The 55,996-nt window shown below is 56.3% G+C and carries 56 protein-coding genes and 1 pseudogene (1 of these 57 cut by a window edge); 23 read left to right on the top strand and 34 right to left on the bottom strand.

All coding sequences use genetic code 11. From position 1 onward, the window contains the following. From LA04_RS09330 to LA04_RS09345, 4 genes are all read right to left on the bottom strand, one after another. Nucleotides 1–1,201: efflux RND transporter permease subunit (locus LA04_RS09330; RefSeq protein WP_047651320.1), on the bottom strand; the 1,201-nt coding region annotated here is incomplete at its 3' end. Then, nucleotides 1,198–2,346 carry an efflux RND transporter periplasmic adaptor subunit gene (locus LA04_RS09335; RefSeq protein WP_047651321.1) on the bottom strand — a complete coding sequence of 383 codons (1,149 nt, stop codon included), beginning with the start codon at nucleotides 2,344–2,346 and terminating at the stop codon, nucleotides 1,198–1,200. The genes LA04_RS09335 and LA04_RS09330, both read right to left, overlap by 4 nt. Before the next feature lie 78 nt (nucleotides 2,347–2,424). After that, nucleotides 2,425–3,621: a sensor histidine kinase gene (locus LA04_RS09340; RefSeq protein ID WP_047651322.1), complete on the bottom strand. Its 1,197-nt coding sequence runs from the start codon at nucleotides 3,619–3,621 to the stop codon at nucleotides 2,425–2,427. After that, nucleotides 3,618–4,313, bottom strand: coding sequence for a response regulator (locus LA04_RS09345; protein WP_047651323.1), 696 nt, complete (start codon nucleotides 4,311–4,313; stop codon nucleotides 3,618–3,620). Before LA04_RS09345 ends, LA04_RS09340 begins: the two co-directional genes overlap by 4 nt. Nucleotides 4,314–4,437: 124 nt before the next feature. Between LA04_RS09345 and LA04_RS09350 the strand changes: the two genes are divergently transcribed. Then, nucleotides 4,438–5,223, top strand: coding sequence for a MipA/OmpV family protein (locus tag LA04_RS09350; protein WP_047651324.1), 786 nt, complete (start codon nucleotides 4,438–4,440; stop codon nucleotides 5,221–5,223). A gap of 28 nt (nucleotides 5,224–5,251) precedes the next feature. Here LA04_RS09350 and yajD read toward each other — a convergent pair whose 3' ends face one another. Further along, nucleotides 5,252–5,599, bottom strand: coding sequence for an HNH nuclease YajD (yajD, locus tag LA04_RS09355; protein ID WP_003857471.1), 348 nt, complete (start codon nucleotides 5,597–5,599; stop codon nucleotides 5,252–5,254). Between the two features lie 176 nt (nucleotides 5,600–5,775). On the opposite strand from yajD, the gene LA04_RS09360 reads away from it, so the two are divergent. Further along, nucleotides 5,776–6,801 (top strand): LLM class flavin-dependent oxidoreductase, encoded by a 1,026-nt coding sequence (locus LA04_RS09360; RefSeq protein WP_047651325.1) that lies wholly within the window; start codon nucleotides 5,776–5,778, stop codon nucleotides 6,799–6,801. 28 nt (nucleotides 6,802–6,829) lie between these two features. On the opposite strand, the gene LA04_RS09365 is transcribed toward LA04_RS09360, so the two are convergent. After that, entirely contained in the window at nucleotides 6,830–7,864 is a 1,035-nt protein-coding gene (locus LA04_RS09365; RefSeq protein WP_047651326.1) for an AI-2E family transporter, read from the bottom strand. A gap of 133 nt (nucleotides 7,865–7,997) precedes the next feature. Here LA04_RS09365 and LA04_RS25230 point away from each other — a divergent pair, with 133 nt between their 5' ends. The 4 genes from LA04_RS25230 to LA04_RS09380 all read left to right on the top strand — a co-directional run bounded on the left by LA04_RS25230 (nucleotide 7,998) and on the right by LA04_RS09380 (nucleotide 11,210). After that, a complete protein-coding gene (locus LA04_RS25230) occupies nucleotides 7,998–8,168 on the top strand; it encodes a protein YdgV (protein WP_085930315.1) in 171 nt (56 codons plus the stop codon). Nucleotides 8,169–8,285: 117 nt separating this feature from the next. After that, nucleotides 8,286–8,648, top strand: a complete 363-nt coding sequence (gene mdtJ / locus LA04_RS09370) for a multidrug/spermidine efflux SMR transporter subunit MdtJ (protein ID WP_047651327.1) — start codon at nucleotides 8,286–8,288, stop codon at nucleotides 8,646–8,648. Further along, nucleotides 8,635–8,964: a multidrug/spermidine efflux SMR transporter subunit MdtI gene (gene mdtI / locus LA04_RS09375; RefSeq protein WP_008502462.1), complete on the top strand. Its 330-nt coding sequence runs from the start codon at nucleotides 8,635–8,637 to the stop codon at nucleotides 8,962–8,964. Before mdtJ ends, mdtI begins: the two co-directional genes overlap by 14 nt. Before the next feature lie 83 nt (nucleotides 8,965–9,047). After that, complete coding sequence (locus LA04_RS09380) at nucleotides 9,048–11,210, top strand: bifunctional diguanylate cyclase/phosphodiesterase (protein WP_047651328.1); 2,163 nt, start codon at nucleotides 9,048–9,050, stop codon at nucleotides 11,208–11,210. Between the two features lies 1 nt (nucleotide 11,211). On the opposite strand, the gene LA04_RS09385 is transcribed toward LA04_RS09380, so the two are convergent. The 5 genes from LA04_RS09385 to LA04_RS09405 form a co-directional block, all read right to left on the bottom strand. Next, nucleotides 11,212–12,033 (bottom strand): trypsin-like serine peptidase, encoded by an 822-nt coding sequence (locus tag LA04_RS09385; protein ID WP_047651329.1) that lies wholly within the window; start codon nucleotides 12,031–12,033, stop codon nucleotides 11,212–11,214. A 280-nt stretch (nucleotides 12,034–12,313) separates the two neighbouring features. Further along, on the bottom strand, nucleotides 12,314–12,688 hold the full coding sequence (gene asr, locus LA04_RS09390; RefSeq protein ID WP_047651389.1) for an acid resistance repetitive basic protein Asr: 375 nt from the start codon (nucleotides 12,686–12,688) through the stop codon (nucleotides 12,314–12,316). A gap of 173 nt (nucleotides 12,689–12,861) precedes the next feature. Further along, nucleotides 12,862–13,386 carry a thioredoxin fold domain-containing protein gene (locus LA04_RS09395; protein ID WP_235211327.1) on the bottom strand — a complete coding sequence of 175 codons (525 nt, stop codon included), beginning with the start codon at nucleotides 13,384–13,386 and terminating at the stop codon, nucleotides 12,862–12,864. Between the two features lie 170 nt (nucleotides 13,387–13,556). Further along, nucleotides 13,557–15,041, bottom strand: a complete 1,485-nt coding sequence (locus tag LA04_RS09400; protein ID WP_047651331.1) for a carboxypeptidase M32 — start codon at nucleotides 15,039–15,041, stop codon at nucleotides 13,557–13,559. Between the two features lie 74 nt (nucleotides 15,042–15,115). Beyond that, a complete protein-coding gene (locus LA04_RS09405; protein WP_047651332.1) occupies nucleotides 15,116–16,369 on the bottom strand; it encodes an MFS transporter in 1,254 nt (417 codons plus the stop codon). Nucleotides 16,370–16,490: 121 nt separating this feature from the next. On the opposite strand from LA04_RS09405, the gene LA04_RS09410 reads away from it, so the two are divergent. The 3 genes from LA04_RS09410 to bioD all read left to right on the top strand — a co-directional run bounded on the left by LA04_RS09410 (nucleotide 16,491) and on the right by bioD (nucleotide 19,564). After that, nucleotides 16,491–17,399: a LysR family transcriptional regulator gene (locus LA04_RS09410; protein ID WP_047651333.1), complete on the top strand. Its 909-nt coding sequence runs from the start codon at nucleotides 16,491–16,493 to the stop codon at nucleotides 17,397–17,399. Between the two features lie 118 nt (nucleotides 17,400–17,517). Next, complete coding sequence (mlc, locus tag LA04_RS09415) at nucleotides 17,518–18,738, top strand: sugar metabolism global transcriptional regulator Mlc (RefSeq protein WP_045401244.1); 1,221 nt, start codon at nucleotides 17,518–17,520, stop codon at nucleotides 18,736–18,738. A 130-nt stretch (nucleotides 18,739–18,868) separates the two neighbouring features. Next, a complete protein-coding gene (gene bioD, locus LA04_RS09420; RefSeq protein WP_047651334.1) occupies nucleotides 18,869–19,564 on the top strand; it encodes a dethiobiotin synthase in 696 nt (231 codons plus the stop codon). On the opposite strand, the gene clcB is transcribed toward bioD, so the two are convergent. The 8 genes from clcB to LA04_RS09460 all read right to left on the bottom strand — a co-directional run bounded on the left by clcB (nucleotide 19,499) and on the right by LA04_RS09460 (nucleotide 26,739). Then, a complete protein-coding gene (clcB, locus tag LA04_RS09425; RefSeq protein WP_047651335.1) occupies nucleotides 19,499–20,809 on the bottom strand; it encodes a voltage-gated ClC-type chloride channel ClcB in 1,311 nt (436 codons plus the stop codon). The two genes, bioD and clcB, sit on opposite strands and share 66 nt — an antisense overlap. Before the next feature lie 102 nt (nucleotides 20,810–20,911). Next, nucleotides 20,912–22,060, bottom strand: coding sequence for an osmoprotectant ABC transporter ATP-binding protein OsmV (osmV, locus tag LA04_RS09430; protein ID WP_047651336.1), 1,149 nt, complete (start codon nucleotides 22,058–22,060; stop codon nucleotides 20,912–20,914). Then, on the bottom strand, nucleotides 22,060–22,707 hold the full coding sequence (osmW, locus tag LA04_RS09435) for an osmoprotectant ABC transporter permease OsmW (protein WP_047651337.1): 648 nt from the start codon (nucleotides 22,705–22,707) through the stop codon (nucleotides 22,060–22,062). The genes osmV and osmW overlap by 1 nt, the downstream gene beginning before the upstream one ends. Before the next feature lie 8 nt (nucleotides 22,708–22,715). Continuing rightward, the gene (osmX, locus tag LA04_RS09440) at nucleotides 22,716–23,615 is read right to left on the bottom strand and encodes an osmoprotectant ABC transporter substrate-binding protein OsmX (RefSeq protein WP_047651338.1); all 900 of its coding nucleotides are present in this window, start codon (nucleotides 23,613–23,615) and stop codon (nucleotides 22,716–22,718) included. Between the two features lie 18 nt (nucleotides 23,616–23,633). After that, a complete protein-coding gene (osmY, locus tag LA04_RS09445) occupies nucleotides 23,634–24,344 on the bottom strand; it encodes an osmoprotectant ABC transporter permease OsmY (protein ID WP_032640485.1) in 711 nt (236 codons plus the stop codon). Between the two features lie 277 nt (nucleotides 24,345–24,621). Beyond that, nucleotides 24,622–25,359: a YoaK family protein gene (locus LA04_RS09450; RefSeq protein WP_047651339.1), complete on the bottom strand. Its 738-nt coding sequence runs from the start codon at nucleotides 25,357–25,359 to the stop codon at nucleotides 24,622–24,624. A gap of 158 nt (nucleotides 25,360–25,517) precedes the next feature. Continuing rightward, the gene (locus LA04_RS09455; RefSeq protein ID WP_047651340.1) at nucleotides 25,518–26,141 is read right to left on the bottom strand and encodes a glutathione S-transferase family protein; all 624 of its coding nucleotides are present in this window, start codon (nucleotides 26,139–26,141) and stop codon (nucleotides 25,518–25,520) included. Nucleotides 26,142–26,337: 196 nt separating this feature from the next. Next, nucleotides 26,338–26,739: a YybH family protein gene (locus tag LA04_RS09460; protein ID WP_047651341.1), complete on the bottom strand. Its 402-nt coding sequence runs from the start codon at nucleotides 26,737–26,739 to the stop codon at nucleotides 26,338–26,340. A gap of 397 nt (nucleotides 26,740–27,136) precedes the next feature. Between LA04_RS09460 and LA04_RS09465 the strand changes: the two genes are divergently transcribed. Beyond that, nucleotides 27,137–27,661: a hypothetical protein gene (locus tag LA04_RS09465; protein ID WP_235211328.1), complete on the top strand. Its 525-nt coding sequence runs from the start codon at nucleotides 27,137–27,139 to the stop codon at nucleotides 27,659–27,661. Between the two features lie 61 nt (nucleotides 27,662–27,722). Here the strand turns inward: LA04_RS09465 and LA04_RS09470 are convergent, their stop codons facing one another. Then, nucleotides 27,723–28,040, bottom strand: a complete 318-nt coding sequence (locus LA04_RS09470) for a YebG family protein (RefSeq protein ID WP_047651342.1) — start codon at nucleotides 28,038–28,040, stop codon at nucleotides 27,723–27,725. 70 nt (nucleotides 28,041–28,110) lie between these two features. After that, complete coding sequence (locus LA04_RS09475; RefSeq protein ID WP_047651343.1) at nucleotides 28,111–28,464, bottom strand: helix-turn-helix domain-containing protein; 354 nt, start codon at nucleotides 28,462–28,464, stop codon at nucleotides 28,111–28,113. 337 nt (nucleotides 28,465–28,801) lie between these two features. On the opposite strand from LA04_RS09475, the gene LA04_RS09480 reads away from it, so the two are divergent. Together LA04_RS09480 and oqxB are read left to right on the top strand one after the other, a co-directional pair. After that, nucleotides 28,802–29,977, top strand: coding sequence for an efflux RND transporter periplasmic adaptor subunit (locus LA04_RS09480; RefSeq protein ID WP_047651344.1), 1,176 nt, complete (start codon nucleotides 28,802–28,804; stop codon nucleotides 29,975–29,977). A 24-nt stretch (nucleotides 29,978–30,001) separates the two neighbouring features. Further along, nucleotides 30,002–33,157, top strand: a complete 3,156-nt coding sequence (oqxB, locus tag LA04_RS09485) for a multidrug efflux RND transporter permease subunit OqxB (protein ID WP_047651345.1) — start codon at nucleotides 30,002–30,004, stop codon at nucleotides 33,155–33,157. A 67-nt stretch (nucleotides 33,158–33,224) separates the two neighbouring features. On the opposite strand, the gene LA04_RS09490 is transcribed toward oqxB, so the two are convergent. From LA04_RS09490 to LA04_RS09500, 3 genes are all read right to left on the bottom strand, one after another. After that, a complete protein-coding gene (locus LA04_RS09490; RefSeq protein ID WP_029739386.1) occupies nucleotides 33,225–33,704 on the bottom strand; it encodes an RrF2 family transcriptional regulator in 480 nt (159 codons plus the stop codon). 137 nt (nucleotides 33,705–33,841) lie between these two features. After that, a complete protein-coding gene (locus tag LA04_RS09495) occupies nucleotides 33,842–35,230 on the bottom strand; it encodes a sensor histidine kinase (RefSeq protein ID WP_047651346.1) in 1,389 nt (462 codons plus the stop codon). After that, entirely contained in the window at nucleotides 35,230–35,907 is a 678-nt protein-coding gene (locus tag LA04_RS09500; RefSeq protein ID WP_047651347.1) for a response regulator, read from the bottom strand. Before LA04_RS09500 ends, LA04_RS09495 begins: the two co-directional genes overlap by 1 nt. 203 nt (nucleotides 35,908–36,110) lie before the next feature. Between LA04_RS09500 and LA04_RS09505 the strand changes: the two genes are divergently transcribed. Together LA04_RS09505 and LA04_RS24970 are read left to right on the top strand one after the other, a co-directional pair. Continuing rightward, a complete protein-coding gene (locus tag LA04_RS09505) occupies nucleotides 36,111–36,947 on the top strand; it encodes a MipA/OmpV family protein (protein ID WP_047651348.1) in 837 nt (278 codons plus the stop codon). 354 nt (nucleotides 36,948–37,301) lie between these two features. Next, nucleotides 37,302–37,388, top strand: coding sequence for a nucleotidyltransferase family protein (locus LA04_RS24970; protein WP_235211329.1), 87 nt, complete (start codon nucleotides 37,302–37,304; stop codon nucleotides 37,386–37,388). Between the two features lie 153 nt (nucleotides 37,389–37,541). On the opposite strand, the gene LA04_RS24755 is transcribed toward LA04_RS24970, so the two are convergent. Continuing rightward, nucleotides 37,542–37,754 carry a hypothetical protein gene (locus LA04_RS24755; protein ID WP_126328423.1) on the bottom strand — a complete coding sequence of 71 codons (213 nt, stop codon included), beginning with the start codon at nucleotides 37,752–37,754 and terminating at the stop codon, nucleotides 37,542–37,544. A gap of 502 nt (nucleotides 37,755–38,256) precedes the next feature. Between LA04_RS24755 and LA04_RS09510 the strand changes: the two genes are divergently transcribed. Continuing rightward, nucleotides 38,257–39,972 carry a SulP family inorganic anion transporter gene (locus LA04_RS09510; RefSeq protein WP_047651349.1) on the top strand — a complete coding sequence of 572 codons (1,716 nt, stop codon included), beginning with the start codon at nucleotides 38,257–38,259 and terminating at the stop codon, nucleotides 39,970–39,972. Between the two features lie 40 nt (nucleotides 39,973–40,012). Here the strand turns inward: LA04_RS09510 and dmsD are convergent, their stop codons facing one another. From dmsD to LA04_RS09525, 3 genes are all read right to left on the bottom strand, one after another. Beyond that, nucleotides 40,013–40,627 (bottom strand): Tat proofreading chaperone DmsD, encoded by a 615-nt coding sequence (gene dmsD / locus LA04_RS09515; RefSeq protein ID WP_047651350.1) that lies wholly within the window; start codon nucleotides 40,625–40,627, stop codon nucleotides 40,013–40,015. Nucleotides 40,628–40,719: 92 nt separating this feature from the next. Beyond that, complete coding sequence (ynfE, locus tag LA04_RS09520; protein ID WP_047651351.1) at nucleotides 40,720–43,158, bottom strand: selenate/tellurate reductase subunit YnfE; 2,439 nt, start codon at nucleotides 43,156–43,158, stop codon at nucleotides 40,720–40,722. A 131-nt stretch (nucleotides 43,159–43,289) separates the two neighbouring features. Continuing rightward, nucleotides 43,290–43,556, bottom strand: a complete 267-nt coding sequence (locus LA04_RS09525; RefSeq protein WP_029739394.1) for a DUF1161 domain-containing protein — start codon at nucleotides 43,554–43,556, stop codon at nucleotides 43,290–43,292. A 104-nt stretch (nucleotides 43,557–43,660) separates the two neighbouring features. Here LA04_RS09525 and LA04_RS09530 point away from each other — a divergent pair, with 104 nt between their 5' ends. Beyond that, nucleotides 43,661–44,371: a YnfC family lipoprotein gene (locus LA04_RS09530; protein WP_047651352.1), complete on the top strand. Its 711-nt coding sequence runs from the start codon at nucleotides 43,661–43,663 to the stop codon at nucleotides 44,369–44,371. Nucleotides 44,372–44,388: 17 nt separating this feature from the next. Here the strand turns inward: LA04_RS09530 and speG are convergent, their stop codons facing one another. Both speG and LA04_RS09540 read right to left on the bottom strand, forming a co-directional pair. Next, on the bottom strand, nucleotides 44,389–44,949 hold the full coding sequence (gene speG / locus LA04_RS09535; RefSeq protein ID WP_023311549.1) for a spermidine N1-acetyltransferase: 561 nt from the start codon (nucleotides 44,947–44,949) through the stop codon (nucleotides 44,389–44,391). Next, on the bottom strand, nucleotides 44,949–45,287 hold the full coding sequence (locus tag LA04_RS09540) for a DUF1283 family protein (protein ID WP_047651353.1): 339 nt from the start codon (nucleotides 45,285–45,287) through the stop codon (nucleotides 44,949–44,951). Before LA04_RS09540 ends, speG begins: the two co-directional genes overlap by 1 nt. Before the next feature lie 152 nt (nucleotides 45,288–45,439). Here LA04_RS09540 and LA04_RS23480 point away from each other — a divergent pair. The 5 genes and pseudogenes from LA04_RS23480 to LA04_RS09560 form a co-directional block, all read left to right on the top strand. After that, nucleotides 45,440–45,569 (top strand): annotated as a pseudogene (locus tag LA04_RS23480) (YnfA family protein); the annotation flags it as partial. Between the two features lie 108 nt (nucleotides 45,570–45,677). After that, on the top strand, nucleotides 45,678–46,892 hold the full coding sequence (gene manD, locus LA04_RS09545; protein ID WP_047651354.1) for a D-mannonate dehydratase ManD: 1,215 nt from the start codon (nucleotides 45,678–45,680) through the stop codon (nucleotides 46,890–46,892). A 14-nt stretch (nucleotides 46,893–46,906) separates the two neighbouring features. Then, the gene (locus tag LA04_RS09550) at nucleotides 46,907–47,926 is read left to right on the top strand and encodes a Zn-dependent oxidoreductase (protein WP_047651355.1); all 1,020 of its coding nucleotides are present in this window, start codon (nucleotides 46,907–46,909) and stop codon (nucleotides 47,924–47,926) included. 73 nt (nucleotides 47,927–47,999) lie between these two features. Further along, nucleotides 48,000–49,367, top strand: a complete 1,368-nt coding sequence (locus LA04_RS09555) for an MFS transporter (RefSeq protein ID WP_047651356.1) — start codon at nucleotides 48,000–48,002, stop codon at nucleotides 49,365–49,367. Between the two features lie 219 nt (nucleotides 49,368–49,586). Beyond that, the gene (locus LA04_RS09560) at nucleotides 49,587–51,050 is read left to right on the top strand and encodes a mannitol dehydrogenase family protein (RefSeq protein ID WP_047651357.1); all 1,464 of its coding nucleotides are present in this window, start codon (nucleotides 49,587–49,589) and stop codon (nucleotides 51,048–51,050) included. A 43-nt stretch (nucleotides 51,051–51,093) separates the two neighbouring features. Here the strand turns inward: LA04_RS09560 and ydfZ are convergent, their stop codons facing one another. After that, nucleotides 51,094–51,297 (bottom strand): putative selenium delivery protein YdfZ, encoded by a 204-nt coding sequence (gene ydfZ, locus LA04_RS09565; protein WP_047651358.1) that lies wholly within the window; start codon nucleotides 51,295–51,297, stop codon nucleotides 51,094–51,096. A 288-nt stretch (nucleotides 51,298–51,585) separates the two neighbouring features. Here ydfZ and LA04_RS09570 point away from each other — a divergent pair, with 288 nt between their 5' ends. Then, nucleotides 51,586–52,017 (top strand): universal stress protein, encoded by a 432-nt coding sequence (locus LA04_RS09570; RefSeq protein WP_047651359.1) that lies wholly within the window; start codon nucleotides 51,586–51,588, stop codon nucleotides 52,015–52,017. Nucleotides 52,018–52,050: 33 nt separating this feature from the next. On the opposite strand, the gene LA04_RS09575 is transcribed toward LA04_RS09570, so the two are convergent. Beyond that, nucleotides 52,051–52,737 (bottom strand): GntR family transcriptional regulator, encoded by a 687-nt coding sequence (locus LA04_RS09575; RefSeq protein WP_047651360.1) that lies wholly within the window; start codon nucleotides 52,735–52,737, stop codon nucleotides 52,051–52,053. Between the two features lie 91 nt (nucleotides 52,738–52,828). Continuing rightward, nucleotides 52,829–53,575, bottom strand: coding sequence for a bifunctional NADP-dependent 3-hydroxy acid dehydrogenase/3-hydroxypropionate dehydrogenase YdfG (gene ydfG / locus LA04_RS09580; protein ID WP_047651361.1), 747 nt, complete (start codon nucleotides 53,573–53,575; stop codon nucleotides 52,829–52,831). A 142-nt stretch (nucleotides 53,576–53,717) separates the two neighbouring features. Here ydfG and dcp point away from each other — a divergent pair, with 142 nt between their 5' ends. Further along, the gene (gene dcp, locus LA04_RS09585) at nucleotides 53,718–55,751 is read left to right on the top strand and encodes a peptidyl-dipeptidase Dcp (RefSeq protein WP_047651362.1); all 2,034 of its coding nucleotides are present in this window, start codon (nucleotides 53,718–53,720) and stop codon (nucleotides 55,749–55,751) included. A 45-nt stretch (nucleotides 55,752–55,796) separates the two neighbouring features. Here dcp and uspF read toward each other — a convergent pair whose 3' ends face one another. Continuing rightward, nucleotides 55,797–55,996, bottom strand: partial view of a universal stress protein UspF gene (gene uspF, locus LA04_RS09590; protein ID WP_047651363.1) — the end only. It continues 235 nt past the right edge of the window; only the last 200 of its 435 coding nucleotides appear in the window; its start codon lies beyond the right edge, outside the window; its stop codon occupies nucleotides 55,797–55,799.

Here is a 55,996-nt window from a genome sequence, read left to right on the forward strand (position 1 = left end):
TGATCAGCGCCCCGAGCGAGATACGCTGAAGGCCAATACCGGCGAGCATCATGCCGGCAAACGTCAGGGCGAGCACCAGCGGAATGGCTGTCGCCACCACCAGTCCGGCCCGTAACCCCAGCGAGACAAATGAAACCGCCAGCACGATAACAACGGCTTCGATAAGCACCCGGATAAACCCGCTTACCGCGTCACTGACCACCGCTGACTGATCGGCGACTTTCACCATCTCGATACCGTGCGGCAGCCCGGCGCTGAGGGCCGCCATTCTGTCATTCAGCGCGGCGCCGAAACGCAGCATGTTGCCCGTTGGCGCCATCGACACCGCCAGCCCGATAGCCGGCTTGCCGTTCACCCGGTAGGCCGGGGCCGGTGGCTCGGCGATTTCCCGGGTGACGGTGGCAATGTCGGTCAGCGGAATATAGCGATTGTTCACGTGCAGCGTGACGGCGCGTAAGCTCTCCTCGGTCGTGAGCGCACCGCTGACCTTTATCGCCATGTTCTCCTGTCCGGTACGCATAACGCCAGCCGGGACAACCGCATTTTGCGCCCGGAGGCCGTCGGCAACTTCCTGAATATCGAGCCCCATCCCGGCCAGGCGCGCCGGAGAAAAGGCGAGAACCCACTGCTCCTGCTGTTCACCCAGCAGGGTGGTTTTGCCTATATCCGGCAGGGACATCAGCTCGCGACGAATTGTCTCTGCGCGATCCCGCACCTCCCGCAGGGTGAAACCTTCGGGAATAAAGGCGTAAATTGTGCCGAACGTGTCGTCAAACTCGTCGTCCACGGCAGGGCCCTGCCCCCCTTCAGGCAGGGACGGCGCGATGTCCTGCATTTTTTTGCGAACCTGATACCAGATATTGGGCACGCGTTGCGGGGGCGTATCGTCACGAAGGTTGACGTGGATAACGGTGCGCCCTGCTCGGGTTTCACTTTCGAGATAGTCCAGCCAGGGCGTTTCCTGCAGCTTTTTTTCAAGCGTATCGGTCAGCAGGCGGGTGGTATCCGCCACGGAGGCTCCCGGCCACTGCGCGGAGACGACGGCCGTTTTAATGGTAAAAGCCGGATCTTCATTACGCGGCAGCTTCTCATAGCAAAACACGCCCATCGCAATCACCAGCAGCATGAAAAAGCTGACCATCTGCTGGTTCTTCAGCGCCCAGGCGGAGAGGTTAAATTTGGCTTCCGGTCCCGTGTTCATGGCTGAACCTCTCCGGCAACCACCGGCTCGCCGGACCGCAATGTGCTCACGCCCGCCGTAATCACCCTGTCGCCCGGCTCAAGGCCGGAGGCAATCATGACGGAGGTGGCCGTATAGCTCGCGGGCACCACCGCGCGCAGCTGCGCCCGCGACTGCGGGGTAATCACAAAAACGGCCGGTTTGTCGCCGACGCGGGTCAGCGCCGAGGCGGGAAGGGTGTAGCCGTGCGGGGCTGACGATGGCAACGTGACGATAACGCTGGCGCCCAGCGCCATGGCCGCCGGCGGGTTTTGCAGGGTGGCCCTGACGCGCCAGGTGCGGGTCTGAGGATCGGCCTGCGGGGTGATATCCCGCAGCGCGGCAGACGCCTGTACCGACGGGTCGCTGAGCAGGGAAACCCGCAATTCCGCCTTATCCAGAGGCGGGATCGCATCCGGAGTGGCAATATCGAACGCCACGTCACGATCTTCCCCGGTCGCCAGCGTCAGCACGGACTGGCCGTCGCTGACAACCTGTCCCGCAGAAGCGTTCACGGCGGTGATGACGCCCGCCTGCGGCGCGATCAGGCGCGTCCAGCCGAGGCTTTCGCGGGCATTTCGCCACGCGGCCTCGCTGCTTTTTAAGCGCGCGCGGGCGACAAGCCAGTCCGCACGGGCGCTGTCGAGCTGCGTGCGGGCTATCGCGCCCGTTGGCATAAGCTTTTGCATTCGACTGACGTTAAGCGCGGCGACCTGCGCAGAGGCTTTGGCACCCTCAAAGTCGGCCTCAGCGCTGTCGAGCTGGTTTTGCCCGGTCGTATTGTCAAGCGTGGCCAGCAGCTGTCCGGCGGTGACCCGGTCGCCAATATCAACGCTGCGCGTCAGTATCCGGCCCCCGGTACGAAAGCTCAGGGTCGTTTCATCGTGGGCATGGATCTCACCGGTTCTTTCCAGCGCGGGAAGGGTCTGGGCGGTGCCGACGACGACGTAGCGTACCGCTCGCGCAGGGTCGGGCTTATTTTCGTGTTTATCACCGCAGCCAGTCAGCGGAAAAATCGCCAGCGCAAGCAGGGCCAGGGGAAGAAAATGCAGCCAGGAAAAGGTGCGCGCCACGCCGTACAAATGATGCAGGCAGTGGCGGAGGGAGAGAAAAAATTCGTCTGACATAACGCCGCTCCATAAAGGGAATGGCGTTATTAAATGCGGGCTACGTCGAGAAAGATTCGACGTTCTGTCAAGGCTTTATCAAGAGTGAAGATTTTCATTACCGGACGGGTGCCAGGGCAATAAAATGCGCACGGCGAGGCCGCCGGTTTCCGGTAACGACGCGCTAATCTCCCCCCCATGCGCCTCGCAAATCGCCCGGGCGATGGATAAACCGAGGCCGCTGCCGCCGGAATGCCGCGCGCGGGACTGCTCCTCGCGGCTAAAGCGTTTAAACATTTCCTGTAAGAACTGGGGCGACACGCCCGGCCCGTCATCGGTAAATTCGAGGATGTAGTGCCCGCTGGCGTAGTGCAGCGCCACCTCAAGATGGCCGCCATCACGCCCGTAACGAAGCGAATTTTCCATGAGGATGGTAACGACCTGGCCCAGACGGAACGCATCGCCTCTGAAGGGGCAGGGGCGCGGGTTACGAAGCGTTATCCGGAAATGATGCGCGTCAGCCTGGGGCATGATCCAGGCAGCCCGCTCCTGAATCAGCTCATCCAGACAAAACGGCTGGTCCTCCAGCACGAGGTTACCCGCGTCGGCAAGCGACAGAAGGTGAAGCTCATCGGTGAGGTGGTTGAGGTGCTGGAGCTGTTTCATCACCATGCCGAGCTGCGCCGGGCTGGCGTCAAACACGCCGTCTAACATGCCCTGCAGACGCCCGATGGCGGCCGTCAGGGGCGAGCGCAGCTCGTGCGCCATCGCGACGTGCGAGGCGCGGAGCTCTTTTTCATAGCGGGCGAGTTGCCCCGTCATGGAGTTAAAGTCGGTCGCAAAGCTGACCATTTCCGCCGGCGCATCCTTGATAAGTTCCGCCTGGCGGCCAAACTGCCCGTCGGCGACATCCTTTGCCGCATCGCGAAGGCGGCTGAACTGCAGCGCCAGCGGCCGGGCGTGTTTGAGGCCCATCACCACGATAAACGGGATCATCACCAGCACCAGCAGGGCCACCGTGGCCCAGTCGGCTGAGGCGATAGACGGCGTGGAATAGCTCAGGCCCCACCAGGTGTCCACAATCGAGTGGAAGCGGGCCGGATTGGCCTGCGGGTTCTGGCTGAGCATCAGAAACTCCTGCCGGACCGCCGCTGGCATTTTGCCCATTATCCAGTAGTTCTGAACCGCATAGCGCAGCCACATGCAGGTGGCAATGACGATCACGCTGCCGATAGCCAGCGCCAGGATGCGCGCGCAAATCCAGCGCCACAGAGAGGAGTGCTGATTTTTAATCATGGCTGTCTGAACCTGTAACCCACGCCGCGAACGTTGATCAGCACGCCGGAGATCCCCGCCGCTTCGAGTTTTTTACGCAGGTTATAAATATGGGTGTCCACCACGCGCTCCAGCGCTTCGCTTTCCGGCAAACAGTGCTCCAGTAAATACTGACGGGAGAACGGGTGCGCCGGCGAACGCAGCAGCGTTGCCAGAAGCGAGAATTCCGTTGGCGTAAGATCGAGCATCAGGGGCGCGTCGCCGCCGTTATCCACGCTCGCCACAATGGCGGCCACGTCCACCTCAAGCGTTTGCCAGCGAAGGATCGCCTCGTCCGTCTCTTTTTTACTGCTGCGCCGCAGCACTGCCTGCACCCGAGCCACCACTTCCCCCGGATGATAAGGCTTCACAACGTAATCATCGGCACCGTACCGCAGGGCGCCAATGCGGTCAGGGGTATCCCCCATGGCCGTGACCATGATCACCGGCACATCGCTTTTACGACGCAGGCCAGCCAGCACCTCGGTGCCGTTAAGCCCCGGCAGCATTACGTCCAGCAGAATGAGGTCGGGCTTCCACCGCTGCGCCATATCCAGCCCGGAATGACCGTCTCCGGTTATGGTCACGTCGTAATTTTCCCGCCGTAAATAGGCCTCGAGCACGCCGGCCGCATCGGCGTCATCTTCAATAATCAGCACTCTTCTGGACAACATCCGTTCACCTTGACCATTTCTTAACACTATCCCGACGATTCATTGATTCAGCCAAATCATACTGCGCCAACGTTGTGTGGCCGCCCCCGTATCAGGAGGCGCCAGCGTCCGTATGGAGAGCAGTATGATAGCGATAAAAAAAGTCCTGTATATGTCCGTCCCGCTTCTGATGGCCGTGAGTTCTGGCGCGCAGGCGGATGATGGCGCCGCGTCCGATTCCCTCACCGTCGGGCTTGGGGGGCAGTATGCCCCGCGTTACTCAGGCTCAGACAAGCAGGTGTGGCAGGTGGTTCCGGTGCTGCAGGGTCGTAAAGGCGCTTTCTTTATTGATGCGCAAAAAGGGGTGGGATATGACCTGCAAAACGACAGCGGCTGGTATTTCGAACACACGCTGGGCTACGACTTCGGAAGGGCTGATAAAAATTCTGGCTGGCGTGAGGGCGCAAACAATCTGAAAGGGATGGGGGACATTGATGCCACCCTGAATACCGGCCTTGCCGTCGGCTGGCAGGCCGCGCCATGGCTGAGTATGGAAGGCAAAGCGACGCTGCCGTTAACGGACAGCCAGGGGGGAAGCTATCAGGCTTCCGTTACGCTCATCCCGGTACAAAATAATCAGGACACGGTTGCCTTTCAGTCTGCGGCCCTGTTTGGCGACAGCCGTTATCTGAATACCTGGTATGGGGTCAGCGAGCAGCAGAGCCGCCGCACCGGCTATCGCCGCTATGCTGCGCCGGGAGGATTCTATGGCGTCGACACCAGCCTGACCTGGAGCCATCAGTTCGATGCCCACTGGGGAACGGTTCTGAGCGCGGACTATACCTGGCTTGGCGATCGTGCGAATAACAGCCCGATCGTGATGCGGCGCAATGAGGGGGCCGCAACCGCCGCTATCACCTGGACATTTTAAAATCGAGGAGCACGAGGGGACGAGAGGATTATTTCTTCTTATCCATCATCGCTTTTAAATCGGCAAAGGGGTTAAACGTGGCGACGCCCACGTCTTTTTGCGCGTCTTCCCCGGCCACCACGGTGGTGCCGTACTGATCCGCTTCGGTGTATTTCGAGTGTTCATGATCGTGGCAAAACAGGCACAGCAGCTCCCAGTTGCTGCCGTCTTCCGGGTTGTTGGTGTGGTCGTGATCGATATGGTGAACCGTGAGCTCACGCAGGTTGGAATAGACAAATTCGCGCGAGCAGCGTCCACACACCCATGGATAGATTTTTAATGCTTTTTCGCGATAGCCGCTTTCCAGCCGCGCGTAGTTTTTGGGGATCAAAGCCATTGCCGGTTTTACCTGCCATGAAAAGAGGGGGAGATTATATCGCATTATGGAGCGGAATGACGAACCCCGCTACTCAGTCAATTTATTTGATGCTTTCCGTTAAATAAACGGCATTTATTCTTACCCGGTAATGCGTAAAGTGGACAGAACGCAATGCATTATCAGGACACATGGTTATGAAAAAGATCGGGTTTTTATCCTTTGGTCACTGGACGCCTTCACCGCAGTCCGGCACGCGCTCGGCGGCAGACACGCTGCTGCAGTCCATTGATTTAGCCGTGGCGGCTGAAGAGCTGGGGGCAGACGGCGCCTATTTCCGCGTGCACCACTTTGCCCGACAGCTTAGCTCGCCGTTCCCTCTGCTGGCGGCAATAGGCGCAAAAACGAAAACCATCGAAATCGGCACGGGCGTGATTGACATGCGCTATGAAAATCCGATGTACATGGCCGAGGATGCGGGCGCGGCGGATTTGATTTCCGGCGGTCGCCTGCAGCTTGGCATCAGCCGCGGCTCGCCGGAGCAGGTCATTGATGGCTGGCGCCATTTCGGCTATGTCCCACAGGAAGGGGAAAACGAATCGGATATGGCGCGACGTCATACCGAGGTGCTGCTTGAGGTGCTGCGCGGTGAAGGCTTTGCCAAGCCGAATCCGCAGCCTATGTTCCAGAATCCGCCGGGGCTGCTGCGCCTGGAGCCGTATTCTGAAGGGCTGCGCGAGCGCATCTGGTGGGGCGCCGGTTCCAATGCGACGGCCGTATGGGCCGCAACGCTGGGAATGAACCTGCAAAGCTCAACCCTGAAGGACGATGAGACCGGCGAGCCGTTCCATATTCAGCAGGCAAAACAGATCCGCGCGTACCGTCAGGCCTGGAAAGAAGCGGGACATGTGCGTCAGCCGCGGGTGTCGGTCAGCCGCAGCATTTTTGCGCTAATGGACGACCGCGACCGGATGTATTTCGGTGCCAGCCGCAACGACAGCGACAGCGTGGGCTACCTTGATGAGAAAACGCGCGCGATCTTCGGGCGCAGCTATGCGGCGGAGCCGGACAAGCTGATCGAACAGCTGAAAAAGGACGAGGCGATTGCCGAAGCCGATACGCTCTTGCTGACCGTGCCGAACCAGCTTGGCGTGGATTACAACGCGCATGTTATTGAGTCGATCCTCAAGCATGTGGCGCCAGCAATGGGCTGGCGCGATTAACTGAACAGTGGGGTTGCTCAGCCTCTTGCTACTTATGGCTCATATCGCTCAGCAGCACGGCGATGGTTTGCCCGCCCGCCGTCTGTTCCAGGCCAATCTTGACGATAATGGTCAGCGGAACGGAAAGTAGCATGCCAACGGGGCCGAGCAGCCAACCCCAGAATATCAGGGATAAAAAGACCACCAGTGTGGAAAGGCCCAGCCCTCGTCCCATCATGCGTGGCTCAAGAATGTTACCGAACACCAGGTTGATGACCAGGTATCCGGCCAGCAGGATCAGCGCGTCATAAAGCCCGCTGAAAACCAGCACCTGAAGGATAGGGGGGATTGCCGCCAGCACGGAGCCGATGTTGGGAATGTAGTTAAGCGCAAACGCCAGTAACCCCCAGACAAACGCAAAGCGAACGTCCAGCGCCAGAAGCATCGCCCAGACGACACCGCCCGTCACCAGGCTAATCGCCGTTTTCAGCACCAGATAGCGGGAGACGCTGTCCAGCGCGCGCTGAATCGCTCCCATTCCTTCAACCGGACGGACCATCATCTGCTGCAGCTTTGCCGGCAGTTGCGGCACCTCCAGCAGCATGAACACCACCGTTAAAAACAGCAGGAAAATGGAGGTCATGGCATTGGAAAGCTGCGCCAGCAGGCTGGTGACGATCGTCATGGCCGCGTTGGGGTCGATATATTTCAGGAGTTCCTCAACCGAGACTTCGATACCCGCGCGCTGCAGCCAGGGTTCCAGCTGAAGTAGCGGTATCGCCAGCGAAGAACGGTATTTCGGCAGCGTTCGCGCCAGTTCATTGAGCGAGGTCCCCAGATACGCCACCAGCAAGACCATCGCCACAATAATGATGCTGATAAGCAGCGTAATCGCCAGCACGCGCGGGATGCGTAGCCGCGTCATGCGCTGCACCAGCGGGTTAAGGATCACCGCAACAAACAGGGCCAGAATAAAGGGCACAATAATGTCGGCGGCAAAACGAACGCCCGTCAGTATGATCACCAGCATGCCCAGCATGATGACAATTTTTAACCCGTTCAGGGTAATAATGGGTTTAGCCATGGTGACTCCGAATTTTTCTTTATATTTATAATAAAGGTGAAAGGCGTTGCAATAAACTAACCAAAATCAAACGGTATGGGTAAAGAATTGCAAAGACTTTGAGTAAAATCCTGGCTTATGGTACAAATCTGGTGTGTTTAACTACCGAGGACAATTTTCATCCGCAAAGACGAGAAGCAACAACGCGGATAATTGTAATTTTATGGACAATATGTTCAGGACGTACTCTTCAAACAATACCGCTGTCTACTCCACTTCTTTCTGCCTGCTTTCTGGTGAGCAACACTGGCGCACCGCACTATAGTCACGTCTTCTGCCTGAGCTGGCGCTAAGCGCTTAGCTGTCTGATTTCAATTTGTATTTTTTGGTTTGCTGTTCGCAGCGGGCCACGATGGATTATATTCTCAAGCAGGAGAAAAACATGTTTTACTGGATCCTATTAGCGCTGGCTATCATCGCTGAAATTACCGGCACACTGTCGATGAAATGGGCAAGCGTCAGCGATGGCAACACCGGTTTTATTTTGATGCTGGTGATGATTTCGCTTTCTTATATTTTCCTCTCGTTTGCGGTGAAAAAAATTGCGCTGGGCGTCGCGTATGCACTGTGGGAAGGGATCGGTATTTTGTTGATTACGCTGTTCAGCGTGCTGATATTTGACGAAACATTAACAACAATGAAGATCGCCGGGTTAACGACGCTGGTCGCGGGTATTGTGCTGATTAAATCGGGTACCCGTAAACCGGGTAAACAGCAGAAGGAGCAGAACCATGCAACAGTTTGAGTGGGTTCATGCGGCCTGGCTTGGCTTCGCCATCGTGCTGGAGATCCTGGCGAACGTTCTGCTGAAATTCTCCGATGGTTTTCGCCGTAAACTCTATGGCCTGATGTCGATCGCCGCGGTTCTGGGAGCGTTCAGCGCGCTGTCTCAGGCGGTAAAAGGGATCGATCTTTCGGTGGCCTATGCGCTGTGGGGCGGTTTTGGTATCGCCGCTACCCTGGCCGCAGGCTGGGTACTCTTCGGCCAGCGCTTAAACAACAAGGGCTGGATGGGACTCATCTTGCTGCTTGCCGGCATGATCATGATAAAACTCGCCTGACAGACCTCTCGCCATGATTTACAGGCAGCGAAATTCGCTGCCTGTATTACGCTTAGAAAAGCAAAACATGAAGAGGATGGCTGATGTATCGCACATTAAGCTGGCGCAATATTCCCAATGCGAGAACGTTGTTTGCCATGGTCTTCATGGCGGGGATCGGCTTAATCATCTCCATCGTCGCACTGCTCTATCTTTCCCTGCATCTTATCAGCACGAAAACCAATGAAATTGATGAACACCGCACGGCGCTTTCCGTGCAGGGGGCCATTCAGACATCGGTTAACCGCGTCTCCTCTCTGGTGCTGGATAACGCCGTCTGGGACGATGCGGTGCGGGAGGTCTACCGTCCTGCGCTCGATACCGACTGGCTGTACAACACCTGGGGCGCCGGTTTTAAAATCAACAACCTCTACGACGGCACCTTCGTGCTGGATGAACATTTCAACGTCCTCTGGGGATCCTTTCAAAGCCGTCCCTTTAACGAAAAAAACCTCGACTTCTTTGGCAAGGGGCTCAAAGCGCTTATCGACCGGCACGGGCGAGCGCTCGTGGGTGAAAAAAATATCTATGCCGGGATCAGCAAAACGCGAAGCGGCGTCGCCTTTGTGGGTATTGGGTTGATTCGCCCGATGGTCGGAAGATTACAGGTTACCGACGGAACGCGCCGCTATCTGGTGATTACCCGTCATCTGAACGCCAGAATATTATCCGACCTGGGGGCGACCTTTCAGATCGATCGCCTCAACTATACCCCCGAAAAAATCAACGATCGCAGCATGCCGCTGCACAGCGCGGCGGGGGAGTTAGTCGGATATCTGAACTGGCAGGCGCGGCTTCCGGGCGCACAGGCCGCCCGGGCGGCATCGTCTGATATCAGGCAGATTGTGGTGCTGGCCTCGGGGCTGATCCTGCTTTTCATTCTGGTGAGCAGCGTGGGGCTGTACAAACTCGCGCGCGGTGAAAGCCAGGCGCGTCTGGTCGCAAGAACGGACTGGCTAAGCCATCTGCCAAACCGGCGTGCGCTCATCGAAGCGCTGGACCACGTGAGTTTAGGCGGTGATATCGACGTCAAAAGCGTGGTGTTTATCGATCTGGACGGTTTTAAAGATGTGAATGACATCTACGGCCACAGCGTGGGAGACGATCTCATCGTGGCGATAGCGAAAACGCTGAGTGAACGCGTGCCGACGGGTGGGATGCTCGCGCGCATGGGCGGGGATGAGTTTGCCATGACCATCGGCGGAGATGATGCAGAGGCGCAGGCCACCGCCTTTGCCGCTTCGGTGCTGGATTTTTTCACCACCCCGGTTCAACTGGGGGAACGCACCATCCATATCGGGGCCAGCATCGGTATCGCCAGCGGAACTCTGATTGAATGCACCAGCTCAGAACTGTTTCGCCGCGCTGATATTGCCATGTATCACGCCAAATTGAGCGGGAAAGGGCGTATCAGCCACTATGACGCGGAGCTCAACAGCGTCCGGGAACGCAAGCTGGCGATTGAAAATCAGATTCGTGACGGTCTGGAACGCGATGAGTTTGATGTCTGGTATCAGCCGATTATTGACGCCCACAGCCAGACAATGAGCAGCGTCGAGGCGCTAGTCCGCTGGCCGCGTCGCCCGGAGGGGCCGCTTGGGCCGGATATTTTTATCACCATTGCGGAGACCAGCGGTCTGATTTACAAGCTGGGCCAGTTTGTGTTGCAGCGGGCCTGCCAGGATCTGCAGCCTTACGGCGACTTAAAGCTCTCCGTGAATATCTCCCCCGCGCAATTTCGCGATCCTGCATTCGAAGAAAAAGTGGCCAGCGTGCTGGAAAACACCCGTTTCCCGGCCCACCGACTGCAGCTTGAGGTTACGGAGTCGTATGTACTGGAAAACCCGGAGCGTGCCCGCATGGCGATAGCCAATCTTAAAGCGCTGGGTACGGCGGTGGCGCTGGATGACTTTGGCACCGGCTATTCCAGCATTGGCTATTTGCGGCGTTTTAACTTCGACACCATCAAAATCGATAAATCCCTGGCCGGGCTGGTGGACCACGATGAGCAGGCGGCCGCGCTGGTAAGCGGCACGGTGCGGATCGCCAATGCGCTGGGTATGGCGGTGGTGGCAGAAGGGGTGGAAACCGAGAAGCAGATGAAACTGCTGCGGCTGGCTGGCTGCGATCAACTGCAGGGTTTTTGGTTCAGCCAGCCGATGCCGATTGAGTCAATAAGAGCGTTACGTAAGGTCAGACGCTGCTGATTTACTGCTCCGCCAGCGCTTCCAGCTTGTCGCGAAAGCCGGTCACGGACAAGGCCCGGTTATCTGCGCGCCAGCGATCTTTCGCCGCCGGTGCAGAGCTCTGCACACCGATCAACTGCCAGCCGTTATCTGTTTTCAGCATCAGCGGTGAACCACTGTCGCCCGGCAACGTATCGCACTGGTGCGAGAGTACGCTGGTTTGCGCCCAGCCCGTCACAATACAGTCGGTATGCGTATAAAGCGTATCCAGATGATCGACAGGATAGCCTGACTGCGTCACCTTTCGGTCGGCGGCCTTCAGCGCGGCGGTGAGTGCGGCCTTATCGCCGTCAAATAACGGCAGCGGCGTAATGCCTGAAGGCGGGTAGCGTAAAACGATCAGGCCAAAATCCCACGAGGCGGCCGCTGGCGGCACGATCCAGCCGTCACCATCCGGCTTCAGGCGTTTGCCGAGAGACGGATCAACCCGTCCCTCAATGCCGTGGATTTCATAGCGCCAGGTCCCTTTTTGCGACACAAACCGCAAGGCAACCGCTTTATCCGGCTTGCCGTTTGGCGGCGTTAACAAACAGTGGCCTGCCGTCAGGGCAAGTTGCGGGGTGATCAGCGTCGCGGTGCACAAGTTACCGCTGGCGGTTTCCAGTTGACCTATAGCATCCCAGGGCGCCTGGGTGGGATCGGCGACGCGCGTACGATCGTCATGACCGAAAAAAAGCGTCTTTAGCTCTTTTGCGCTGATGGTGTCATCACCGCCATCATCCGCATGTGAGAATCCAGAAAAAAGACCAAACGTTCCCAGTAACAACACAACAGATTTACGCATATCACACTCTGGTGGGGGTAATTATGATTATTAAAAGTGAACCCTATGAAAATACTATAGACGGGACAGCGCTAAAGTGGGAGTAAAATCAGCGTGCTACAATCAGGAAAGATAAAAATGGCTGGCGATGAGCGCGCATAAAATAAGCAGGATCAGAATCAGCTCAAACCGATAGCGTCGCAGCATACGCCCTCCGGAAATAAAAAAACGGCGCGGAACCTGTTCCGGTTCAGCGCCGGTTTACCAACGTGCCCCGAAGGGCACGGTTAAGCTTGTACTCTTACGCAGCTGGCTGTGCAGCTGGTTTAGCAGCTTCGTGTTTTACTGCTTTTTTGTGATGCTTTTTAGCAGCCTGAGCTTTCTGTTCTACAGCCGGTTTAGCGGCTTTTTTGTGGTGCTTTTTAGCAGCCTGCGCTTTCTGCTCTACGGCTGGTTTGGTTGCTTTTTTGTGGTGCTTTTTAGCAGCCTGGGCTTTTTGCTCTGCAGCCGGTTTAGCCGCTTTATGGTGTTTCTTGTGATGTACAGTTTTTGCTGGCGCAGCGGTGGTCGTTGCAGCAGGCGCCGCAGCAGCCGGTGCAGCAGTGGTTTCAGCAGCAAACGCAGCAGAAGACAGACCCATAGCAGCGGCAACAACCAGAGCTAATACTTTTTTCATGTTCATACCCTCGAATTTGGTTTTTCATTTAACCCCACTGCGGGGCCGTTGAAAGAACTATATCCCTGTAAATTCGAGGTTTCCGTGAGTGATTGGTATCGGCTTGTAACGGAATGTACAGAGGGGGGAAAGTGTACGAACAAGTCAAACGCCGCTGCTCGTACAGACCTCTGTTATTTGTTCAGTGTGGCCAGAATAGCCGCCGGAGACTGGCTGCCTATAATCGACCGTGATTCAGGCTCGATCACCACCATTACCGGGGTGATGCTAATGCCCAGTCGTTCTGCTAGTGCAGATTGCCGCGCGATCAGATCGGAACAGGCTGTGGTGGTGTCGTTATCTGGTAAAAATCCCGCCATCGCTTGTTGCAGGCTTTTGACCTTATCGGTTGAACACCAGACGCAGCCCATATCTTCAATCACCGAGTCGCGAATGGCGTTGGGGGCAACGGTCAGAAACGACATCGTCAAACCGGCATCCGTATATTGCTTAACGTTTTTCACTACATTGCTGCAGTAAATGCACTGATTATCAATAAACACCAGCAGCTTATATTTTTCAGCGGGAGCCTGAAACGTGATGGGCTGGAGGTCTGTAAGAGAGCTGGCAATATCGTTGAACGCGTCTTGCGGGGTATTATCCGTGGCTGCGAAAGTACTTAAACTGGTTGCACACAGAATGGCTAACATCGTTTTCATTATGCTTTTCATCATTCATCCCTTTATTTTTTTATCCTGGCCTGAGGGTAGTCTAATTGTGTCGGAAGGACACGCATTCATACACCCGACGCAATCATGACAACATGTTCTAAATCATATTCTTATTGAAAAGGGTGAGAAGGGTGCCGGAGCAGGCTCCGGCAGAGGGATTAAAGATAACGGGAGGTCAGATGTTCGCGGAAGTAACGGATATTCAGATCTTCACCCGTCGCCTGGGTGATTAATTGCGACGTGCTGAAGCGGCTGCCGTGCTGCCAGATGTTCTGACGCAGCCACTCAAAGAGTGCGGAAAAATCGCCCTCAGCGATGGAGGCCTGCAGACCCGGCAGTGCGGTTCTGGCGGCATGGAACAGCTGCGCGGCGTACATGGCGCCAAGCGTGTATGACGGGAAGTAACCAAAACCGCCGTCGGTCCAGTGGATGTCCTGCATACAGCCGTTGCGGTAGTTGTCTTTGGTGGATAACCCGAGCCAGGCCTGCATTTTCTCATCCCACAGGGCAGGAATATCGTCCACCTCGATCTCGCCGTTAATCAGCGCCCGTTCAATTTCATAGCGCAGCACCACGTGTGCCGGGTAGCTCACTTCGTCCGCATCGACGCGGATATAGCCAGGTTTGACGCGCTGGTTCCAGGCAATAAAATTATCTTCGCTAAACGCCGCCTGGCTGCCAAAGCGGGCATGTACCGCAGGCAGGAGATGCCTGAGGAAGGCTTCACTGCGCCCCAGCTGCATTTCAAAGAACAGGCTCTGCGACTCATGGATTGCGGTTGAGCGCGCCAGGGCAATCGGCTGTCCTGACCACGCGCGCGGCAGGTTTTGTTCGTAGCGGGCGTGTCCTGTTTCGTGGATCACGCCAAACAGCGCGCTGAGCAGCTCATCTTCGTCATAGCGCGTGGTGATACGCACGTCTTCCGGGACGCCGCCGCAGAACGGGTGCGCGCTCACGTCCAGGCGACCGCCGTTAAAATCGAAGCCAAGCATCTTCATGGCTTCCAGGCCCAGCTCACGCTGTGTTGCCGTCGGGAAGGGGCCTTGCGGAGGAATAAACGACCGTTGAGCCTGTTTTTCGACCACGTTTGCCAGCAGATCCGGTAGCCAGGACTTCATATCGCCGAACAGAACGTCCAGACGCGCGCTGGTCATGTCGGGTTCAAAAATGTCCAGCAGCGCGTCGTACGGCGTACAGCCTTTGGCTTCAGCCCGCAGGCGAGCCTCTTCGCGGCTGAGTTTGACCACCTCTTTCAGGTTGGCGGAAAAACCCTGCCAGTCGTTGGCGGGTCGCTGCGTGCGCCAGGCGTGTTCACACTTGCTGCCTGCCAGGGATTTCGCTTCAACCAGCGATTCCGGCAGCAGGGTAGCCTGCTGGTAGTGGCGCGTCATTTCGCGCAGGTTGGCCTGTTCGACATCATTCAGATCCTCACCTGCCGCCGCCGCTAACAGGTCGCCGACTTTTTTATCGGTCAGGATCTGGTGCTGCAGGACGCTCATCTCCGCGAGTGCTTCACCGCGCGCGGCGCTGCCGCCCGGCGGCATCATCGTGAACATATCCCAGCTGGCGATAGAGGAGAGGTGAGAGAAGCGGGAGAGACGCTGGAAGGTGCGGGTGAGTTGTTGATAGTTATTGTTTTTCATGAAGTCCTCGTGTCTGAATCAGCCGATGACAAAAATTAGCATCGGCTTGATTTAAACACGAAGGCGCTGGAATGTTAATGCAGACGTTTATGCAAACTTGTGCCCACCAGCAGCGCCGCACAGAGCATCAGCGCGATAAACCCGCCCACGCCGTTCCAGCCGTAGTGATGCCAGAACACGCCGCCGAGGGTCCCGGCGATGCTGGAACCCAAGTAATAGCTAAACAGATACAGCGACGATGCCTGTCCTTTGGCGCGACGCGCGCGCGGGCCAATCCAGCTGCTGGCGACCGAGTGCGCGGCAAAGAACCCCGCAGAGAAGAGCAGCATGCCGGCAAAGATAAACCACAGCGAGGAAAAGAGCGTCAGCAGCAGGCCGAGTAACATCACGCCCGTGAATACCAGCAGTACCGGCCCGCGTCCATAGCGTGCGGTCATCGCCCCGGCTTTCGGCGAACTCCACGTGCCGGTGAGATAGGCCACAGAAAGCAAGCCGACAACGGCCTGATTCAGATGCCACGGGGAGAGCATCAGGCGGTAGCCAATATAGTTAAACAGCGTAACGAAGGCGCCCATCAGCAGAAAGCCGATCAGAAACAGGCGCGGAAGCCCTTTGTCACGCCAGTGCAGGCGGAAGTTGATAAACAGCGTTTTCGGGCGCAGCGATGTCGGGCGGAAATGACGCGATTCCGGTAGAATTTTCCAGAACATCAGGGCCGATGCCAGCGCAAAACATCCTATTACCGCCAGCGCAATACGCCAGTTAAAGAAGTCCGTAAAGACCCCGCTCAGCAGGCGGCCGCTCATTCCGCCAATGGAGTTCCCGCTGATGTAAAGCCCCATAGAGAAAGCAACAAAGCTCGGGTGGATCTCCTCGCTGAGGTAGGTCATTCCGACCGCCGCCACGCCGCTAAGCGAGAGCCCAATCAGCGCGCGCATCACCAGAATACCGTGCCAGCTGGTCATCATGGTCGAGAGTAACGTACAGACCGAGGCCAGCATCAGCGCGGTCACCATCACCGGCTTACGGCCAATGGCGTCGGACAGCGGTCCGGTAAAGAGCAGGCCAATCGCCAGCATGGCGGTAGAAACAGAGAGCGAAACGCTGCTGCTGGCAGGCGATACGCCAAACTCATGAGAGAGAACGGGCAGGATCGGCTGAACGCAATAGAGCAGGGCGAAGGTCGCCAGACCGGCGGAAAAGAGCGCCAGCGTGACGCGCATAAATTGGGGGGTACCACGTTTAATGAACTGGACCGGCTGCGATGCTGCGGGTAAATCATTGATATCTCTTGCCGGATCGATATCAATTGTCGTTGTACGGCTCACACAGTTTCCTTGCTTAAACATCCCCGTGATTTCTGGTGACGGGTATGACCACCTGTTCAGGGTAGGAAAATGTAAATATTCTGTCTAATATATTAATAATCTCAAATGATACTTTAAAAATATGAATATCGAGCTGCGCCATCTTCGCTACTTTGTCGCCGTCGCCGAAGAGCTGCATTTTGGGCGCGCGGCGGCACGCCTGAATATCTCTCAGCCACCGTTAAGCCAGCAGATTCAGATCCTGGAGCAGCAGGTCGGGGCACGCCTTCTGGCCCGCACCAACCGCAGCGTGAGCCTGACGGCGGCGGGCAAGCAATTTCTCATCGACAGCCGACAAATTCTGAGCATGGTCGATGACGCCGCCGCCCGTGCAGAACGGCTCTATCTCGGCGAAGCCGGAGAGCTGCGCATCGGGTTTACCTCGTCCGCGCCGTTTATCAGCGCCGTCTCGGAAACCCTGTCGTCATTCCGTCGTCACTTTCCGGATGTTCACATTCAGACGCGCGAAATCAACACCCGCGAGCAGATTGCGCCGCTGAATGAAGGTTCGCTGGATTTGGGCCTGATGCGTAACACCCAACTGCCGGACACGCTGGCGTGGGAGGTTATCCTGCGCGAACCGCTGATGGCTATGATCCCGCACGATCATCCGCTGGCGTCGCGTCCGGCGGTTTCGCTGGCAGAGCTGGCAAAAGAGCCGTTTGTCTTTTTTGACCCGCAGGTCGGGACGGGCCTGTATGACGATATCCTGGGGCTGATGCGCCGCTACGATCTTGCCCCGGTCATCACTCAGGAGGTAGGGGAAGCGATGACCATTATTGGCCTGGTCGCGGCCGGGCTGGGCGTGTCTATTCTTCCGGCCTCCTTTAAACGGGTGCAGCTGCGCGAAATGCGCTGGGTGACCATTGCCGAAGAGGATGCCGTTTCCGAAATGTGGCTGGTGTGGTCAAAACACCGCGAGCAGAGCCATGCCGCGCAGCGCTTCAAACAGCAGCTAATGAGCGCCTCTGCCGGGCGGCATTTTCAGTGAAAATAGGGAAAAAATGTGCGGTAAATCACATGGCTAAGTAAATATTTGACGGCAGCCATACAAGTGCTTCACCATAGCCAACAGTTTATTTCGAAGCTCGAAAATAAGGGAGTACGAGGTGGTTGCTGATAGTCAGCCAGGGCATATCGATCAGATTAAGCAGACCAACGCTGGCGCGGTGTATCGCCTGATTGATCAGCTTGGTCCGGTTTCGCGTATCGATCTTTCGCGCCTGGCACAACTGGCACCTGCCAGTATCACCAAGATTGTCCGCGAGATGCTGGAAGCGCACCTGGTTCAGGAGACGGAAATTCAGGAGCCGGGCAGCCGCGGCCGCCCGGCAGTCGGGCTGGTGGTGGAGACGGAAGCCTGGCACTACCTGTCGCTGCGCATCAGCCGCGGCGAGATCTTCCTTGCGCTGCGCGACCTCAGCAGCAAGCTGGTGGTAGAGGACCGGCTTGAACTGCCGCTCAACGCGGAGGAACCGCTCCTCGACGCGATTGTCTCGCATATCGATCGCTTCTTTATCCGCCATCAGCAGCGGCTGGAACGCTTAACGGCGATTGCCATCACCATGCCGGGCATTATTGATACCGAAAATGGCATAGTCCACCGCATGCCGTTTTACGACGATGTCAAAGAGATGCCGCTGGGCGAGGTGCTGAAAAACCATACCGGCGTACCGGTCTATATTCAGCATGACATCAGCGCCTGGACAATGGCGGAGGCGCTGTTTGGCGCGTCGCGCGGTGCGCGGGACGTGATTCAGGTGGTTATCGACCATAACGTCGGGGCGGGCGTGATTACCGACGGTCGTCTTCTCCACGCCGGAAGCAGCAGTCTGGTGGAAATCGGTCATACCCAGGTCGACCCGTACGGTAAGCGCTGCTACTGCGGAAACCACGGCTGTCTGGAGACCATTGCCAGCGTGGAAAGCGTGCTGGAGCTGGCGCAGGTTCGGCTCAGCCAGTCCATGAGCTCCTCGCTGCACGGACAACCCCTAACGGTGGATTCGCTCTGCGCCGCCGCGCGCCAGGGCGATCTGCTGGCGAAGGACATTATTACCGGCGTGGGGAATAATGTTGGCCGCATTCTGGCCATTATGGTGAACCTCTTCAACCCGCAAAAAATCCTCATTGGCTCACCGCTGAGCCAGGCGGCGGAAATCCTCTTCCCGGCCATTACGGCCTGTATTCAGCAGCAGTCGCTTCCCGCGTACAGCAAAAATATCGCGGTAGAAAGTACCCAGTTTTCCAACCAGGGAACCATGGCCGGCGCGGCGCTGGTCAAAGATGCCATGTATAACGGCTCGCTGCTAATCCGCCTGTTGCAGGGTTAACTCTTTTCCGCTGATGTAAGAAAAATTGCGCTATCTCAAGCCGGGTAGCGCATGCATCCCGTAGACTTCCTCCACTGAATTATTTACCTGGTTTATATTTTCGAAGCATACCCAAGAGGTGGAGTGAGTCATGCTTAAGCGTTTCTTTGTTACTGGTACAGATACCTCTGTCGGCAAGACCGTCGTATCCCGCGCATTGCTGCAGGCGCTGGCAGCAAGCGGTAAACGCGTGGCAGGGTACAAACCGGTCGCAAAAGGCAGTAAAGAGACGCCAGAGGGATTGCGTAATAAAGACGCCCTGGTGCTGCAAAGCGTCTCGTCGCTGGAACTGCCTTATCACGCGGTCAATCCCATTTCCTTAAGCGAAGAGGAGAGCAGCGTAGCGCACAGCGGTCTGATTAATTATCCCCTGTTGTCCGACGGCCTGGCGAACCTGAGCGAAAAGGTTGACCACGTGGTGGTAGAAGGGACGGGCGGCTGGCGCAGCCTGATGAACGACCTGCGCCCGCTGTCTGAATGGGTCGTGCAGGAGCAGCTTCCGGTGGTAATGGTGGTGGGTATCCAGGAAGGGTGCATCAACCACGCGCTGCTGACGGCGCAGGCGATTGCCAATGACGGCCTGCCGCTGGTTGGCTGGGTGGCAAACCGCATCAACCCGGGCCTGGCGCACTACGCGGAGATTATCGACGTGCTGAGCACCAAACTCCCCGGACCGCTGGTGGGTGAACTGCCTTATCTACCACGCGCCGAGCAGCGCGAGCTAGCGCAGTACATCGATCTCTCTGCCCTCGGTGGCGTGCTGGCCGTAGATCGAGTCGTGGCGTAACGTCCGCGACAATACGGACGCCACCACGCAGGCGACCAGCAGGCCGGGCAGTAAAAAATACTGCCCGGTCATTTCACAGACCATCAGCGCCGACATAATGGGCGCATGCGTGGTCGCGGCAAGTAGCGTAGCCATCCCCGCCAGCCCCAGCAAAATTGCCGTTTCAGAACCCGGCAGCCACAGTGCGAAAAGCTGCGCGAACAGCATTCCCGTCGCCATACCGACAAACAGCGTAGGCGTAAAAACCCCTCCCGGCGCACCCGATCCGCTGCTCGCCAGCACCGCCAGCAGCTTACAGATGAACACCCCGGCAATCACCGAAAGCAGCGGCGGGGCGAGCAGAAAAGCCTGAACCACGCTGTAGCCATTCCCCCACACCTTCGGCGTGAGGAGAGAAAGCAGCCCGACGATCGCACCGCCCAGCGCCAGCTGCCACGGTGGCGAAAGCTTGAGGCGCAGGAAAAGCCCGTGGCTGAAGTCCATCAGCCACATCAGCAGCGGTCCGCAGAGGCCCGCCACCAGCCCCATCGCGACGAGAAGAGCATAATCGGCCGCGGTAAGGATGCCGCTCAGATGGACCGCGTAGAGCGCACCCGCGCCCGGAGCCAGGAGCTGCGTCGTAAGCAGCGCCACCACCGCCGCAATCACTACGGGGCCGAGCGAGGCCAGCATCAGCGTGCCAAACAGAATTTCCGCGATGAACAGGCTTCCGGCAAGGGGGGCGTGATAGGCGCTGGCCATCCCGGCGGCGGCGCCACAGGCTATCCATAATTTCCATTCGGATTTCGGCGTAAAGCGCCGGGCGAAAAGGGAGGCGGCGAGGGCGGCAAGCAGGATCATCGCCCCTTCACGCCCGATGGCGCTTCCGCTGGCAACGACCAGCAGCGAGGCAAGGGATTTCACAAGGCTGGCGCCGTAGTCAAACTGGCCTTCTCCGGTCTCCAGCGCCTCCATGTAATCGGTAGGGGCATGAGGCCGCTGCGCGGTCAGACGCTGCCATCCCCAGAGCAGAAGCCCGGCAGCCAGCCCACCCAGCGCGGGCGTTAGCGCGCGCCGCCAGGGCGAGAGCGACGCGGCGGCATTCACCAGGCTGCCGCTATCGTTGCTGAGAAGCAGCCACTCCATCAGGTACATGCTGTGTCGAAACACCGCCACGGCCAGCGCGGCCAGCACGCCGGTGACGGTGGCAATCAGCAGTCGACGAAACATCGCGCGGATGTCAGGGTAGGTATGAAGACGTTGCATGGGTCGCGTTTTAACGGGGACGATACGATATTGTGGCGGGAAATCGCGGGGTTAGCAAAAGGTCTGCGTGCGAAAAAGCCGGGCGATGCCCGGCCAGAAAGGTTAGCTGTCGCTATGAATATTCAGCGCCCGGCGCGTACGCCCGGAGCTCAGGTACTCGGCAATATAGTCCTGCGAAATCTCGCCGTTGTAGCGCCCGTCCTCATCCACGATCGGCATCCAGCTGGTGTTGCTCTCATACAGACGTGAAAGCACCACGCGCAGGTTGTCTTCCGCCTTGCCGGTCATGCGGAACGTATGCAGGATGTCGGCGCAGGTCCCGCTGGCGTTGCGCGCTTCGCGACGCTTCACAAAGCCCAGCGGCTTGCCGTGCTCGTCAACCACGGTAATCGCGCGAATATCGTTATCATCCATGGTCGCAAAGGCTTCAGGGAGGGGAGTAGAGCCCCGCACCGTGATGGTCGGCTGCTGGTCGGTGACGTCGCCCGCCGATACCAGCAGCAGACGCTTCAGGGTGCGGTCCTGACCGACAAACGAGCCGACAAACTCGTTCGCTGGTTTCGCCAGCAGCTCATCCGGGCTGGCGCACTGCACGATTTTCCCCTGACGGAACACCGCAATACGGTCGCCGAGCTTCAGGGCTTCGTCGATATCGTGGCTGACCAGCATGACGGTTTTTTTCAGCTTGCGCTGCATCTCCAGGAACTGGTTCTGGATCACCTCGCGGTTGATCGGGTCCACCGCGCCGAAGGGTTCATCCATCAGCAGTACCGGAGGATCTGCCGCAAGGGCGCGGATCACGCCGATACGCTGCTGCTGGCCGCCGGACATCTCGCGCGGGTAGCGGTTGAGGAACTTATGCGGATCCATCGCCACCATATCCATCAGCTCTTCGGCGCGGGTTTTGCAGCGCGCTTTATCCCAGCCCAGCATGCGCGGCACGACGGTGATGTTCTCTTCGATGGTCATGTTCGGGAACAGGCCAATCTGCTGGATCACGTAACCGATGTTGCGGCGCAGGGTGACGGTGTCCATCCCGCTGGTGTCCTCGCCGTTGATCAGGATCGTCCCGCTGCTTGGGGTAATGAGGCGGTTAATCATCTTCAGGGTGGTGGTCTTCCCGCAGCCGGACGGGCCGAGCAGGACGCACATTTCCCCTTCGGGCACGGTCAGGTTGACGTTGTCGACGGCCTTAAAGGTCTGGCCGTGCTTCTGTGAAAATTGTTTGGTGAGGTTTTCCAGTTTTATCATTATCGAATCCCCTTTGGAGTCAGAACCACCTGCAGACGGTGCAGCAGCCAGTCAAGCACAATCGCTAAAAGACAAATCATCAGCGCGCCCGCAATCAACATGCGAATATCACTTCCGCCGATGCCGTTGAGCAGCAGCAGGCCCAGGCCGCCCGCGCCTATCACCGCGGCAATCGCCATCACGCCGATATTCATCACCACGGCGGTGCGGATCCCGCCGAAAATCACCGGCAGCGCCATCGGGATCTCGACCCAGCGCAGACGCTGCCAGAAGGTCATGCCGATGCCGCGTCCGGCTTCGCGCAGGCCCGGCGGCAGGCTGTCGAGCGCCGTATGGGTGTTACGCACAATCGGCAGCAGCGAGTAGAGAAACACTGCCGTAATCGCGGGCAGGGCGCCAATCCCCTGACCGATCAGCGAAAACAGCGGGATCATCAGGCCAAACAGCGCAATGGACGGAATGGTCAGCACAATGGTGGCAATGCCCAGCACCGGCGTTGCCAGCCACCTGTGGCGGACAATCAGAATGCCCAGCGGTACGCCGATGATGATGGCTAAACCTACGGCCAGCGCCACCAGCCACAGGTGCTGAAGGGTGAGGGTTAAGAGGTAATCCCAGTTGTCCAGAATGTAGTGAATCGTATCCATAGCGCCTCCTACAGCAGCTGTTTGCTACGCAGGAAATCGCGGGCGACCTGCTGCGGTGACTGATGGTCGATATCCACCTTCTTGTTCAGCTCGGTGATAACGTCGTTGTTGAGCTGGGCTGAGAGGGTGTTGAGTGCCTCTTCCAGACCGGGGTTGGCCTCCAGCGTGTCCTTACGCACCACCGGCGTCACCGCGTAGCTCGGGAAGAAGCCTTTATCGTCTTCCAGCACCTTGAGATCGAAGCCTTTTACGCGCCCGTCGGTGGTGTAAATCAGGCCGGCGTCAACGAAGCCGTCGCGTACCGCGTTATAGACCAGACCAGGGTCCATCTGACGGATTTGCGGACGGTCCAGATCCATCTGGTAGGCCGCCTGAAGCGGCTTCATGCCGTCGCTGCGCCCGGCAAATTCCAGGTCCAGGCCCAGCAGCCAGTTTTTGTCCGGGTTGGTTTTACGGATCTGCTCAATTTTCGCCACCATCTCCGACATGGTGTTGATATGTTCCGCCTCGGCGCGCTTGCGCTGCATGGCAAAAGCATAGGTGTTGTTCATATCGGCGGGCTTGAGCCAGACCAGACCGTGCTTCGCGTCCAGGCGTTTCACCGTCTCGTACGACTCCTCTGGCGACATGCGCTTGTTGATGTGGTTAAAGATGATCAGCGACGTGCCGGTGTACTCCCAGGTCATATCAATCTGCTTGTTGATCATCGCGTTACGGGAAATCACCGTGGCGATATTGGTTTGCGGCTGAACCTGAAATCCTTTTTTCTGTAGGTACTGCACGGTCATCGCCGAGAGAATGTGCTGCTCGGTAAAACTCTTGGTCGCCAGAATCAGCGGGGCCGCCATCGCCTGGCTGGTGAACAGCGCCGCGGCACACATCGCCGTCAGGCCGGATATCAGTCTCATAAAAGCTCCTTGTTATTGTTATCGAGCGAGATGGGGACTCATCACGCGACCCAGCGCCGCCAGCAGGGTATCGAGGATCAGGGCGAACAGGGCGGTGGCCGCCGCGCCGAGGATCAGGGTCGGGAAATCGTTCAGGTAAATGCCGGGGAAAATCAGCTCGCCGTAGCTGCTGGCGCCAATCAGGAACGCCAGCGGCGCGGTACCGACGTTAATGGCGGTGGCGATGCGGATCCCCGAGAGCATGACCGGCCAGGCGGCAGGCAGCTCAACCTGACGCAGACGCTGCCATTTGGTCATCCCGATGCCGTTTGCCGCTTCCAGCAGCGACGGCGGGACCGAACACAGCCCAGCGTAGGTATTGCGCACGATCGGCAGCAGCGAGGCGAGGAACAGGGCGATGATGGCGGGCGTATCGCCAATGCCAATCACCACCATCGCCAGCGCCAGAACGGCCAGCGGCGGCAGCGTGTTGCCGACGTTGAAGATTTGCATCACATATTCGGCGATACCCCGCGCGGCCGGGCGGCTCAGCAGAATACCGGCTGGAATACCCACCAGCAGGGCAAAAAACATCGATGAGAAAACCAGAATCATGTGCTGTTGCCCGAGATAGACCAGGTCAACCTGGCGCGCCTTTATCGTCTCCAGCCCGATACCCCAGACGAGGAGGGCGAGGACCACGATAATGGCGCCGACAAACAGCAGCGAACGTTTGAGTAATGGGTGCATTGCGGTGTGTCTCCCTGTGCGCATGCGTTATAGCAACCACCGGTTGCCTGTTGTTATGCCATGTTTCGGCAGGGGTATTTCACCTATAGCAAGCGTTTGGGAAGGGTTCCAGCGAAGGGGCAAAATCAGTAACCCTATGAAAATAGTGACAACCTTGGGTTAGGCCTTATGGCATAAGGGCTGATTGAGGGTCAGGCAGAATAGTCCTAAAGCGAATTTATAGATGTGACAGTGTCACATCTAAAAAGCTGTTACGATCGAATATCGAACATTATCTTCACAGAGAGGCACGAACCCGTCGAACCCGCGTCGAGACGGTGATAATGGAAACGATAGCGACCACGGCGAGCATCAACCCGAGCGCCAGCATGGCGTTAAACCCGATCCACCTGAACAGCAGCAGCCCCGCGATACCGCCCGTAATAAACGAAAACAGGGTGGTTAAGTGGGTTTTCAGCTGACTTTTTTGTGCCGCCGTATCTTTGGAGTAATCCCTGCGCAGCATCGCCACCATTACGGAGGCGAGGGAAATTCCCGCGTCCGTCAGCGTGCCGGTAATGTGCGTCGATCTCACCCGCCCGCCGGTAAGCTGCGTGGAGGTGGAGTTATGAATACCCATCAGAAAACAGAGAAAAAGAATAATCTCGCGGTTGCTGGTGAGCGCATGAAAATACATTTCGTAGAAGGAAACGCCGGTCAGTAATATCCCCTCTACAAAAAGGATCTGACAAAAAACCAACCTGACGTTATGGATAATGCCCCATATCACTATCGTGCGGGCAAGAATGGCGCCTGCGACAAAGGAGAGAATAATCGAGCCGAAGAAAATAATATCGCTGAGGTCGGTGGAAGAGACTTCGCTGGATAACTGTGAGGTGTTGCCGGTCATGTGTGAGGGGAAAAAACCAAATGCCCCGAGAGCGATGGCATTCAGCAAACCTGCCGAAGTCGCCAGCCAGAGAGCAAGCCGGCGATCCTCCTTATGCGTTCGTTCTTTCTTGAGTCTAATCAGCAAGAATACCTCCGGGTTGAGCTTTGCCTGAATAGTCAGGCTAGCAAAGCGGTGCAACGGGCTGTCCAGGATATGGCTTAATTATTATTCCCTCTGACGACAATCAGGGTTTCGTAATTAAAAAAACAGCCTCGTTGCGGTATTCATTCAGGAATTAAGTTTTACACCATGCCGTTATTGCCGTGACGCAAAAACGCCGGTCGCTGGTTAAGACGTTCAAACCAGGCCTCAATCGCCGGCACGTCAGGTTTATCAAACGGCGTCATTTTCCAGCGATTCACCGACAGCCCAAGCACCACGTCCGCTAGGGTAAACGTCTCGCCCGCCGCAAATGCGCCGGTGCGCTGCAGCTGGTTTTCCAGAATGGTGATGCAGTGGTTCCACTCTTTTATTCCCGCCGCAATGCGCTCAGGGTCGTTAAAGTCCGGGTTTTTACGCCCCAGCGCCGGGAAGACATAGCGCCATGCGTTGTTAAATTCAGTGGCCTGCCAGTCCATCCAGCGCTCAACGTTAGCGCAGGCCTGCGGTTCTGCGGGCAGCAGATCGTGACGTTCGGCCTTGCGCGCCAGATAACGGCAGATGGAATTGGACTCCCACAGCACGAAATCGCCATCAATCAGCACCGGCACCATGGCGTTAGGGTTCAGGGCGCGAAAGGCATCCGTTTCCGTTGAGGCAAAACCGCTGCCGTAATCTTCCTGTTGATACTCGATGCCTGCTTCTTCGCAGGTCCAGAGTACTTTACGCACGTTGATGGAGGTGGTTTTGCCGAGGATGGTGATCATTGCGCAGGTGTCCCTTAGAGGAATGAGTTGTTTAGGAACAATACACCAGTTGCACGGAGGAGGTTGGGGCAAAATTTGGTGGGGCGTGCTCTGTCTGGGCCCGGCGAAGGTTTCTGGAAGGCGCCTCGCAAAACGCAAAGTAACCTTATGAAAGTGGAGGGGCGGCAGCGCCCCTTTGAAGCCGTGATTAACGCGCTTAGTTCCCGGTATCCAGAAGCGACGTACCGTAGGAGTTGTCGATGGTACAAAGCCAGCGTCCGTCGCTTTCCAGCCGAAAAACATAGGTAGCGCGGCGCGACATTTCCGTTATTCCACCCTGACCATCAGGAAAACGGAGAACGGTTTCCATGATAACGAGGGCATTGCCACCGCCTTCGATCACATGCATCTCCCCTTGTTCCACAATCAATTGGTCCTGAAAATAATCAGAAATGGCAATAAACGCGCTGCGAATGTTCTCTTTGCCTTTAACCGTCATGCCGGGCTTAACCACCAGAGCCGCGTCGTCGGCGTAGTACTCCATCAGCGCGTCATAGTTTTTGGTGGTGATGGCGCGATCGCAGGATTCAATGATCTGGCGTAGCGGGGGTGGGGTCATGCGCATCTCCTTTTTATTGGCTAAACAGGTATTAACGTAACAGTCTGGCGTGTTTGTATAGCTACCATGTTTTATGGTTGGTGGCTGTGGGATTGACGTGGAGGCGCTAAGTAACGTTACGTTTGCAATGAGTGGGACGCAAACATAGCTAACACATTCCGCAGATATCACGGCGATAATTGTTCAGTTGCCTAACAATAGACCAGCAATGATGGCAGTATTTATCGAAGGATTTCATTTAAACTGGAAAATTTCTCTAAAGTTTTTTGCGGAATAGCCGTTTAGTTAATGAGAAATTTGCTCAACAGATATTATGGTCAAATAAAGTGTAGCATCTAGTAGTTAATTGCATTTTTTAGTTGCTATAAATGAAATTGGTTTTATTTAATTAGGGATAATGATGATTAGAATCTTAGGGTTTATATTCGTAATGCTTACGGCGGGGTGTTCAACACCAGGGAAGCCGGCGTTCTATTATACCTGGACACAATATAAAACTGGTGTTGAAGTGATGCTGGTTAATGAACCTCAGTATAAAGATGGTTTTGATGGAATTCTCCGCCTCGACGATAAAGGTGAATACGCAGTAATGACCGTTTACTACGGTGGGGATTTGTCTGGTCATTTTGGTTACGTCACCAAGGCCAGCCTCGAACGTTGGATAACTATGTATACTAACTTTTTAAAATGGGATCCGACAAAACCAACACAGACGACGAAATTCAATATTCCGGATAATCTCTCGTGGACTCATAAAAGCTACGAAGTTGAGTATCAATTTATGAACGGCAAAAAACTATTTATCATAAGGAAGCACGGTAATGGTAACTGGTTTGTGGACTTCTCAGTGCTCTCGATGGATGAAGCCAATATCACCAAATTGAATGAAGTCTATACCGAACTGAGAGAAAGGCTGAAATAGCCCGTCAACTATCACTCTAAAAGCCTCCGTTGGGAGGCTTTTCTCTTTCAGGCAGAATAAATCAGGCCGCTTTCACAGCCCTGATTTTCTTCATATCAGCCGCGTCGGATTCAGTTTTATCCGCTGCAGCTGGGGCAGTGAGATCGGGAAGCTTGCTGGTACGCAGAATATGCTGCACGGTCTCTTTCTGCTCGGCGAGATACAGGCCAAGATTTTCAGCCTGCGTTTCATCCATTTGCATTCCGCTTTGCAACAGCCAGTCGGTGAACGCGTCTGCCATATCGAGCAGTTTGTCGTGAGCGTCAGCCTCTTTCTTACTGGCAAATGTCATTTTCTCTTCACCTTTTCTTACGACAACAAATTTTGTTTCAACAGCCATCGTGCACCTCGCTATACTGTGTTTATGTACAGTATATCAGCAACAGATCGATGTTGCAGCAAAATATGCATTACTGGCGAAGCTGCTGCATTTCGGGGCCACCTATACTGCGCCGCCATGCCCCAGGCGCCTGACCATACTGACGCTTAAAGCTGCGGTTGAAGGACTGCTGGGAGTCAAAGCCCAGCGCGATCGCCACGTTCAGAATCGGCTCGTCGCTGTGGGTTAACCGCTCAACCGATTTTTGCAGCTTTTGCGCGCGAATATACCCGGCGAGGGGATAGCCCGTATGTTCTTTGAACAGGCGCTGGAGGTGCCATTTCGAGTAGCCGGAACGCCTGGCGACGGACTCAATGTCCAGACGGCTGTCCAGGTTGTTGTCGATCCAGTCGAGTAAATCATGCATAAATGCGCCAGTGTTCATCTGGTTACCCCCACGCAGCGGATGGAAAAGTATCTTTGTCTGTTGCATTTAAAGGTGGCGCGTTTTTGTATTAATTGCAAGTTTTATTGTTGCATTTAAATCCCTGAGCGAAACGGGTCTTTTCACATCCGCTCAAATAGCACATAAAGTGCAACAATTATTCTTGCACTTAGTTAAGCGCCTTCCTACAATCGCCGCGAATAGTGTATTCGCAACTGTTACAGTTTTGTGGCGATGAACGACACAAATGGCCTTAAGACAGCCCCCGGACAAAGGAAGTGGCGCGGTGCCTCCTGCTGCGTCTTGCCCGGCGGCGACAATTATCGGAATAAAAATAATGAGCCTGCAAAAAACCTGGGGTAATTCTCATCTGAGCGCGCTGGGAGCAATGTTGCTCTCCGTGCTGCTCGTCGGATGCGACAACAGCGTCGCGCAAAACGCCGCGCCGCCTGCGCCCGCCGTCAGCGCTGCTGACGTGGTGGTGAAATCCATTAGCCAGTGGGATAGCTTTAACGGCCGGATTGAAGCGGTGGAGAGCGTTCAGTTGCGCCCGCGCGTTTCCGGCTACATTGATAAAGTGAATTACACCGACGGTCAGGAAGTGAAGAAGGGCGAGGTGCTGTTCACGATTGATGACCGAACCTATCGCGCCGCGCTGGAACAGGCGCAGGCGAACCTGGCGAGAGCCAAAACGCAGGCGAGCCTCGCGCAAAGTGAAGCTAACCGTACCGATAAGCTGGTCAATACCAACGTTGTCTCCCGTGAAGAGTGGGAGCAGCGTCGTTCGGCCGCCACTCAGGCCCAGGCCGATATTCGTGCCGCGCAGGCGGCAGTGGACGCTGCGCAGCTCAACCTTGACTTCACCAAAGTCACCGCGCCTATCGACGGTCGCGCCAGCCGGGCGCTGATCACCAGCGGCAACCTGGTGACTGCGGGCGACACCGCCAGCGTTCTCACCACGCTGGTCTCGCAGAAGACGGTTTACGTCTACTTTGACGTGGACGAGTCAACCTACCTTCACTATCAAAACCTGGCCCGCAGCGGGCAGGGGGCGTCCAGCAACCACACGGCGCTTCCGGTTGAGATTGGCCTGACTGGCGAGGAGGGCTATCCCCATCAGGGCAAAGTGGACTTCCTTGATAACCAGCTCACGCCGAGTACCGGCACCATCCGCATGCGCGCGCTGCTGGATAACGCGCAGCGTCAGTTCACGCCGGGACTTTTTGCCCGCGTACGCCTGCCGGGCAGCGCCGAGTTTAAAGCCACGCTTATCGACGACAAGGCGGTGCTGACCGATCAGGATCGTAAGTACGTCTATATCGTGGATAAAGAGGGGAAAGCGCAGCGCCGCGACATTACGCCGGGTCGTCTGGCAGATGGTTTACGCATCGTGCAGCAGGGGCTGAACCCTGGCGATAAAGTCATCGTCGAGGGTTTACAAAAAGTGTTTATGCCGGGTATGCCGGTTAACGCCAAAACCGTTGCCATGACCGCCACCAGCGCCCTCAACTGATCCCTTGACCTGAGAATCCTACCCATGGACTTTTCCCGCTTTTTCATCGACAGGCCGATTTTTGCCGCGGTGCTGTCGATTCTGATTTTTATCACAGGGTTAATCGCCATCCCGCTGCTGCCGGTGAGCGAATATCCTGACGTCGTGCCGCCAAGCGTGCAGGTGCGCGCGGAGTACCCGGGGGCCAACCCGAAAGTGATTGCCGAGACGGTGGCGACGCCGCTGGAAGAGGCGATCAACGGCGTTGAGAACATGATGTACATGAAGTCCGTTGCGGGCTCCGATGGCGTGCTGGTCACCACCGTCACCTTCCGTCCGGGTACCGATCCGGACCAGGCGCAGGTGCAGGTGCAAAACCGCGTCGCGCAGGCCGAAGCGCGTCTGCCGGAAGACGTGCGGCGCCTGGGCATTACCACCCAGAAACAGTCCCCGACGCTGACGCTGGTGGTGCATCTGTTTTCGCCCAACGGTAAGTACGACTCCCTGTATATGCGTAACTACGCCACGCTGAAGGTGAAGGACGAGCTGGCGCGTCTGCCCGGCGTCGGCCAGATCCAGATTTTCGGCTCGGGTGAGTACGCGATGCGCGTCTGGCTGGATCCAAATAAAGTGGCGGCTCGCGGACTGACAGCTTCGGACGTGGTCACGGCAATGCAGGAACAAAACGTACAGGTTTCCGCCGGGCAGCTTGGCGCCGAGCCGCTGCCGAAAGAGAGCGATTTCCTGATCTCCATTAACGCTCAGGGCCGCCTGCATACCGAAGAAGAGTTTGGCAATATTGTCCTGAAAACAACGCAGGACGGTACGGTCGTCCGCCTGCGCGACGTGGCGCGTATCGAAATGGGGTCCGGCAGCTATGCGCTGCGTTCCCAGCTGAACAATAAAGACGCGGTCGGGATTGGTATCTTCCAGTCGCCGGGGGCGAACGCCATTGATTTGTCTAACGCGGTGCGCGCAAAAATGGACGAACTGTCCACGCGCTTCCCGGCGGACATGAAGTGGGCGGCACCTTACGATCCGACCGTTTTCGTGCGCGACTCCATCCGTGCGGTCGTGCAAACGCTGCTGGAAGCGGTGGTGCTGGTCGTGCTGGTGGTGATCCTGTTCCTGCAAACCTGGCGCGCGTCGATCATTCCGCTGATCGCGGTGCCGGTTTCGGTGGTGGGTACCTTCAGCATTCTCTACCTGCTCGGCTTCTCGCTCAATACCCTGAGTTTGTTCGGGCTGGTGCTGGCCATCGGTATCGTGGTGGACGACGCCATCGTGGTGGTGGAAAACGTCGAGCGAAACATAGAAGAGGGGCTTGCGCCGCTTGCGGCGGCGCATCAGGCGATGCGCGAAGTGTCCGGGCCGATCATCGCGATTGCGCTGGTGCTGTGCGCGGTGTTTGTGCCGATGGCGTTCCTCTCGGGCGTGACCGGGCAGTTCTACAAGCAGTTTGCGGTGACGATCGCGATTTCTACGGTCATCTCCGCTATTAACTCGCAGACGCTCTCTCCGGCGCTGGCGGCACTGCTGTTAAAACCGCACGGCGCGCCGAAAGATTTCCCGACCCGGCTTATCGATCGTCTGTTCGGCTGGATTTTCCGTCCGTTTAACCGCTTTTTCCACCGCAGCTCGAACGGCTATCAGGGGCTGGTGGGCAAAACGCTGGGAAGACGCGGCGCGGTATTTGTGGTGTATCTGCTGCTGCTCTGTGCCGCTGGCGTCATGTTTAAAGCGGTGCCCGGCGGGTTTATTCCGACGCAGGATAAGCTGTACCTGATTGGTGGCGTGAAGATGCCGGAAGGTTCGTCGCTGGCGCGCACCGACGCGGTGATCCGCAAAATGAGCGAAATCGGGATGAATACCGAAGGCGTGGACTACGCGGTGGCGTTCCCGGGGCTGAATGCGCTGCAGTTCACCAACACGCCGAACACCGGGACGGTCTTCTTCGGCCTGAAGCCGTTCGACCAGCGTAAGCATACTGCGGCGGAAATAAACGCGGAGATCAACGCGAAAATCGCGCAAATCCAGGAAGGTTTTGGCTTCTCCATTCTGCCGCCGCCGATTTTAGGGCTGGGTCAGGGGTCGGGCTATTCTCTGTATATTCAGGATCGCGGCGGTCTGGGGTATGGCGCGCTGCAAAACGCGGTGAACACCATGTCCGGTGCGATTATGCAGACGCCGGGAATGCACTTCCCGATCTCAACCTACCAGGCTAACGTGCCGCAGCTGGACGTGCAGGTTGACCGCGATAAGGCGAAAGCGCAGGGCGTGTCGCTAACCGATCTTTTCGGGACGCTGCAAACCTATCTGGGCTCGTCGTACGTCAATGACTTCAACCAGTTCGGACGTACCTGGCGCGTGATGGCGCAGGCCGACGGGCCGTTCCGCGACAGCGTGGAAGATATTGCGAATCTGCGCACCCGCAACAGCCAGGGCGAAATGGTGCCGATTGGCAGTATGGTGAAAATCACGACCACCTACGGGCCGGATCCGGTGATCCGTTACAACGGCTACCCGGCGGCGGACCTGATTGGCGATGCCGATCCGCGCGTGCTTTCGTCCGCACAGGCGATGACGCAGCTGGACGCGATGTCTAAGCAGATCCTGCCTAACGGGATGAACATTGAATGGACGGATCTGAGCTTCCAGCAGGCGACGCAGGGCAACACGGCGCTGATCGTCTTCCCGGTCGCGGTGCTGCTGGCGTTCCTGGTGCTGGCGGCGCTGTATGAGAGCTGGACGCTGCCGCTGGCGGTGATCCTCATCGTGCCGATGACCATGCTGTCCGCACTGTTTGGCGTCTGGCTGACCGGGGGTGATAACAACGTCTTCGTGCAGGTGGGGCTGGTGGTGCTGATGGGGCTGGCGTGTAAAAACGCGATTCTTATCGTGGAGTTTGCCCGCGAGCTGGAAATTCAGGGCAAAGGCATTATGGAAGCCGCGCTGGAGGCCTGCCGCCTACGTTTACGTCCGATTGTGATGACCTCCATCGCCTTTATTGCCGGGACTATTCCGCTGATCCTCGGCCACGGGGCAGGCGCAGAAGTGCGCGGCGTCACCGGGATCACGGTGTTCTCCGGTATGCTGGGGGTGACGCTGTTTGGTTTGTTCCTGACGCCGGTGTTTTACGTGACGCTGCGTAAATTCGTGACGCGCGGGAAAAAAGAGGAAAGGGACGTTCTGCCCGCGTAGGAAAGCTGCAGATAATAAAAAACCGCCTTCATTGTGAAGGCGGTTTTTTTTCGCATCAGATAAAACGTTACGACGTTTTTTGATACTGGGCAATAAGGTCCGGGAGGGGATCCCATCCGCTGCTGTCGGCGTTTTTCACCGCTTCCAGGGCGCTTGCCACGGTATGGCGGGCCAGTACTGCTAGCGAAGCCTCCTCGGCCTCTTCGGAAATCGATTTGAAGTACCAGCATGCGTTAGCGCTTACCACGCAGCGGGCCGGCACGTCAGGGCGGGAGGCCCACAGCTTTTTATCTTCGATGACCGAAAGGTAGATGTCGCGCAGGGTGATCTCTTCCGGCGGGCGACCAAGATGAATTGAGCCGTTACGGCCAAGCGTTGAGACGATAATGCCGTCACGCGTGAGCGGAACCATCAATTTTCTGATGAAGCTCGGGTTCGCTTCCAGGCCGTAGGCCAGAATCGCACTCGTGGAACGTTCACCCAATTGCTCCGCCATCGCTACGCTGAGAACCATCTGCAAAGCTGTCGGGAAGCGGTAATCTAACATTTCTCTTTCCTGGGTTGCGGTGAATCTTGTTCTTTTTGGCACCGCAGAGGTGAATAAGCAATAAACAACAATATAACAAATACGGTAATTATTTTGAAGCAATCTGCGGCATTTGCGATCGAACTCCCTGTTCTGATTTAGCAAAACGTGCGGTTCGGGAAGTCAACCGTCACCATCAGGCCACCTTCAGCGGAAGTACTCAGGTTTACGCTGCTGTTGTGTTGCTGCGCCACCGCTTTGACGATGGCAAGCCCCAGCCCGCTCCCGCTTTGCACCTGATTGGGGTCGCGGAAAAACCGGTCGAACACGCGCTCGCGCAGTTCAACCGGAATACCGGGCCCTGCATCTGAAACGCGAAGCCGCGCGAAGCCATCCGCTATGCAGACATCGACCTGAATCCGCCCGCCCTCGGGACTGTACTTCACGGCGTTCTCAATGAGGTTGTCAATAAGCGATACCAGGCGTTCCCTGACGCCGGGGATCCATATGTCATCCTCGGAGAAGAATTCCAGCTCAATTCTGCGCGCGGACGCCAGCGGTTCCAGCTCGGCCATTCGCTCCTGAATGAGCGTGGTCAGCGGAACGGTTTCCATGTCCGTATCAATGCGCGCTTCGCTGTGCATCATCAGCAGCAGCTGGTTGACGAGACGCGCTGCCCGGCTGTTGCTGCGAATCACCCCTGCAAGCAGCTCCTGCTGGCTCTCGCTAATGACCCAGGACTGCAGCGCTTCCACGTTGATGCGCATCGCCGCGAGGGGCGTACGCAGTTCGTGCGCCGCATCCGCAATGAAAACCCGCTCCCTTTCCGCGCTTTCGCGCACCCTGGCAAGGAAGTCGTTGATCGCGTCCACCATCTGGCGAAGCTCCCGGTGCTTCGGTACGGCTTTTAACGGGGAAAGATCGTCCGGCGTGCGTAGCGAAATTTCATTGACCACCTTGTTCCACGGACGCATCGCAATGCGGATTGAGAGCCACGCGGGAAACAGCAGAAAAGGGAAGCAAACCAGCAGCGGCAGGATGTAGTACCCGCGCGAGTTCAGATAGATAAAGAAGTTCCAGCCGCTGGCTGGGGTGAAAAGGGTAACTTCCACGTCGGAATGAGGGGATTTGAGGGTGCGGCTGGTCCAGACGCGACCTTCACTCTGTACGTGCTCCATTTCCCCTGGCCGGGTGTTTTTCACCCCCGCGGGTGCTCCTTGTGACGAAAATATCATGGCATTATTCTCGCGAACGATGAGGTTAATCGACAGCGCGGGATCGTCACCGCCGCCATAGCCCTCACGCAGCGCCTTGCTGAAGGCTTCCAGCACGGCGCTGCGATCCTGCGGGCGTCCGTCCATCCTCTCAACCAGGGTAAAAAGGGTTTCATACGTCTTATTGCCCGTGAGGATGGGAGGGCTGCGCAGGTCATCCCACAGAATGAAGGTTAAAAAAAGACTCCACAGCAGAGTAAGCAGCACGATCTGGGCGATGATAATTCGCCGTACCAGCGTCGGTCGTCTCAGGTGATACCAGACGTTTCGCATTAACCGGTCACCTTCTGGACTGAGACGGTATCAATGACATACCCGACGCCCCGCACCGTTCGTACATAGCCGTCGCCGATTTTTCGCCGCAAATTTCCCATATGCACGTCGAGCGCATTGCTGAGGTTCTCTTTGTTACCGAATATCCGCTCTTCCAGAAACCGTCGCGTTATCACGCGGTCAGCGCGCAGCATCAATGTTTCCAGCAGCGCATATTCACTGACGGTCAGGTCTATGTGGCGCGCGCTTACCGTCACGCGACGCGTCGGAACATGAAGCGATAAGCCTCGAATTTCTATCGCCTCATTCTCAAAACCGTAGCTGCGTCGCGCAAGGGCTCGTACTCGCGCCAGCAGTTCGGCGAGAACAAAGGGTTTGACGAGATAGTCGTCCGCGCCGGCATCCAGCCCGCAAAGCCGGTCCTGCAGCGTGCCGCGCGCCGTCAGGATGATGACCGGGATCCCCTTGAGCTGCTGACGCAAACGCGTCATCAGGCTCATGCCGTCGCCATCGGGCAGCCCCAGGTCGAGCAAAATAAGTTCAGGCACGCAGACGTCCAGCTGATGCAGCGCATCCTCTTTGCGGCGTACCCATATGACGTCAAATCCCTGATCAGAGAGGGCGATACGTACGCCGTTGCCGAGATCCAGGTCGTCTTCGATTAGTAGAATTTTCACACTGGTAACTGTATCAACCGTGAATGAAGAACATCTTAAGAAAAAAACGGTATCAGGAAACCTACCGTGTTTACAGCGTGTGCTCGCGCTTCAGTGTTTCTTCATGTTCGGCTCATAAGAACCTTAGGGTCGGTATTCAAAATGGGCGTTCTGGCGGTTAACCGCATGCATCGTCATCATTTGAATCCAAAAGGGCTTCTTTAATGAGAAACATCGAACTGCGTCATACGTTCCCCCATTTCCTTCCGGGCCGCAGCCTGAAAAACCTCGTGCCGGGCGTCGTTCTGGCGTTACTGGTCGCGCCTGCACTGGCGGCAGAACAGAGCCAGGGTAACGTCTTAACCCTGGGGGGCGGCGTGGACGTCGCGCCGCGCTACTCAGGTTCCGATAAAACCCGCGTCAGTGCGGCTCAGGTGGTGGATTACGCCATGGCAAACGGCTTCTTTATCGGCACCACGCGAGGGATCGGTTACGGCAATAACATCGGCAACCTGGATTACAGCGCGGCGCTGAGCTATCGGGTTGGTCGTAAAGATAAAGACGTGAGCAGCGATTCGATCAGCTCCGGCAGCGACGAGCTGCGGGGGATGGGCGAGATAAAAGGCTCGGCAATCGTTGTGCCCGGGCTGGAGTACAGGGTGACCGACTGGCTTCACCTGCAGCTGCAGGCTGAGGTACCGGTTTCTGAAAGAGACAACGGTGAAGCGGTCCATTTCGGCATTTCCAGCCCGTTTTATACCTCACAAAAAAATGAGGTGGCGCTGGCGCTGACCGGCAGCTGGGGATCCGACAAGTACATGCAGACCTACTATGGGGTCAGTGCCGCGCAGTCGAGCGCATCGGGATTTGCCCGACATGACGCCGGGGCCGGGATTTATGCCTGGTCGATGAATCTTGGCTGGACCCACAGGCTCACCTCGCGCTGGAGCGTCCTTGCCTCAGCGGGTGTGACGCAGCTGACGGGGGATGCGGGTGATAGTCCCATTGTGCAACGCAAAACGTCGCCCACGGGGAGTTTGAAGGTGACATACAGTTTTTGATTGTTGGTTGTGGCAGCTTGCGGTTTTGAGCGCACACTAAGGATGTAGATCAGCCGCTCCGGTTAAGATGGCGGGGCGGTGCTGTTTAATAACGGGAATCATGGTGGACTATCTAAATTCATTGCAGAGAATATTGTCGGTTGATCCTTCACGAATGCCGGTGCTTTACGCGGTCCGCGATTTGCAACTTCGTGATTGCTGGATTGGCGCGGGTTTTGTCAGGGATGCCGTATAGGATCATCTGCATGTTGATTGGCATCGTTCCTTACCTGGCGATGTTGACGTGGTCTGGTTCGATCGCGAATGTTGTACTCCGGACGACGAACGTCATCTGGCAGAAAATTTAAACAACAGATGCCCGCTTTTGACTGGTCTGTAAAGAATCAAGCCAGAATGCATCTGCGTAATGGTGATTGTACTTACCCAATTATCTTCTTATAATATTTTGGATAAGAAATTTGACAAGCAAGAAATATCTTTTTTGATTATTTTGATTTCTTAGGTGATTATATTCCGTGTAAGGATATTTGACTGGAATATGATTCCTCTGCTGTCTGTAAAGATAAGAAGAGGAATGTATAAATTATTGATGCATCAGTAACCTGCAGCCTTATTAGCTGATTTTATACGCTGATTTCTTGCGTCTTTTTCTTGTTGGTCTTTAGCTTGCATTATCCCACTTGCAGCATCCACCCAATCATTTGCGGTACAGCCTGACAATACCATACTCAATGTTAGTACAAATACATATTTCAATTTAGTTCCACAATCTAATCGTTGTACAAATAACGCCAGCATAATACTCATTGTATTTGCTACTTATGTGGTTAATGTAACAAAAAATAACATTACGGGCAAGGGGTTATTTCTAGCCTCGTTTAGGCAACTGGTGAGTCATAATCATTAGCTTAAAAAAATTGAGTTGCAGGGTTGCAAATAGAACAACAGTTAATAAAATTATATATCATATTAAATGAATCATTTTCCTTGCGTACTTCAACCACACATGGCTGATTTAAAAGGCTGCTCGTTACACCGCCAATATCGATGGTGCGATGGTCTGCTCTTGGCATTATGACTGTCGGCCATCCATCCCTCGCCAGCGTGCAGCGCTGCAGCATCCAGCAGGGCCTACTCCGGCTAAGCGGTAGTTTTTGCACTATGTTTAACACCAGTCAGAATAATAAAATGGTTAACGTTTTATTAGGTTCCGGGCAGTGGTGGCCTCAGTCCGGAGCATTTCAAAGCCAGAACCTCACTGAGAAGTGTGCCAGCATGACGTGGCTAATATCCCTATCCGGAGAACAACGTGTTCGGAAAACTATTGTTGAACTACATGCCAGGGCTACAAAATTTGTTAGCCTACGATAAAAGCTGGCTAAAACAGGATGTTAAAGCTGGGTTATCCGTTGCGGCTGTCGCGCTACCGGTGGCCATTGCTTATGCTGAATTGGCAGGTGTTGGGGCAATAGTGGGGCTCTATTCCTGCGTTTTACCGATGATAGCGTATGCACTCTTTGGATCTTCACGTCAGCTTATTGTGGGCCCTGATGCCACGACCTGCGCGGTGATTGCGGCCGTCGTGTTTCCTCTTTCTGCAGGTAATCCCGAACTGCACTGGCAGCTGACCATCATCATGACGTTGATGATGGGCGGGTGGTGCCTGCTTGCCAGTAAATTCCGCCTGGGCGCGCTTGCCGATTTGCTTTCTCATCCCATTCTCACGGGTTTGCTTAATGGCGTAGCCGTGACGATTATTGTCGGGCAATTAGGCAAGGTGCTGGGGATAAAACTCGATGAAGCGCAGGTTATTGAGAAAATAATGGCCTTGCCAGGCCGACTTTCCGACAGTCATTTATTAACCATTGGGATATCGTTTTTAACGTTAATTATTTTAATGGCGATCAAAACGTATCGCAGCCACTGGCCAGCTCCGTTGATTGCCATTGTGATGACAACGCTACTGGTATGGGCGACATCTGCGCAACAGTATGGTATTGCCACTATTGGAGGGGAAGGCTTCCAGCCTGGTTTACCCGTGGTCAACTGGGGCGCGTTTCAGCCCGGTCCGATGCGTGATTTAGTGATCCCGGCGCTGAACCTGGCTTTGGTCAGTTTTGTCAGCCTGATGCTGACCGCCCGCAGTTTCGCTGCGAAAAATGGCTATGAAATTAATGCTGATGCAGAGTTCCGGGCGCTGGGTATTGCGAACATTATGTCGGGGTTATCTCAGGGGTTTGCAATCAGTGGAGCCGATTCCCGGACCGCAGTTAATGATTCAGTGGGTGGGAAAAGTCAGCTGGTTTCCATCGTCGCAGCCTTACTCATCGGTATTGTAGTAGTGTTTTTCACTCAGCCATTACAATTTATTCCGGTATCTGCGTTAGGTATTGTTTTAATGTATGCATCATGGTCATTAATTGATTTACGTGGACTATGGAACCTGAGACGCAGAAATAAACAGGCATTTCGCCTGGCCTTTTTCACGTTTGGCTGTGTGTTAATTATCGGCGTTATCCAGGGGATCGGCCTTGCGGTGTTGCTTGGCCTGTTACAGTTCCTGCGTACGGTGTTTCGTCCCTCTGAGCACTTACTGGGCACTGACGAAAATGGAATGATTCACTCATTAGGTAATACAACCGATATTAAAATGGTCCCGGGCGTGCTGATGTATCGATTTAACTCCCCGTTGACCTATTTTAACGTGGCTTATTTTAAACGTCGGGTATTGAACCTGGTTGATGGTGCAGCAGTACAGCCTAAATGGGTGGTTATTGATGCCGTAGCCTGCTTCACCTATTCAGACATCAGCGTTCTGGCAACCATTAATGAGTTAAAGCGCGATCTGAAAGGTCGACAGATTACGTTAATCCTTGCGGGCAGAAAAACGGAATTAACGCGCTGGTTTAAAGATAGCCGGCCAACGATGAATGATGATGACATGATTCTGGCACCAGACCTCTATCTGGCACTTCGGTTCATTCAAAGCAAAGAGAGTGCGAGTGAATCAGGTGGCGAGGTATAAGCTAAAGGCTTGCCCGCCAACCGCGAGCAAGCCACATCCCTTAGCGATACAGCGTCTTTTCCGCAACCGGAATAAGTAACCCGGATCGCCAGTCCGCGAGCGTCAGCTGTGCAAGCCTGCCCAGCGCGGTATAAAACGGATGCCCGGCGTTGTCGACAAACACCGACAGGAAGCGGGTGCTCCACGGCAGCAGGTGCCACGCCAGAAGCTGATCGCACTCCGACTCGCGGCCATTCTCGGCCAGCCACGCCGCCAGCAGCAGCAAAGTACCGAAATGATCTTCCGGCTCATTCTGCTGCATTTCAAATGCGATAGTGTTCTCACGCATCCACTGGCGCAGCGCGAGGGTCGAGTCGCCAAACAATACGGATTCACGGTCCAGCCAGACGGAACCCCACGGCGGAGCGGGCAGGGCATACGGACCAATAAACAGCCGTTGCCAGGCGTCCGCCAGCGGCTCATCGGAAGATGAGGCAAACGTATCGGCAACCGGCTGCAGCGTTTCCGAAGGCAGGGGCCAGTCCTGAACCCATTCGCCAGCGGTGAGCGCTTTCACCAGCGGCGCGGCCTGCTCGCTGTCCGGCGAGAAATAAAACAGCGCGCCCAGCACCCGGGCGCTGAACGCGAACGATTCACGATGTGAGACGTCTTTCATTAAACCTTCCTTGCTCGCGCGGATGACGCCCGCGCGACTGTGTTAACCGATAATAGTGACCACAGAATAAACCAGGGTCTCGTGTTTCACCTCTACACCTTCTCGATCTGCACCAGATTGGTGTGCTGCGGGTTGCCTTTTGCCAGCGGAGAAGGTCGATGGGTCGTCAGCGTGTTGATGCAGGAGCCGTGGTCGATGCGGTCGCCATTCATATTGGCATCATGCCACGCTCCCTGGCCCATGGCGCTCACGCCGGGCATGATGCGTGGCGTGACCTTCGCTTCAATTCGCACCTCGCCGCGATCGTTAAATACGCGCACCGTATCGCCGTTCTTAATGCCGCGTTTTGCAGCATCGACAGGGTTAAGCCACACCTCCTGGCGACAGGCCGCTTTCAGAACGTCGACGTTACCGTAGCTCGAGTGGGTACGGGCTTTGAAGTGGAAGCCGAACAGCTGCAGCGGGAACTGCGCGCGCTCGGGCGCGTCCCAGCCGTCAAAGGTCGATGCGTAGACGGGCAGAGGGCTGATGGTCTCATCTTTTTCCAGCTCCCAGGTGGCCGCAATCTCCGCCAGCTTGCTGGAATAAATTTCAATCTTACCCGATGGCGTTTTCAGCGGATTGGCTTCCGGGCTCTCGCGGAATTTTTTATAGGCCACAAAGTGTCCGTTCGGATCCTTGCGCTTATAAATGCCCATTTTTTTCAGCTCGTCATAGGACGGCAATTGAGGGTCTTTTTCGAGCATTTTGGCATACAGAAACTGCAGCCACTGTTCCTGCGTGCGTCCTTCGGTGAATTTCTGATGGATATCCGGCCCGAGGCGTTTCGCCACTTCGCTCATGATCCAGTAGATAGGCTTACGCTCAAACTTCGGCGCGGTCACGGGCTGGAGGAAAATCAGGTAGCCCATATTACCCGCATAATCGTTCGGAATGATGTCTTCCTGCTCGACGGTCATCAGGTCCGGCAAAATAATATCGGCGTACTTCGCTGACGACGTCATGAAGTTATCGATGACGACAATCATTTCGCACTTGCTTTCATCCTGCAGGATATCGTGGGTTTTATTGATATCGGAGTGCTGGTTGATGATGGTATTGCCCGCGTAGTTCCAGATGAACTTAATCGGCACGTCCAGCTTATCTTTCCCACGCACGCCGTCGCGCAGGGCGGTCATCTCCGGTCCGCGGGCGATGGCGTCCGTCCAGCTGAAGCAGGAGATTTGCGTTTTGACCGGGTTATCCGGTATCGGCATACGTTCAATGGTGATGGTGTAGGTCGACTCGCGCGCGCCGCTGTTACCGCCGTTGATGCCGACGTTTCCGGTAAGAATTGGCAGCATGGCGATGGCGCGGGACGTTAGCTCGCCGTTCGCCTGGCGCTGTGGTCCCCAGCCCTGGCAGATATAGGCCGGTTTCGCGGAGCCGATTTCCCGGGCAAGCTTGATGATGCGATCCGCGGGAATGCCGGTGATGCGTGAGGCCCACTCCGGCGTTTTCGCCGTGCGGTCATCGCCCTGGCCGAGAATGTACGCTTTGTAGTGGCCGTTAGCGGGCGCGCCTTCCGGCAGCGTTTTTTCATCGTAGCCAACGCAGTATTTATCGAGAAAAGGCTGGTCGACCAGGTTTTCGTCGATCAATACCCAGGCAATGCCCGCCACCAGCGCGGCATCGGTACCCGGACGGATAGGGATCCACTCATCTTCGCGTCCGGCTGCCGTATCGGTATAGCGCGGGTCGATAACGATCATTCGCGCGTTGGACCGCTCGCGAGCCTGCTCCAGATAATAGGTAATCCCGCCGCCGCTCATGCGCGTTTCCGCCGGGTTATTGCCGAACATCACCACCAGTCTGGTGTTTTCGATATCAGATGTGCTGTTGCCTTCGTTACTGCCGTAAGTGTAAGGCATCGCGCAGGCGATTTGCGCCGTGCTGTAGGTGCCGTAGTGGCTCAGGAAACCGCCGTAGCAGTTCATCAGGCGCGCCACCAGCGAAGCGTAAGGGGAGGAGCGGGTGATATTGCCGCCGACAATCCCGGAGGAGTAGTTAATATACACCGCTTCGTTGCCATATTTGCTGACCACCTCTTTCAGGCTGGCGGTGATGGCGTCCAGCGCTTCATCCCATGTGATGCGCTCAAATTTGCCTTCACCGCGTTTGCCCACGCGTTTCATCGGGTAGTTAAGGCGATCGGGGTGATTGATGCGACGGCGAATAGAACGCCCGCGCAGGCAGGCGCGCACCTGATGGTTACCGTAATTATCCTCACCGGTATTATCCGTTTCGACCCAGTACACTTCGTCGTCACGGACGTGCAGACGCAGCGCGCAGCGGCTGCCGCAGTTGACCGAGCAGGCGCCCCATACCACTTTATCTTCAGCAGGCTGGACGGCGTTCTTCACCGCCGCGGCGGCCCTCTTTAAGCCGAAAGGAAGCGAGATCCCGCCGGCGGCAAGCGCCAGAGACCCTATTGCCGTAGATTTCACGAGAGTTCGACGGCTAATTCCGCCGTGATGTTCAGTATCGGACATGGCTCACCCCATCATTATAATTGCGTATTATTTTTCCCGAAATGATGACCGGGCTAATGATGGGGTGAGTGTTACTGATTTGGGGGTATTAGATCTTAATCCTCATCAAATCAAAGGGGATTGAGGCTAAATTACTGCGCTTCAGCAGCCCCGTTGCCTGTACGGGTGTACAAAATTTTAAAGGTGTCGTTGGCGCAGTGGCCTACCACCTGCGTGCCCGCCTGGTCAGCCTGATCGTTCGGCACAATGCTCAGCGTAAAACCTGATTCAGGCACGCCGTTGTTGATAATTTTCTGCTGAATGTCGCTTTTCACGCGCTCGCAGGAATCCGGTGCCGCCAGCGCGGCCGTTGAGGCACTCATTAACAGCAGGGCGGTAATCCAGGGTAACCGTTTCATCTGTAGCTCCTTTTCTCTGTGTAGAGATTAATTTTAGCAGGCTTCGTGTAAACAACTGTATTTGCTAATATGATTGGGAATAATCTCCCTGTACGGTAATAAATGTGAAGAAATACGCAGCGATAACGCTACTGGCAGCAACACTGGTGGGGTGCGATAACAGCTCCGCGCCGCTGTCGTTTACGCCCGAGATGGCGAGTTTCTCGAACGAATTTGATTTTGATCCGCTGCGCGGCCCGGTGAAAGACTTCACCCAGACGCTGCTCAACGAGAAGGGCGAAGTGTCCAAACGGGTGACCGGCACCGTGTCGGCGGAAGGGTGTTTCGATACCCTGGAACTGCACGACCTGGAGGCCAATACCGGCGTGGCGCTGGTGCTGGATGCCAATTACTATCTTGATGCGGAAACCCAGCAGCGAAAAGTGAAGCTGCAGGGGAAATGCCAGCTGGCCGAACTGCCGTCAGCCGGGATAACGTGGGATACCGACGACAACGGTTTTGTGGTGGCGGCGCACGGCAAAGAGATGGAAGTGAAGTATCGTTACGATGCGGATGGCTACCCGCTGGGCAAAACCACCGTCTCCGGCGATCAGCATCTGTCCGTCCAGTCGACGCCGTCTAAAGACGTTCGCAAAAGAATGGATTACTCGGCAGTGAGCATGTTGAATGATAAGCCGCTGGGTAACGTGAAGCAGAGCTGCGACTACGACAGGCACAATAATCCGGTGAGCTGCGACCTGACGATCACCGACGATAGCGTTAAACCAGCCGTTGAGCGCAAATACACCATCAAGAACACGATTGAATATTACTGAAAATAAAACCGCGCAGGTTACTGCGCGGTCGGTTTCAGCAGGCTGGCGCCTGACGGCTTGTGTCCGGCCAGGTGCTGATGCTGGAAGATGCACATGCGAATGGTATTGCGGTATTCGCCGTTGATAAAGAACTCGTGAATCAGCTCGCCTTCCACCATAAAGCCCAGCTTCCGGTAGATATGGATCGCTTTCTCGTTCTCTTTATCCACAATCAGATAAAGCTTGTAGAGATTCAGAACGTTGAATCCGTAATCCATTGCCAGCTTCGCTGCCCGTGAGGCAAGGCCTTTTCCCTGATGCTCAGGGGAGATAATGATCTGAAACTCCGCCCGACGGTGAACGTGGTTGATTTCAACCAGCTCCACAAGACCGGCTTTTTCGCCTTCACACTCCACCACAAAACGACGTTCACTCTGATCGTGAATGTGCTTATCGTAGAGATCGGACAGCTCAACAAAGGCCTCGTACGGCTCTTCGAACCAGTAGCGCATTACGCTGGCGTTATTGTCGAGTTGGTGGACGAAGCGCAGGTCTTCACGCTCCAGCGGACGAAGCTTAACGTCGCAGGGCGCCGACATTACGGGGCTACCGTGCGGCCAGTGCGGCGATCCAGGCAGCGCAGGGTGTTAGGCTCCCAGTAGGCGTTGACGTTTGCACTTTGCTGACACTTATCGCGCGCGTCAAAAGCGACATCTTCTTTATCCCACTCTTTCTCAGCACGTTTGTTAACCTTGTGGCGAAGGCTGCGGGTGTCATTCCATTGTTCTTTGTCCATAGCGGCATTCTGGCGGCTTTGCGCGCTGTCACCAGACTCAATAATGAGCTTGCTGGTTTCCGCTGTCGCAGAGGCGGCAAAGGCGAACGATGACAGCGCCAGCAGGGCTGCCAGACAAAGGCGTTTGCTTAATGTGGTCATAGCGTTTCCTTTTAAACGGGTGCAGATAATCAAGTTACCCTGAACAGATTCTACACCAAAGCGAAAAGACGTCATACCTGCGGTGCAAGTATGGAAAAGTAAAGGATATCATCAGGTATGATGTCTAAATAAATCCTCACCTGACGTGAAATATGCTCAAAACGACGCTGCTTTTTTTTTGCCACCGCGCTAAGCAAAATCATCGGCTGCTTCCTGCCCTGGCTCTGGCTGAAGAAAGGGGGATCCGTATTGCTGCTCATCCCGGCAAGCGTCGCGCTGATCGCCCGGTTTTGTGATCGTTAGCCGATATTATGATCATCATACTTGTATGGTAGTAGTGTTAATGGGTAAATTTCCAGCATCACAACGAATGATGTAAGGAAAGGAATTATGAAGATTGTCGCGGCTGACGTGTTTGTTACCTGCCCGGGGCGGAACTTTGTCACCCTTAAAATCACCACCGACGAGGGGATTGTCGGCCTCGGTGACGCTACGCTGAACGGGCGTGAACTCTCCGTGGCTTCCTACCTGAAAGACCACCTCTGCCCGCAGCTGATTGGCCGCGATGCGCACCGTATCGAAGATATCTGGCAGTTCTTCTATAAGGGGGCCTACTGGCGTCGCGGCCCGGTCACCATGTCGGCGATCTCCGCCGTGGACATGGCGCTGTGGGACATCAAAGCCAAAGCGGCCAACATGCCGCTCTACCAGCTATTGGGCGGCGCATCCCGCGAAGGCGTGATGGTTTACTGCCACACGACCGGTCACACCATTGACGACGTGCTGGAAGACTACGCCCGCCATAAAGAGATGGGCTTTAAGGCGATCCGCGTCCAGTGCGGGGTGCCGGGCATGAAAACCACCTACGGCATGGCCAAAGGGAAGGGGCTTGCCTACGAGCCTGCGACCAAAGGCGACTGGCCGGAAGAGCAGCTCTGGTCCACCGAAAAATACCTCGATTTCACGCCAAAGCTGTTCGACGCGGTGCGCAGTAAATTTGGCTTCAATGAGCATCTCCTGCACGACATGCACCACCGCCTGACGCCCATCGAAGCGGCGCGCTTCGGCAAGAGCATTGAAGAATTCCGCATGTTCTGGATGGAAGATCCAACGCCTGCGGAAAACCAGGCCTGCTTCCGCCTGATCCGCCAGCATACCGTTACACCAATTGCCGTGGGCGAAGTGTTTAACAGCATCTGGGACTGCAAGCAGCTCATCGAAGAGCAGCTTATCGACTATATCCGCACCACCATTACCCACGCGGGCGGGATCACCGGAATGCGTCGCATCGCGGACTTCGCCTCGCTCTACCAGGTGCGCACCGGCTCGCACGGCCCGTCGGATCTCTCGCCGATATGCCACGCCGCCGCGCTGCATTTCGACCTGTGGGTGCCAAACTTTGGCGTCCAGGAATATATGGGCTATTCCGAACAGATGCTGGAAGTCTTCCCGCACAGCTGGCGCTTTGATAACGGCTATATGCATCCGGGCGACAGGCCGGGGCTGGGCATCGAGTTTGATGAAAAACTGGCAGCGAAGTATCCGTACGATCCGGCCTATCTGCCGGTGGCCCGTCTTGAGGACGGCACGCTGTGGAACTGGTAAACGAGGAGCGAACGATGAAAAGCGTAGTGATTCAACAGCCAAACGAACTGGTGATTGAAGAGCGGCCACTCCCGGCGCCAGGTGCAGGTGAAGTTCGCGTCAAAATCACGCTGGCGGGGATCTGCGGTTCGGATAGCCACATCTATCGCGGCCATAACCCGTTTGCGAAATATCCACGCACGATCGGCCACGAGTTTTTTGGCGTGATTGACGCCGTAGGCGAGGGTGTCGACAGTGCCCGTCTGGGCCAGCGCGTCTCGGTCGATCCGGTGATCAGCTGCGGACACTGCTATCCGTGTTCCGTCGGAAAGCCGAACGTCTGCACCTCGCTGGTGGTGCTGGGCGTACACCGCGACGGGGGCTTCAGCGAATATGCGGCGGTACCCGCTAAAAATGCCTGGACTATCCCCGATGACATTCCTGATAGACACGCCGTCATGGTGGAGCCTTTCACCATCGCCGCCAACGTGACGGGGCAGGCCAGCCCCACCGGGCAGGACGTCGCGCTGATTTACGGCGCAGGGCCGATGGGGCTGGTCACCGTGCAGGCGCTGAAGGGCGTCTATAAGGTGAAGCAGGTTATCGTGGTTGATCGCATCGACGAACGCCTGAAAATGGCCCAGCGCAGCGGCGCGGACTGGGTGTTGAATAACGGCGAGCAGTCGCTGCAGGCCGCGCTGGACGAACGGGGCATCAAACCGACGTTAATCATTGATGCCGCCTGTCATCCGGCGATTTTGCAGGAGGCGATTACCCTGGCCTCTCCGGCGGCGCGCATCGTGCTGATGGGCTTCTCCAGCGAGCCGAGCCAGATTGTCCAGCAGGGCATCACCGGCAAAGAGCTGGCGATCTTCTCCTCGCGCCTCAATGCCAATAAATTCCCGGTCGTCATCGACTGGCTGAAAAAAGGGCTGATCGACCCGGAAAAACTGATCACTCATGCCTTTGACTATCACCATGTAACAGACGCCATTGAACTGTTTGAGAAAGACCAGCGGCAGTGCTGCAAAGTCTTGCTCACGTTCGGGAAATAAACCTTTACGCGGTTAAGAGCCTGCGCAGACAGGCTCTATGTGGTACGCATCTTACCCTTCAGAGATAGCCATTATGACGCAAGCACAACCTCAAAGAACCACCTCCGATCTGGTGAAAGCCGCCGTTTCCGGCTGGCTGGGCACCGCCCTGGAGTTTATGGACTTTCAGCTTTACTCGCTGGGGGCTGCCCTGGTCTTTCACGAGATCTTCTTCCCTGAACAGTCAGCCGCGATGGCGCTAATCCTCGCGATGGGAACCTACGGCGCAGGCTATATCGCACGCATTGTCGGTGCCTTTATCTTTGGAAGGATGGGCGACAGCATCGGTCGTAAGAAGGTGCTGTTTATCACCATCACCATGATGGGGATCTGCACCACGCTGATTGGCGTCCTGCCGACCTACGCGCAGATCGGGATTTTTGCTCCCGTTCTGCTGGTGACGCTGCGCATCATTCAGGGTCTGGGGGCCGGGGCTGAGATCTCGGGGGCCGGGACCATGCTGGCGGAGTACGCGCCAAAAGGGAAACGCGGCATCATCTCTTCGCTGGTGGCGATGGGCACAAACTGCGGGACGCTGAGCGCCACGGCGATCTGGGCGGTGATGTTCTTTGCCCTCGACCGTGAAGAGCTGATTGCCTGGGGCTGGCGCGTGCCGTTCCTCGCCAGCGTGGTGGTGATGATTTTCGCCATCTGGCTGCGTATGAACCTCAAGGAGAGCCCGGTCTTTGAGAAAGTGAACGATGCCCAAACCGTACAGCCGGACACCTCGCTCGGTTCAATGGTGAAAAGTAAATCCTTCTGGCTGGCGACCGGCCTGCGGTTTGGTCAGGCAGGCAACTCGGGTTTGATCCAGACGTTCCTCGCCGGATATCTGGTCCAGACGCTGCTGTTCGATAAAGCCATCCCTACCGATGCGCTGATGATAAGCTCCATTCTCGGGTTTATCTCCATTCCGGTGCTGGGCTGGCTTTCCGATAAAGTAGGGCGCCGTCTGCCGTACATTATCCTCAATATCTCCGCCATTCTTCTCGCGTACCCGATGCTGTCGATTATTGTCGATAAGAGCTATGCGCCGGGGACAATTATGCTCTCTATCATCGTTATCCATAACTTCGCCGTGCTGGGGCTGTTTGCGCTGGAAAATATCACCATGGCGGAGATGTTTGGCTCGCGAAATCGCTTTACCCGCATGGCTATCTCGAAAGAGGCGGGCGGCCTGGTGGCGGTGGGCTTTGGTCCGGTACTGGCGGGGATCTTCTGCAATATGACCGGCTCCTGGTGGCCGATTGTCGCCATGCTGGTGGCTTATTCCGCGATTGGGCTGGTCTCGGCTGTCCTGATGCCGGAAGTGCGCGACCGTGATTTGAGCGCGGCGCACGACGCCGCGGAGTCCGCGCCGGAAGAGAGCGTGGGCTACGGCGCGCTCTCATCGCGACGCTAATGGTTCATAACTTAAGTGACCTGTCACATAACTTTATCTTTATGTCAGACCACATGAGCAAAAGTTAATATAAATCAAAATCTCAAACGGCAGTATCAGTATGGTTGATGGCAGTTATTTTTTACCCCAACTGCCATTCTAGTTGGTGTAGTCAGCGGGCGCTGTCGCTTCTGAAGAAGTGGCAGCGATCCACGGCTTTCTAATTAACGAGTCTTAATCATGGAAAACACCTTATTACAGGCCAACGCGACGCTGCCTCAGTACGATCGCGACAGCCTTAAAGCACGCATTGTACATTTAGGCTTCGGCGCATTTCACCGCGCGCATCAGGCGGTGTATGCCGACATCCTCGCGGCTGAGCACGGCAGCGACTGGGGCTACTGTGAGGTTAACCTGATTGGCGGCGAGCAGCAGATTGCCGATCTTAACGCGCAGAATAACCTCTACACCGTGGCGGAAATGTCTGCCGACGCATGGACATCCCGCGTGGTTGGCGTGGTCAAAAAAGCGCTGCATGCTCAGGTCGACGGGCTGGAGAGCGTGCTGGCGGCGATGTGCGAACCGCAGGTGGCGATTGTCTCGCTGACCATCACCGAGAAGGGGTACTGCCACTCGCCGGCGACCGGCCAACTGATGCTCGATCACCCTTTTATCGTCGCCGACCTGCAAAACCCGCACCAGCCGAAATCCGCGCCGGGCGTGGTGGTGGAAGCGCTGGCGCGTCGCAAAGCGGCGGGTCTGCCGGCGTTTAGCGTGATGTCCTGCGACAACATGCCGGAGAACGGCCACGTGATGCGCAATGTGACCTGCGCGTACGCCCGGGCGGTAGACGGTGAGCTAGCGGACTGGATCGAGGCTAACGTCACCTTCCCGTCAACCATGGTGGACCGCATCGTGCCGGCGGTTACGGCCGATACGCTGGATAAAATTGAGCAGCTGACCGGCGTGCGAGACCCGGCGGCAGTAGCCTGTGAACCGTTCCGCCAGTGGGTGATCGAAGATAACTTTGTGGCAGGACGTCCTGAGTGGGAAAAAGCCGGTGCCGAGCTGGTGTCAGACGTGATCCCGTTTGAAGAGATGAAGCTGCGCATGCTCAACGGCAGCCACTCGTTCCTGGCGTACCTGGGCTATCTGGCCGGATACCAGCATATCAACGACTGTATGGAAGATGAGAACTACCGCCTCGCCGCGCACGCGCTGATGCTCAACGAGCAGGCGCCCACGCTGAAAGTGAAGGGCGTTGATTTAGCTCGGTATGCCGATCTCCTGATTGCCCGCTACAGCAACCCGGCCCTGCGCCATCGGACATGGCAAATCGCGATGGACGGCAGCCAGAAGCTCCCGCAGCGTATGCTGGACTCCGTGCGCTGGCACCTGTTGCACCAGAAACCTTTCCCACTGCTGGCGCTGGGCGTGGCAGGGTGGATGCGTTATGTCGGCGGCGTTGACGAACAGGGTAACGCCATTGACGTGAGCGATCCACAGCTGGCGGTGATTCAGGCGGCGGTGAACGGAAGTGCGGAAGGGGAAAGTCGGGTTAACGCGCTGCTCGGCATTGAAGCCATATTTGGTAACGAGTTACCGCAGGAGCCACGCTTTGTGGCTGCGGTGATGGCCGCGTACCGGTCGTTGCTGCAACAGGGGGCGAAAGCGACCGTGGCGCAGTACGCGTCCCAACGGTAATTCAGCACATGCCGCCGTGCGCGGCGGCATGTCTGCGCACAGCTTAGTGCAACCCAAGGCGAATCAGCTCAATCGGCTCGAACTTACCTTCGCATCCTTCCACTTCAACCGTTTTGCTGCGGCGTACCTGCGCGGCATCCAGCCCGTCGCTGTGGATCGCTTTAATCACGCCGGTTTTACCCGTGCCGCTAATCATGACGCGGCTGCCGGTGGTGATTGCATTGCGGTTACGGTCGTATGTCATCATGGTATTTTCTCCTCTCTAACCTGTTCGTTACGGCGCTATTTCGGGTTTTGCCGTTCACGGGGCATATAAATACGCCTGTCCGCACTTCATGTTTTTGTTTTTGATCAAACTCACACTTTTTTCTTTATTCCGTCGGGCGCTGACGGTTCAGGACGGTAATTTACAAAGTGGACCGTTATTTTCATTAATTGATAGTTTCGACAGGGAAGCGTTGAGGGTTGGTTTATATTCCTGATGTCATCCTGTGTGCAGGAAATAACCCTTTCATCGGAATAAGGAGTCAGGCTTATGTATAAGAACATTTTGATGCCTGTAGACGTGTTTGAAATGGATTTGAGCGACAAGGCGGTCCGCCACGCGGCAAACCTTGCGAAGGCTGAGGGCGCGTCGATTACCCTGGTCAACATTCTGCCAGCCAGCAGCCGGTCTCTGCTGCGCGGTTTCAACGCCGATATTAAAAAGTTTGAAGAGTATATGACCGCAGAATCCGGCAAGAAAATGAACGAGTTAAAAAGACTGTTCGATATCGCCTCTGAGAATATTCACAGCATGGTGCGTTTTGGCAACGTCCGCGATGAAATTATCAAGCTGAGCAAGGAGGGGGAATATGATGCGATTGTCATCGGGTCGAAAAATCCGAGCATCTCCACCCATCTGCTGGGTTCAAATGCGGAATCTATTCTGCGCTACGCCACGATCCCGGTGTTAGTCGTTCGCTAATCACGCCGCCGCACCCGAAAGGGGCGGCGCATATTACTCTTCGCTAAACCACTCGCTATTTTCCTGACGAATAAGCTGCACGGATTCGCTAATTTCCTGCAGATGCAGCGTCATCGCTTTTTCCACGCCGTCCGCATCGCGTTTTTCCAGCGCGCTGAAAATATCATGATGCTGTCGGAGCAGCATTTCCGGCGGGGAGACGTGATCGAGGCTCATGTAGCGCACGCGGTCAATGGTGGCCTTGATGTTCTCGATGGTGTCCCAGGCCAGTTGGCAATCCGCGATCTGCGCCAGCTTCTGGTGGAATTCATCGTCAAGCTGGAAGAAATCATTGAGCTGCTTACGGTCAATGGCAATGCGCTGCTGATGCAGGTTCTGCTCAAGCTGGTAACACTGGTTGTCGTTGATAAGCGTTGCGGCACGGCGCGCCACCGCGCACTCAATGGCCTGGCGAACGAAACAGCCGTTGCGTACCTGAGAGAGTGAAATTTTGTTCACGTAGCTGCCGCGCTGCGGGCGGATCTGAATCAGTCCGTTCTCGGCAAGCTTAATAAACGCTTCACGCACCGGCTGACGGGAAACGTCAAAACGCACGGAGACCTCTTTTTCAGAAAGCGGCGTTCCCGGTGGGATCAGGCAATGGACAATATCACGTCGCAAAATGCGATAGATTTGCTGGTTAACGGGCTGGGTGGGATTGAGTTGCGATTCAGCGGCCATGAGTTGTCATTTCTCAGAGAGTTAGCCTGAACATACTACCATTCTTTTATAACCCGAAACAGACCCGGCCCGCAGGCCGGGAAGGGCAGATTTAGCCTCGATGGACGCTAAGTCCGGCATAACTCTGGCTGACTGGCATCATTTCCACGGTATTGATGTTGACGTGTTTTGGCAGCGTCGCCACCCACCAGACCGTTTCGGTCACATCTTCCGGCGTCAGCGCGTTCGCATTTTCGTAGGTTTTGCCCGCTTTCGCGTCATCGCCTTTGAAGCGCACGTTGGAAAACTCGGTGCCGCCCACCAGGCCCGGCTCGATATCGGTGACGCGAATGGCGGTGCCGTGCAGATCGGTACGCAGGTTAAGGCTAAACTGGCGCACAAACGCTTTCGTCGCGCCGTAGACGTTACCGCCCGCGTAAGGCCAGCTTCCGGCGGTGGAGCCGATGTTGATAATGTGGCCGCGGTTGCGCTCAACCATGCCCGGCAGCACCGCGCGGGTCATATAGACCAGCCCTTTGTTATTGGTGTCGATCATGTTTTCCCAGTCTTCAACGCTGGCTTTGTGGGCGGGCTCCATGCCCAGCGCCAGACCGGCATTGTTGACCAGCACGTCGATGGCGCGCCACTCGGCGGGCAGGTTGGCAATCATCTCTTCAATGGCCGCGCGGTTACGCACGTCCAGCTGCGCGGTCAGGATGCTGTCGCCTAATTCGTCCTTCAGCTCCTGCAGGCGCTCCTGACGACGGCCCGTGGCAATAACCTTGTGCCCGTTGGCGACGAAGCGACGCGTGATGCTTTCACCAAAACCTGCCGTTGCCCCGGTAACTAAAATAATCATCTCACTGTTCCTCAACGCTTTTTGTGTTGTACTAACATAGCACGGCCGCAGAGGGTGCGTTAAGGCAACATTTGTATGACGGCGTTGCAGGGGATGGCGGCCTGGCCTACTCTGGGAGGATACCCGTACTCAGGAGCGAAAGATGACGGCCACGAATCCCTTTTTTGACATCAGCCTGCTGCCTTACCAGGCCCCCCATTTTGATGAAATTAACGATAGCCACTATCGCCCGGCCTTCGATGAAGCGCTTCGCCAGAAGCGGGCGGACATTGACGCCATTGTGTCTCAAACCGCTGCGCCGGACTTCACCAACACCGTGCTGGCGCTGGAGAAAAGCGGCGCCATGCTTTCGCGCGTCAGCAGCGTATTCTTCGCCATGACCTCCGCACACACCAATGCGTACCTGCAGGAGCTTGAGGAGCAGTTTTCCACCGAGCTTGCCGCGCTGGCAAACGACATCTGGCTGAATGACACACTTTTCGCCCGCGTGGAGAGCGTCTGGCAGGACCGTGCCGCGCTGGACGCCGAATCCCGTCGGCTGGTCGAGGAGACATATCAGCGGTTTATTCTGGCCGGGGCGCGTCTCAATGAAACGGAAAAAGCCGAGCTGAAGGCGCTGAATACCGAGGCGGCGACCCTGACCAGCCAGTTCAATCAGCGTCTGCTGGCTGCCGATAAGACGGGTGGGCTGGTGGTGGATTACGCGCACCAGCTTGATGGGCTCAGCGCCAGCGAGATCGCCGACGCGGCGCAGGCTGCCGCGGAGCGAGGGCTAAAAGATCGCTGGCTGATCCCGCTTCTGAACACGACCCAGCAGCCGGCGCTTTCCGCGCTGCGTAATCGTCAGACCCGCGAAAACCTGTTCAAAGCAGGCTGGACGCGCACCCAGAAAGGGGATGAAAACGACACTCGCGCGCTGATCCTCCGCCTAACGGCGCTGCGCGCCCGGCAGGCCCGCCTGCTGGGCTTTGACGATTACGCCAGCTGGAGTATCGCCGACCAGATGGCGAAAACCCCGGACGCCGCTCTGGAATTTATGCGCGGCATTGTGCCCGCTGCCCGCGCCCGGGCAGAGCGCGAGCAGACCGATATTCAGAAAGTCATTGATGACGAGCAGGGCGGTTTCACCGTGCAGGCCTGGGACTGGGCCTTTTATGCCGAGCGCGTGCGTCAGGCAAAATATGCCCTCGATGAATCGCAAATCAAACCCTATTTTGCGCTCAATACCGTATTGCACGATGGCGTATTCTGGGCCGCCAGCCAGCTGTTTGGCATTCGCTTTGTGGAGCGCTTCGATATCCCGGTGTATCACCCGGACGTCCGCGTCTGGGAAATTTTCGACCACACCGGTGAGGGCATGGCGCTATTTTACGGCGACTTCTTTGCCCGCGATTCCAAGCAGGGCGGGGCCTGGATGGGGAATTTCGTCGAGCAATCCTTCGAGCTTGCTGCCCGTCCGGTGATCTACAACGTCTGTAACTACCAAAAACCGGCTAACGGCGGCGTCGCGCTTCTCTCCTGGGATGACGTGATAACCCTGTTCCACGAGTTCGGCCATACGCTGCACGGTCTCTTTGCCAGCCAGCGTTTCGCCACCCTTTCCGGGACCAATACGCCGCGTGATTTCGTTGAGTTCCCGTCGCAAATCAACGAGCACTGGGCCAGCCATCCACAGGTGTTTACCCATTATGCGCGCCATTACGAAACCGGTGAACCGATGCCGGACGCGCTGCGGGAAAGCATGCTCAACGCGACCCACTTCAACAAGGGTTATGACATGACGGAGCTGCTGGCTGCCGCGCTGCTGGACATGAACTGGCACGGGATCAGCGAAGCCGTTTCGAGCGTGGACGCGTTTGAAACGGCAGCACTGAAAAAAGAGGGGCTGGATCTGCCCGCCGTACCGCCGCGCTATCGCAGCAGCTATTTTGCCCATATTTTCGGCGGCGGCTACGCGGCGGGATATTACGCCTACCTGTGGACGCAAATGCTGGCGGACGATGGCTATCAGTGGTTTGTTGAACAGGGCGGCCTGACTCGTGAAAACGGACAGAAATTCCGCGAGGGGATTTTGTCCCGTGGTAACAGCACGGATCTGGCTGAACTGTATCGCAGCTGGCGCGGGCACGATCCGAAGATCGAACCGATGCTGGAAAATCGCGGATTGAGCGAATAGAGCCCTTTGGGCAGAAAACAGAACCGGGCGTGAAGCCCGGTTTTTTTATCTTACAACCAGCACAGGGCATTTCGCATGCCGCACCACTGCCGCAGCGTTCGAACCCAACAGATACGTCGATATGTCAGGTTTGTGGGAAGCGATAATAATGAGGTCGGCATCGATCGTGTCAGCGAGCTTAAGGATTTGATCCTTTGGAGATCCCGTCACGGCGTGAGTCTGTATCTTGTCGGGAGGAATTTTGA

Origin of the sequence: Enterobacter sp. UCD-UG_FMILLET, from assembly GCF_000762975.1 — a bacterium.
GTDB classification, from domain to species: domain Bacteria; phylum Pseudomonadota; class Gammaproteobacteria; order Enterobacterales; family Enterobacteriaceae; genus Enterobacter; species Enterobacter dykesii.

What these genes read in the sequence shown, in the direction of transcription:
- LA04_RS09335 (WP_047651321.1), bottom strand. Translation starts at nt 2,346, where the DNA reads ATGTCAGACGAATTTTTTCTCTCCCTCCGCCACTGCCTGCATCATTTG.
- LA04_RS09340 (WP_047651322.1), bottom strand. Translation starts at nt 3,621, where the DNA reads ATGATTAAAAATCAGCACTCCTCTCTGTGGCGCTGGATTTGCGCGCGC.
- LA04_RS09345 (WP_047651323.1), bottom strand. Translation starts at nt 4,313, where the DNA reads ATGTTGTCCAGAAGAGTGCTGATTATTGAAGATGACGCCGATGCGGCC.
- LA04_RS09350 (WP_047651324.1), top strand. Translation starts at nt 4,438, where the DNA reads ATGATAGCGATAAAAAAAGTCCTGTATATGTCCGTCCCGCTTCTGATG.
- yajD (WP_003857471.1), bottom strand. Translation starts at nt 5,599, where the DNA reads ATGGCTTTGATCCCCAAAAACTACGCGCGGCTGGAAAGCGGCTATCGC.
- LA04_RS09360 (WP_047651325.1), top strand. Translation starts at nt 5,776, where the DNA reads ATGAAAAAGATCGGGTTTTTATCCTTTGGTCACTGGACGCCTTCACCG.
- LA04_RS09365 (WP_047651326.1), bottom strand. Translation starts at nt 7,864, where the DNA reads ATGGCTAAACCCATTATTACCCTGAACGGGTTAAAAATTGTCATCATG.
- mdtJ (WP_047651327.1), top strand. Translation starts at nt 8,286, where the DNA reads ATGTTTTACTGGATCCTATTAGCGCTGGCTATCATCGCTGAAATTACC.
- mdtI (WP_008502462.1), top strand. Translation starts at nt 8,635, where the DNA reads ATGCAACAGTTTGAGTGGGTTCATGCGGCCTGGCTTGGCTTCGCCATC.
- LA04_RS09380 (WP_047651328.1), top strand. Translation starts at nt 9,048, where the DNA reads ATGTATCGCACATTAAGCTGGCGCAATATTCCCAATGCGAGAACGTTG.
- LA04_RS09385 (WP_047651329.1), bottom strand. Translation starts at nt 12,033, where the DNA reads ATGCGTAAATCTGTTGTGTTGTTACTGGGAACGTTTGGTCTTTTTTCT.
- asr (WP_047651389.1), bottom strand. Translation starts at nt 12,688, where the DNA reads ATGAAAAAAGTATTAGCTCTGGTTGTTGCCGCTGCTATGGGTCTGTCT.
- LA04_RS09395 (WP_235211327.1), bottom strand. Translation starts at nt 13,386, where the DNA reads ATGAAAACGATGTTAGCCATTCTGTGTGCAACCAGTTTAAGTACTTTC.
- LA04_RS09400 (WP_047651331.1), bottom strand. Translation starts at nt 15,041, where the DNA reads ATGAAAAACAATAACTATCAACAACTCACCCGCACCTTCCAGCGTCTC.
- LA04_RS09410 (WP_047651333.1), top strand. Translation starts at nt 16,491, where the DNA reads ATGAATATCGAGCTGCGCCATCTTCGCTACTTTGTCGCCGTCGCCGAA.
- bioD (WP_047651334.1), top strand. Translation starts at nt 18,869, where the DNA reads ATGCTTAAGCGTTTCTTTGTTACTGGTACAGATACCTCTGTCGGCAAG.
- clcB (WP_047651335.1), bottom strand. Translation starts at nt 20,809, where the DNA reads ATGCAACGTCTTCATACCTACCCTGACATCCGCGCGATGTTTCGTCGA.
- osmV (WP_047651336.1), bottom strand. Translation starts at nt 22,060, where the DNA reads ATGATAAAACTGGAAAACCTCACCAAACAATTTTCACAGAAGCACGGC.
- osmW (WP_047651337.1), bottom strand. Translation starts at nt 22,707, where the DNA reads ATGGATACGATTCACTACATTCTGGACAACTGGGATTACCTCTTAACC.
- osmX (WP_047651338.1), bottom strand. Translation starts at nt 23,615, where the DNA reads ATGAGACTGATATCCGGCCTGACGGCGATGTGTGCCGCGGCGCTGTTC.
- osmY (WP_032640485.1), bottom strand. Translation starts at nt 24,344, where the DNA reads ATGCACCCATTACTCAAACGTTCGCTGCTGTTTGTCGGCGCCATTATC.
- LA04_RS09455 (WP_047651340.1), bottom strand. Translation starts at nt 26,141, where the DNA reads ATGATCACCATCCTCGGCAAAACCACCTCCATCAACGTGCGTAAAGTA.
- LA04_RS09460 (WP_047651341.1), bottom strand. Translation starts at nt 26,739, where the DNA reads ATGACCCCACCCCCGCTACGCCAGATCATTGAATCCTGCGATCGCGCC.
- LA04_RS09465 (WP_235211328.1), top strand. Translation starts at nt 27,137, where the DNA reads ATGATGATTAGAATCTTAGGGTTTATATTCGTAATGCTTACGGCGGGG.
- LA04_RS09470 (WP_047651342.1), bottom strand. Translation starts at nt 28,040, where the DNA reads ATGGCTGTTGAAACAAAATTTGTTGTCGTAAGAAAAGGTGAAGAGAAA.
- LA04_RS09475 (WP_047651343.1), bottom strand. Translation starts at nt 28,464, where the DNA reads ATGAACACTGGCGCATTTATGCATGATTTACTCGACTGGATCGACAAC.
- LA04_RS09480 (WP_047651344.1), top strand. Translation starts at nt 28,802, where the DNA reads ATGAGCCTGCAAAAAACCTGGGGTAATTCTCATCTGAGCGCGCTGGGA.
- oqxB (WP_047651345.1), top strand. Translation starts at nt 30,002, where the DNA reads ATGGACTTTTCCCGCTTTTTCATCGACAGGCCGATTTTTGCCGCGGTG.
- LA04_RS09490 (WP_029739386.1), bottom strand. Translation starts at nt 33,704, where the DNA reads ATGTTAGATTACCGCTTCCCGACAGCTTTGCAGATGGTTCTCAGCGTA.
- LA04_RS09495 (WP_047651346.1), bottom strand. Translation starts at nt 35,230, where the DNA reads ATGCGAAACGTCTGGTATCACCTGAGACGACCGACGCTGGTACGGCGA.
- LA04_RS09505 (WP_047651348.1), top strand. Translation starts at nt 36,111, where the DNA reads ATGAGAAACATCGAACTGCGTCATACGTTCCCCCATTTCCTTCCGGGC.
- LA04_RS24970 (WP_235211329.1), top strand. Translation starts at nt 37,302, where the DNA reads ATGCCCGCTTTTGACTGGTCTGTAAAGAATCAAGCCAGAATGCATCTG.
- LA04_RS24755 (WP_126328423.1), bottom strand. Translation starts at nt 37,754, where the DNA reads ATGAGTATTATGCTGGCGTTATTTGTACAACGATTAGATTGTGGAACT.
- dmsD (WP_047651350.1), bottom strand. Translation starts at nt 40,627, where the DNA reads ATGAAAGACGTCTCACATCGTGAATCGTTCGCGTTCAGCGCCCGGGTG.
- ynfE (WP_047651351.1), bottom strand. Translation starts at nt 43,158, where the DNA reads ATGTCCGATACTGAACATCACGGCGGAATTAGCCGTCGAACTCTCGTG.
- LA04_RS09525 (WP_029739394.1), bottom strand. Translation starts at nt 43,556, where the DNA reads ATGAAACGGTTACCCTGGATTACCGCCCTGCTGTTAATGAGTGCCTCA.
- speG (WP_023311549.1), bottom strand. Translation starts at nt 44,949, where the DNA reads ATGTCGGCGCCCTGCGACGTTAAGCTTCGTCCGCTGGAGCGTGAAGAC.
- LA04_RS09540 (WP_047651353.1), bottom strand. Translation starts at nt 45,287, where the DNA reads ATGACCACATTAAGCAAACGCCTTTGTCTGGCAGCCCTGCTGGCGCTG.
- manD (WP_047651354.1), top strand. Translation starts at nt 45,678, where the DNA reads ATGAAGATTGTCGCGGCTGACGTGTTTGTTACCTGCCCGGGGCGGAAC.
- LA04_RS09550 (WP_047651355.1), top strand. Translation starts at nt 46,907, where the DNA reads ATGAAAAGCGTAGTGATTCAACAGCCAAACGAACTGGTGATTGAAGAG.
- LA04_RS09555 (WP_047651356.1), top strand. Translation starts at nt 48,000, where the DNA reads ATGACGCAAGCACAACCTCAAAGAACCACCTCCGATCTGGTGAAAGCC.
- LA04_RS09560 (WP_047651357.1), top strand. Translation starts at nt 49,587, where the DNA reads ATGGAAAACACCTTATTACAGGCCAACGCGACGCTGCCTCAGTACGAT.
- ydfZ (WP_047651358.1), bottom strand. Translation starts at nt 51,297, where the DNA reads ATGATGACATACGACCGTAACCGCAATGCAATCACCACCGGCAGCCGC.
- LA04_RS09570 (WP_047651359.1), top strand. Translation starts at nt 51,586, where the DNA reads ATGTATAAGAACATTTTGATGCCTGTAGACGTGTTTGAAATGGATTTG.
- LA04_RS09575 (WP_047651360.1), bottom strand. Translation starts at nt 52,737, where the DNA reads ATGGCCGCTGAATCGCAACTCAATCCCACCCAGCCCGTTAACCAGCAA.
- ydfG (WP_047651361.1), bottom strand. Translation starts at nt 53,575, where the DNA reads ATGATTATTTTAGTTACCGGGGCAACGGCAGGTTTTGGTGAAAGCATC.
- dcp (WP_047651362.1), top strand. Translation starts at nt 53,718, where the DNA reads ATGACGGCCACGAATCCCTTTTTTGACATCAGCCTGCTGCCTTACCAG.